This is a genomic window from Caulobacter sp. BE254 (genome assembly GCF_031457295.1).
GTDB lineage: Bacteria > Pseudomonadota > Alphaproteobacteria > Caulobacterales > Caulobacteraceae > Caulobacter.
This window is the reverse complement of the sequence record NZ_JAVDWJ010000008.1, coordinates 56006-113226: the sequence shown is the minus strand read 5'-3', so window position 1 is coordinate 113226 and position 57221 is coordinate 56006. Positions and strand designations below refer to the sequence as shown.

At 69.4% G+C, this 57221-nt stretch carries 49 protein-coding genes and 2 pseudogenes (2 of these 51 running past the window's edge); 26 read left to right on the top strand and 25 right to left on the bottom strand.

Annotated elements, in window-relative coordinates:
* The 6 genes from J2X41_RS15760 to ybaK all read left to right on the top strand — a co-directional run.
* A protein-coding gene (locus tag J2X41_RS15760) for a glycosyl hydrolase 2 galactose-binding domain-containing protein (protein WP_310082969.1) crosses the window boundary here: on the top strand, positions 1 to 612 show its end. 2832 nt of this gene lie to the left of the window's left edge; 612 of the gene's 3444 nt are visible here — the last part of the coding sequence; its start codon lies off the left edge, out of view; the stop codon is at positions 610 to 612.
* Complete coding sequence (locus tag J2X41_RS15755; protein WP_310082968.1) at positions 612 to 1346, top strand: SGNH/GDSL hydrolase family protein; 735 nt, start codon at positions 612 to 614, stop codon at positions 1344 to 1346. The genes J2X41_RS15760 and J2X41_RS15755 overlap by 1 nt, the downstream gene beginning before the upstream one ends.
* 211 nt (positions 1347 to 1557) lie before the next feature.
* The gene (locus tag J2X41_RS15750; RefSeq protein ID WP_310082967.1) at positions 1558 to 4503 is read left to right on the top strand and encodes a TonB-dependent receptor; all 2946 of its coding nucleotides are present in this window, start codon (positions 1558 to 1560) and stop codon (positions 4501 to 4503) included.
* A gap of 177 nt (positions 4504 to 4680) precedes the next feature.
* A complete protein-coding gene (locus J2X41_RS15745) occupies positions 4681 to 6186 on the top strand; it encodes a tryptophan 7-halogenase (protein ID WP_310082965.1) in 1506 nt (501 codons plus the stop codon).
* Between the two features lie 377 nt (positions 6187 to 6563).
* Positions 6564 to 9035, top strand: a complete 2472-nt coding sequence (locus J2X41_RS15740; RefSeq protein WP_310082964.1) for an exo 1,3/1,4-beta-D-glucan glucohydrolase — start codon at positions 6564 to 6566, stop codon at positions 9033 to 9035.
* Positions 9036 to 9242: 207 nt separating this feature from the next.
* Positions 9243 to 9716: a Cys-tRNA(Pro) deacylase gene (gene ybaK, locus J2X41_RS15735; RefSeq protein WP_310082963.1), complete on the top strand. Its 474-nt coding sequence runs from the start codon at positions 9243 to 9245 to the stop codon at positions 9714 to 9716.
* Here ybaK and J2X41_RS15730 read toward each other — a convergent pair.
* The 5 genes from J2X41_RS15730 to J2X41_RS15710 form a co-directional block, all read right to left on the bottom strand.
* Positions 9713 to 10666, bottom strand: coding sequence for a bifunctional helix-turn-helix transcriptional regulator/GNAT family N-acetyltransferase (locus J2X41_RS15730; protein ID WP_310082961.1), 954 nt, complete (start codon positions 10664 to 10666; stop codon positions 9713 to 9715). The two genes, ybaK and J2X41_RS15730, sit on opposite strands and share 4 nt — an antisense overlap.
* A 135-nt stretch (positions 10667 to 10801) precedes the next feature.
* Positions 10802 to 11032, bottom strand: coding sequence for a DUF5961 family protein (locus J2X41_RS15725; protein WP_310082960.1), 231 nt, complete (start codon positions 11030 to 11032; stop codon positions 10802 to 10804).
* A gap of 99 nt (positions 11033 to 11131) precedes the next feature.
* Positions 11132 to 12010, bottom strand: a complete 879-nt coding sequence (locus J2X41_RS15720; RefSeq protein WP_310082959.1) for an alpha/beta hydrolase — start codon at positions 12008 to 12010, stop codon at positions 11132 to 11134.
* Positions 12011 to 12310: 300 nt separating this feature from the next.
* The gene (locus tag J2X41_RS15715) at positions 12311 to 13885 is read right to left on the bottom strand and encodes a response regulator (protein WP_310082958.1); all 1575 of its coding nucleotides are present in this window, start codon (positions 13883 to 13885) and stop codon (positions 12311 to 12313) included.
* A gap of 56 nt (positions 13886 to 13941) precedes the next feature.
* Complete coding sequence (locus tag J2X41_RS15710; protein ID WP_310082957.1) at positions 13942 to 16890, bottom strand: PAS domain-containing protein; 2949 nt, start codon at positions 16888 to 16890, stop codon at positions 13942 to 13944.
* A gap of 125 nt (positions 16891 to 17015) precedes the next feature.
* Here J2X41_RS15710 and J2X41_RS15705 point away from each other — a divergent pair, with 125 nt between their 5' ends.
* Positions 17016 to 17378: a hypothetical protein gene (locus J2X41_RS15705; RefSeq protein WP_310082956.1), complete on the top strand. Its 363-nt coding sequence runs from the start codon at positions 17016 to 17018 to the stop codon at positions 17376 to 17378.
* On the opposite strand, the gene gyrB is transcribed toward J2X41_RS15705, so the two are convergent.
* The 5 genes from gyrB to J2X41_RS15680 form a co-directional block, all read right to left on the bottom strand.
* A complete protein-coding gene (gene gyrB, locus J2X41_RS15700) occupies positions 17375 to 19867 on the bottom strand; it encodes a DNA topoisomerase (ATP-hydrolyzing) subunit B (RefSeq protein ID WP_404979943.1) in 2493 nt (830 codons plus the stop codon). The two genes, J2X41_RS15705 and gyrB, sit on opposite strands and share 4 nt — an antisense overlap.
* The gene (gene recF, locus J2X41_RS15695) at positions 19864 to 21042 is read right to left on the bottom strand and encodes a DNA replication/repair protein RecF (protein WP_310082955.1); all 1179 of its coding nucleotides are present in this window, start codon (positions 21040 to 21042) and stop codon (positions 19864 to 19866) included. The genes gyrB and recF overlap by 4 nt, the downstream gene beginning before the upstream one ends.
* A 58-nt stretch (positions 21043 to 21100) precedes the next feature.
* Positions 21101 to 21256, bottom strand: coding sequence for a hypothetical protein (locus tag J2X41_RS15690; RefSeq protein WP_310082953.1), 156 nt, complete (start codon positions 21254 to 21256; stop codon positions 21101 to 21103).
* A gap of 67 nt (positions 21257 to 21323) precedes the next feature.
* Entirely contained in the window at positions 21324 to 22073 is a 750-nt protein-coding gene (locus J2X41_RS15685) for an SDR family NAD(P)-dependent oxidoreductase (RefSeq protein WP_310082952.1), read from the bottom strand.
* 78 nt (positions 22074 to 22151) lie between these two features.
* Complete coding sequence (locus tag J2X41_RS15680) at positions 22152 to 22526, bottom strand: VOC family protein (RefSeq protein WP_310082951.1); 375 nt, start codon at positions 22524 to 22526, stop codon at positions 22152 to 22154.
* A 172-nt stretch (positions 22527 to 22698) separates the two neighbouring features.
* Here J2X41_RS15680 and J2X41_RS15675 point away from each other — a divergent pair, with 172 nt between their 5' ends.
* Positions 22699 to 22827: a hypothetical protein gene (locus tag J2X41_RS15675; protein ID WP_310082949.1), complete on the top strand. Its 129-nt coding sequence runs from the start codon at positions 22699 to 22701 to the stop codon at positions 22825 to 22827.
* A gap of 33 nt (positions 22828 to 22860) precedes the next feature.
* Here J2X41_RS15675 and J2X41_RS15670 read toward each other — a convergent pair whose 3' ends face one another.
* The 3 genes from J2X41_RS15670 to msrA all read right to left on the bottom strand — a co-directional run bounded on the left by J2X41_RS15670 (position 22861) and on the right by msrA (position 25305).
* A complete protein-coding gene (locus J2X41_RS15670; protein ID WP_310082948.1) occupies positions 22861 to 23283 on the bottom strand; it encodes a hypothetical protein in 423 nt (140 codons plus the stop codon).
* A 224-nt stretch (positions 23284 to 23507) separates the two neighbouring features.
* Positions 23508 to 24626 (bottom strand): DNA polymerase III subunit beta, encoded by a 1119-nt coding sequence (dnaN, locus tag J2X41_RS15665; RefSeq protein WP_028040494.1) that lies wholly within the window; start codon positions 24624 to 24626, stop codon positions 23508 to 23510.
* Positions 24627 to 24786: 160 nt separating this feature from the next.
* Positions 24787 to 25305: a peptide-methionine (S)-S-oxide reductase MsrA gene (gene msrA / locus J2X41_RS15660; protein ID WP_310082946.1), complete on the bottom strand. Its 519-nt coding sequence runs from the start codon at positions 25303 to 25305 to the stop codon at positions 24787 to 24789.
* Positions 25306 to 25403: 98 nt separating this feature from the next.
* Between msrA and J2X41_RS15655 the strand changes: the two genes are divergently transcribed.
* Positions 25404 to 25874, top strand: coding sequence for a low molecular weight protein-tyrosine-phosphatase (locus tag J2X41_RS15655; RefSeq protein WP_310082945.1), 471 nt, complete (start codon positions 25404 to 25406; stop codon positions 25872 to 25874).
* A 156-nt stretch (positions 25875 to 26030) separates the two neighbouring features.
* On the opposite strand, the gene grpE is transcribed toward J2X41_RS15655, so the two are convergent.
* On the bottom strand, positions 26031 to 26666 hold the full coding sequence (gene grpE / locus J2X41_RS15650; protein WP_310082944.1) for a nucleotide exchange factor GrpE: 636 nt from the start codon (positions 26664 to 26666) through the stop codon (positions 26031 to 26033).
* Positions 26667 to 26674: 8 nt separating this feature from the next.
* Positions 26675 to 27751 carry a heat-inducible transcriptional repressor HrcA gene (hrcA, locus tag J2X41_RS15645; protein ID WP_310082943.1) on the bottom strand — a complete coding sequence of 359 codons (1077 nt, stop codon included), beginning with the start codon at positions 27749 to 27751 and terminating at the stop codon, positions 26675 to 26677.
* Positions 27752 to 27864: 113 nt separating this feature from the next.
* On the opposite strand from hrcA, the gene rph reads away from it, so the two are divergent.
* On the top strand, positions 27865 to 28587 hold the full coding sequence (gene rph / locus J2X41_RS15640) for a ribonuclease PH (protein ID WP_310082942.1): 723 nt from the start codon (positions 27865 to 27867) through the stop codon (positions 28585 to 28587).
* 190 nt (positions 28588 to 28777) lie between these two features.
* Here the strand turns inward: rph and J2X41_RS15635 are convergent, their stop codons facing one another.
* The 3 genes from J2X41_RS15635 to J2X41_RS15625 form a co-directional block, all read right to left on the bottom strand.
* Entirely contained in the window at positions 28778 to 29008 is a 231-nt protein-coding gene (locus tag J2X41_RS15635) for a helix-turn-helix transcriptional regulator (protein ID WP_028040500.1), read from the bottom strand.
* A 23-nt stretch (positions 29009 to 29031) separates the two neighbouring features.
* Entirely contained in the window at positions 29032 to 29565 is a 534-nt protein-coding gene (locus J2X41_RS15630) for a DUF2975 domain-containing protein (protein ID WP_310082941.1), read from the bottom strand.
* 338 nt (positions 29566 to 29903) lie between these two features.
* Positions 29904 to 30494: a glutathione S-transferase N-terminal domain-containing protein gene (locus J2X41_RS15625; protein WP_310082940.1), complete on the bottom strand. Its 591-nt coding sequence runs from the start codon at positions 30492 to 30494 to the stop codon at positions 29904 to 29906.
* 27 nt (positions 30495 to 30521) lie between these two features.
* On the opposite strand from J2X41_RS15625, the gene rdgB reads away from it, so the two are divergent.
* The 5 genes from rdgB (at position 30522) to J2X41_RS15600 (ending at position 34588) form a co-directional block, all read left to right on the top strand.
* Positions 30522 to 31127, top strand: a complete 606-nt coding sequence (gene rdgB / locus J2X41_RS15620) for an RdgB/HAM1 family non-canonical purine NTP pyrophosphatase (RefSeq protein WP_310082939.1) — start codon at positions 30522 to 30524, stop codon at positions 31125 to 31127.
* Positions 31128 to 31301: 174 nt separating this feature from the next.
* Positions 31302 to 32432 carry a radical SAM family heme chaperone HemW gene (hemW, locus tag J2X41_RS15615; protein WP_310083073.1) on the top strand — a complete coding sequence of 377 codons (1131 nt, stop codon included), beginning with the start codon at positions 31302 to 31304 and terminating at the stop codon, positions 32430 to 32432.
* A gap of 70 nt (positions 32433 to 32502) precedes the next feature.
* Positions 32503 to 33372, top strand: coding sequence for a 16S rRNA (cytidine(1402)-2'-O)-methyltransferase (gene rsmI, locus J2X41_RS15610; protein WP_310082938.1), 870 nt, complete (start codon positions 32503 to 32505; stop codon positions 33370 to 33372).
* Positions 33369 to 33776 (top strand): YraN family protein, encoded by a 408-nt coding sequence (locus J2X41_RS15605; protein ID WP_310082937.1) that lies wholly within the window; start codon positions 33369 to 33371, stop codon positions 33774 to 33776. Before rsmI ends, J2X41_RS15605 begins: the two co-directional genes overlap by 4 nt.
* Positions 33773 to 34588 (top strand): transglutaminase family protein, encoded by an 816-nt coding sequence (locus J2X41_RS15600; protein ID WP_310082936.1) that lies wholly within the window; start codon positions 33773 to 33775, stop codon positions 34586 to 34588. The genes J2X41_RS15605 and J2X41_RS15600 overlap by 4 nt, the downstream gene beginning before the upstream one ends.
* Before the next feature lie 40 nt (positions 34589 to 34628).
* Here the strand turns inward: J2X41_RS15600 and J2X41_RS15595 are convergent, their stop codons facing one another.
* On the bottom strand, positions 34629 to 35090 hold the full coding sequence (locus tag J2X41_RS15595) for a MarR family transcriptional regulator (protein ID WP_310082935.1): 462 nt from the start codon (positions 35088 to 35090) through the stop codon (positions 34629 to 34631).
* Positions 35091 to 35253: 163 nt separating this feature from the next.
* Between J2X41_RS15595 and J2X41_RS15590 the strand changes: the two genes are divergently transcribed.
* The 3 genes from J2X41_RS15590 to J2X41_RS15580 all read left to right on the top strand — a co-directional run bounded on the left by J2X41_RS15590 (position 35254) and on the right by J2X41_RS15580 (position 38565).
* Positions 35254 to 35826: a DUF308 domain-containing protein gene (locus J2X41_RS15590; RefSeq protein WP_310082934.1), complete on the top strand. Its 573-nt coding sequence runs from the start codon at positions 35254 to 35256 to the stop codon at positions 35824 to 35826.
* A 110-nt stretch (positions 35827 to 35936) separates the two neighbouring features.
* A complete protein-coding gene (gshB, locus tag J2X41_RS15585; RefSeq protein WP_310082933.1) occupies positions 35937 to 36884 on the top strand; it encodes a glutathione synthase in 948 nt (315 codons plus the stop codon).
* Between the two features lie 130 nt (positions 36885 to 37014).
* On the top strand, positions 37015 to 38565 hold the full coding sequence (locus J2X41_RS15580) for a YifB family Mg chelatase-like AAA ATPase (RefSeq protein WP_310082932.1): 1551 nt from the start codon (positions 37015 to 37017) through the stop codon (positions 38563 to 38565).
* A gap of 670 nt (positions 38566 to 39235) precedes the next feature.
* Here the strand turns inward: J2X41_RS15580 and J2X41_RS15575 are convergent.
* Positions 39236 to 39910, bottom strand: coding sequence for an OmpA family protein (locus J2X41_RS15575; RefSeq protein ID WP_310082931.1), 675 nt, complete (start codon positions 39908 to 39910; stop codon positions 39236 to 39238).
* A 208-nt stretch (positions 39911 to 40118) separates the two neighbouring features.
* Between J2X41_RS15575 and J2X41_RS15570 the strand changes: the two genes are divergently transcribed.
* Entirely contained in the window at positions 40119 to 41054 is a 936-nt protein-coding gene (locus J2X41_RS15570) for a 2-oxoglutarate and iron-dependent oxygenase domain-containing protein (RefSeq protein WP_310082930.1), read from the top strand.
* Between the two features lie 111 nt (positions 41055 to 41165).
* On the opposite strand, the gene J2X41_RS15565 is transcribed toward J2X41_RS15570, so the two are convergent.
* Entirely contained in the window at positions 41166 to 42842 is a 1677-nt protein-coding gene (locus J2X41_RS15565) for a pilus assembly protein (protein ID WP_310083072.1), read from the bottom strand.
* A gap of 337 nt (positions 42843 to 43179) precedes the next feature.
* Between J2X41_RS15565 and rlmN the strand changes: the two genes are divergently transcribed.
* From rlmN to J2X41_RS15545, 4 genes are all read left to right on the top strand, one after another.
* Positions 43180 to 44382, top strand: coding sequence for a 23S rRNA (adenine(2503)-C(2))-methyltransferase RlmN (gene rlmN / locus J2X41_RS15560; protein WP_310082929.1), 1203 nt, complete (start codon positions 43180 to 43182; stop codon positions 44380 to 44382).
* Between the two features lie 156 nt (positions 44383 to 44538).
* A complete protein-coding gene (locus J2X41_RS15555) occupies positions 44539 to 45501 on the top strand; it encodes an alpha/beta hydrolase (protein ID WP_310082928.1) in 963 nt (320 codons plus the stop codon).
* A 66-nt stretch (positions 45502 to 45567) separates the two neighbouring features.
* Complete coding sequence (locus J2X41_RS15550; RefSeq protein WP_310082927.1) at positions 45568 to 45996, top strand: DUF350 domain-containing protein; 429 nt, start codon at positions 45568 to 45570, stop codon at positions 45994 to 45996.
* Between the two features lie 23 nt (positions 45997 to 46019).
* The gene (locus J2X41_RS15545) at positions 46020 to 46859 is read left to right on the top strand and encodes a serine protease (RefSeq protein ID WP_310082926.1); all 840 of its coding nucleotides are present in this window, start codon (positions 46020 to 46022) and stop codon (positions 46857 to 46859) included.
* 23 nt (positions 46860 to 46882) lie between these two features.
* On the opposite strand, the gene J2X41_RS15540 is transcribed toward J2X41_RS15545, so the two are convergent.
* Complete coding sequence (locus tag J2X41_RS15540) at positions 46883 to 48601, bottom strand: AmpG family muropeptide MFS transporter (RefSeq protein ID WP_310082924.1); 1719 nt, start codon at positions 48599 to 48601, stop codon at positions 46883 to 46885.
* A gap of 34 nt (positions 48602 to 48635) precedes the next feature.
* Positions 48636 to 50222, bottom strand: a complete 1587-nt coding sequence (locus J2X41_RS15535) for a response regulator (protein WP_310082923.1) — start codon at positions 50220 to 50222, stop codon at positions 48636 to 48638.
* Between the two features lie 297 nt (positions 50223 to 50519).
* Here J2X41_RS15535 and J2X41_RS25325 point away from each other — a divergent pair.
* From J2X41_RS25325 to J2X41_RS15530, 3 genes and pseudogenes are all read left to right on the top strand, one after another.
* Positions 50520 to 50611, top strand: a pseudogene (locus J2X41_RS25325) (hypothetical protein); the annotation flags it as partial.
* Between the two features lie 203 nt (positions 50612 to 50814).
* Positions 50815 to 50888: pseudogene (locus J2X41_RS25320) on the top strand (hypothetical protein); the annotation flags it as partial.
* A gap of 782 nt (positions 50889 to 51670) precedes the next feature.
* The gene (locus J2X41_RS15530) at positions 51671 to 56011 is read left to right on the top strand and encodes an Ig-like domain-containing protein (RefSeq protein ID WP_310082922.1); all 4341 of its coding nucleotides are present in this window, start codon (positions 51671 to 51673) and stop codon (positions 56009 to 56011) included.
* 30 nt (positions 56012 to 56041) lie between these two features.
* Here J2X41_RS15530 and J2X41_RS15525 read toward each other — a convergent pair whose 3' ends face one another.
* Entirely contained in the window at positions 56042 to 56281 is a 240-nt protein-coding gene (locus J2X41_RS15525; protein WP_310082921.1) for a DUF6894 family protein, read from the bottom strand.
* Positions 56282 to 56425: 144 nt separating this feature from the next.
* Positions 56426 to 57221: the 3' portion of a cation diffusion facilitator family transporter gene (locus tag J2X41_RS15520; protein WP_310082920.1), read on the bottom strand. It continues 173 nt past the right edge of the window; 796 of the gene's 969 nt are visible here — the last part of the coding sequence; the start codon falls outside the window, past its right edge — the gene reads right to left on this strand; it ends in the stop codon at positions 56426 to 56428.

The following is a 57221-nucleotide window of genomic DNA, read 5'->3' as shown; positions in this document are numbered from 1 at the left end:
GCCGAGACGGTCCACGCCCAGATGAGCCTGGCCGACCATCGGCTGGCCGTGGTCAACAACGCCCTCGCGCCGATCTCCGGCGCGGCCCTGCGCGCCCGGGTGGTGGGGCTGGACGGCAAGCCGCTGGCCGACCGGACCTGGCGGATCGACGCCCCGGCCAACGGCACGGCGCTGGGCGAGACGCTGGACCTGTCGGGCCCGCTGGCCCAGGGCGCGGTGGTGGTGCGGCTGGACCTGGCCGCCGCCGACGGGAAGCTGCTGTCGAGCAACCTCTATTGGGTGGCAAAGGACGCCGAGGGCGAGCGCAAGCTGTCGGCCATGGCCGACCAGCCAGTGTCGATCACGGCCGCCGGCGGCAAGGCGGGGGAGGAGACGGTGGTCACCGTGACCCTGGCCAACACCGGCTCGGCCCCGGCCCTGAACGGCAAGCTGACCCTGGTCGACGCCAAGGGCGCGCGGATCCTGCCGGCCTACTACGCCGACAACTATGTCTCGCTGCTGCCGGGCGAGCGGCGGACGGTGGAGATCCGCTATCCGGGCCAGGCGCGGCCGGGGGCGAAGGTCGAGCTGCGCGGCTGGAACGTGACCGCCGCCAAGACGGAGGTTCGTTGATGCTGGGTCGCCGCACGATGCTCGCGGCCGGGCTCATGGCCGTTCCCAGCCTGGCCTTGGCCCAGGCCCTCGCTCCGCCCGCGCCGAGCCCGGAGGAGCAGCGGCTGCGCACCGACTGGCCGTTCCTGCAGCGCTACGCGGCCGAGAACGCCATCGACCGCGACCTGCCGCCCGAACGGCGGCGCGTGGTGTTCATGGGCGACTCGATCACCCAGGGCTGGCGCGACGCCCGTCCGGCCCTGTTCGCCGACAACGGCCTGCTGGGCCGCGGGATCAGCGGCCAGGTGACGGCCCAGATGCTGGTGCGGTTCTGGCCCGACGTGGTGGCGCTGAAGCCGGCCGCCGTGCACATCCTGGCCGGGATCAACGACATCGCCCAGAACGCCGGCCCCTACGACATCGCCGCCACCCAGGCCAATCTCCAGGCCATGACCACCCTGGCCCAGGCCAACGGGATCGCCGTGATCCTGGCCACGGTCACGCCGGCGGCGGAGTTCCCGTGGCGGCCGGGCCTGGGTCCCGCGGCCAAGGTCCGGGCCCTGAACGCCTGGATCGAGGCGTATGCGGTCGAGCGCGGCGCGGTGCTGGCCGACTATACCGCCGTGCTGGACGACGGGGCGGGGGGCATGAAGCCGGGCCTGGCCTATGACGGGGTCCACCCAACCCGCGAGGGCTACGCGGTCATGGAGCCCGTCACCCTGGCGGCGATCGCCTCGGCCCTGGCCCGGGTGTGACCTGAAAGCTGCACCGACAAATTCCCCCAGAATTCCGTTGTCGCAAGTTGACAGCGCTGTCGGTTGTCCATAGGTTGAAGCTACCGGCGCCTCATAAAAAGCCGGAAACCCACGGGAGGATGCGCAGGCATCCCTCAAACTCCGCGTCTTGGCTCGTTCGGCTTCGCTGATCGAGGCTGAGAACTGCTGCCGCACATCAGGGGAATGCATAATGACGACAAAGTCTTATCGATCGCGCACGGCTCTGCTCGGCGCCGCCTCGGCCATGGTGCTGTTGAGCGCCGGCCAGGCCCTGGCCCAGGCCGCGCCGGCCCAGAAGGAAGAGCCATCCCAGGTTGACGAGGTCATCGTCACCGGCTTCCGGGCCTCGCTGGCGAACGCGCTGAATCTGAAGAAGAACTCGAACCTGATCATCGAGTCGGTGACCGCCGAGGACATGGGCAAGTTCCCCGACCAGAACATCGCCGAGTCGCTGCAGCGCCTGCCGGGCGTGCAGATCGACCGCGAGAACGGCCAGGGCACCAAGGTCCGCATCCGCGGCCTCGACCAGAACGTCACGGTGCTGAACAACGAGATCTTCGTCAGCGGCCTGGAGATTTTCCGCCTCTACGAAGGCAAGATCACCCAGGACAACTCGCTGGAGGGCATCCCCTCGCAGCTGATCGGCGGCGTCGACGTCTACAAGTCGCCGGACGCCTCGCTGCTGGAAGGCGGCCTGGGCGGCATCATCAACCTGAAGACCCGCAACGCCCGCGACCTGGCCGACGACACCACCATCGCCGGCGACATCCGCGGCCAGAAGGGTTCGGGCACCGACTGGACCCCCACCGGCTCGCTGGTGCTGGGCCACAAGTTCAGCGACCGCTTCGCCGTGCTGGGCACCATCTCGTATGACAAAACCGACAGCCACACCGATGTGCTGGCCGGCGAGAACCGCGGCGGCTGGGCCTTCGAGGACCGTCCGCAAGGCGCGGGCACGGTCGACGTCTGGTCGCCGGAATACCGCTACGCGACCTATCGGGACCAGGAACGCAAGCGCCTGGGGGCCTCGGTCAACGTCGATTTCGCCCTGACCGACTCGTTGCAGCTGACGGCCGACTGGTTCCACTCGGACCTGAAGATCCTGACATCAGAGGCCTCGATCAAGTTCCCGTTCGCCAACGAGAACGCCAACTATTCGGCGGCGGGCTTCACCAAGGACACCAACGGCGTTCTGCAGACCGGCACGGTGACCGCCAACTCGGCCGAAGGCACCTCCTACGTCCAGAACGCAGAAGCCAAGACCGACAACTTCCAACTGGCCGCCAACTGGGACAACGGCGGTCGCCTGACCGGCAGCGTTCGCGGCGCCTATTCGAAGTCCGACTACGAAAGCGACAGCGCCAACAACGACGTCCGCTACACCCAGTACACCGTGCGCAACGGCACCGCGGCCGGGCTCATTCCCAACGCCACGGCGCCGTCGACCTTCACCTATACCTACACCAACGGCGACAACCCGACGTTCACCCCGGCCAACCCGTCGCAGTTCACCACCCCCAGCAGCGTCTTCGCCAAGTCGCACTGGGTGTTCGGCGAACGCACTGACATCAAGAACACTTCGGTCCGGGCCGACTTCAAGTACCGTCCCGAGTTCGGCGAGAACGGCAACCTGGTGCTCAGCGCCGGCGCCCGCTACGCCGAGCGCAAGGTGAATTCCGACTTCCTGCTGCTGCTGGCCGACTATTCGGGCAAGGGCGAGCTGAACGGCCAGGCCCTGGGCCAGGACTGGACCCCGCTGGGCTACTTCCAGGACGGGGCCATCGGCTTCAAGTCGTGCGGCCTGCCGGCCGGCACGCCGGGTCGCCCCAACTGCGGCCAGACCGCGACCGACGACGGCCGCTTCGGCGCCTCGCCGGCCCTGATCACCCCGTACCAGACGGCGGCGACCAATCCGGAACGCTTCGAGACCCTGACCGTCGGTGGGATCACGGCCCTGTTCCAGAATCGCGACCAGATGAAGAACCCGGTCCAGTGGCTGTCGGCGCTCTATCCGTCGACGCCGTTCAAGTACTACCGGGACCCGATCCAGTCGTTCAACGTCAAGGAAAAGACCACGACCGGCTACATGATGGCTGACGCGGGCAGCGCCGAGGATCGCTATCACCTGAACGCCGGCGTCCGAGTGGTGAAGACCGAACTGACGATCGACTCCAGCGCCACGCCGACCGTGCCCAACTACTACGGCACCGACAGCTGGAACGGGGTGATCTCCAACCCGGAACACATCACCACCTCGCGCTCCTACACCGACGTTCTGCCCAGCTTCAGCGGCGTGTTCGACGTCACCGACAGCGACAAGGTCCGCGTCTCGGCGGCCCGCGTCATGTCGCGTCAGAACCTGTTCCAGCTGGGCACCGGTTCCAGCTACAACTTCACCCGCAGCTCGACGCCTGGCCCGAACCTCAACCGCTTCCTTTACACCAACGGCAGCGGCGGCAACCCGGAGCTGGACCCCTACCGCGCCTCGCAGTTCGACGCGGCCTATGAGCGCTACTTCGGCACCCAAGGCCTGCTGTCGGCGGCGGTCTTCTACAAGAACGTCGACTCGTTCATCCAGACCGACACGGTCTCGCGGACGGTGGCCGACGGCTCGGTGGAAGGCGCGACGGCCGGGATCTTCACCCAGCCGGTCAATGGCGAGGGCGGCGAGATCAAGGGCGTCGAATTGGCCGCGCAATACGCGTTCGCCAATGGCCTGGGCTTCACGGCCAACTATACCTACTCGGACTCCAAGTCGTCCAACTCCAACGACTACCAGGACAACCTGCCGATCCCGGGCGTGGCCAAGCACGCGTTCAACGTCCAGGGCTACTACGAAGCCCACGGCTTTGAGGCCCGCCTGTCCTACGCCTGGCGCGACAAGAGCTACCAGGGCAACTTCGCCTTCGGTTCGGGCACGGACACCCACTCGCTGGGCACCTGGGAACGGGCCTATGGCCAACTCGACGGCCAGATCGGCTACGCGATCAACGACCAGATCAAGGTGGTGCTGGAAGGCATCAACCTGACCAAGGAAGACACCGGCCGCTACCTGCAATGGAAGAACCTGCCGTTCCGCTACGCCACCGGCGACCGCCGTGTGGTGATCGGCGCGCGGTTCAAGTTCGGCATGTAGGCCGGACCGGAGCGCGACGTCCGACGCGCTCCGAGGATTTGAGTTGGAACCTTCGACCGGTCGGGCGAAGGTTCCCCGGCGAGGCGGCGGCTCATCCCCCGTCGCCCGCCGAGCGCCTGGCGCCGGCCGGCCCTGAGCTGGCCGGCGCCGCTTCTTCTCTCGTCTCGGGAGGACGTCATGAGCGACAGGTCCATCCGCTCGATCGCCATCGTCGGCGGCGGCACGGCCGGCTGGATGGCGGCCTGCCTGCTGAGCCAGACTCTGCGCGGTACCGGTTGCGCCATCACCCTGGTCGAGTCGCCCGACATCGGCACGGTGGGGGTCGGCGAGGCGACCATCCCGCCGATCTTCGACTTCCTGAAGCTGATCGACGTCGATCTCGACGCCTTCATTCCGGCTGTCCAGGCCACGTTCAAGCTCGGCATCAAGTTCGACGACTGGCGCGCGATCGGCGACAGCTACTGGCATCCGTTCGGGACCTTCGGCGTGTCGATCGATCGCCGGCCCTTCCACCACATGTTCCACAAGGCGCGCGCCCAGGGGCTGGACCCGACGGTGCCGCAGTTCAGCCTGGCCGCCGCCCTGGGCGACGCCGGCCGGCTGGCCCATCCCGATCCGCGCATCCCCGGTCCGCTGGCCGGCCTGCGCCAGGCCCTGCATTTCGACGCGGTCCTGGTCGCCCGCTTCCTGCGCGACCACGCCGAGCGCCGCGGCGTGCGGCGGCTTGAGCGCGAGGTGGCCGAGGCGCGGCTGCGCGACGACGGCTTCATCGAAGCCCTGGTCCTGAAGGGCGGCGGCGAGCTGGCGGCCGACCTCTATATCGACTGCAGCGGCTTTCGCGGCCTGCTGATCGAGCAGGCCCTGGGCGCCGGCTACGAGGACTGGACGCGCTGGCTGCCCTGTGACCGCGCCCTGGCCGCGCCCACCGCCCATGCCGGCCCGCCGCCGCCCTACACCCAGGCCGTGGCCCAGGACGCCGGCTGGCGCTGGCGGATCCCGCTGCAGCACCGGGTGGGCAACGGCTATGTCTATTCCAGCGCCTTCATCGACGACGGCGCGGCCCAGGACGAGTTGCTGACGGCGATCGGCCAGCCCCTGGCCGAGCCGCGCAAGCTGAGCTTCACCGCGGGTCGCCGCAAGACGATGTGGAGCCGCAACTGCGTGGCCCTGGGCCTGGCGTCCGGTTTCCTGGAGCCCTTGGAATCCACCAGCATCCACCTGGTGTGCAGCGGCCTCTACAAGCTGCTGGACCACTTCCCGGACCGCGACTTCGCCCCCGTCAACATCGCCGCCTACAATCGCGCCCTGGCCGACGAGTACGAAACCTATCGCGACTTCATCCTGCTGCACTATTGCGTGACGGCCCGCGACGACACGGCGTTCTGGCGCGAGCGGGCCGCCACGCCCTTGCCCGATGGCCTGGCCGAGCGGCTGGAGCTCTATCGCGCCTGCGGCCGGGTCGACGCCAAGCCCGGCGAACTGTTCACCGACCTGTCCTGGTTCTACATCTTCGAGGGCATGGGAGTGACGCCCAGGGCCTATGACCCGCTGGTCGAGGCGTCGAATTTCGAGCAGGTGCGAGCCATCCTGCCGGACCTGACGGCGCGGATCGACACGGTCGTGGCCCAAAGTCCCACCCACGAGGCCGCCCTGGCCGCCATCGTCCGCCGCAGCGCCGCCTGAGCCATGGCGCACCGCGAGACCTGCCCGCCCGGTATCGTTCACACTTTCACTAGACAGCGCTGTCAATTCGTGATGAGGTCACGGTGTCAGAGAGGCGCCAGCCTCCGCTTCAGGGAAGGAAACCACCCCAGGCCCGCGCGCCCGACGGCGAGCGGCGTCCACTCCATTCCGATCCGTCCCGTTCCAGCGCCGAACTGCCGGCGGGGACGACGCGCCTTCGCCAAACCCTCCGGCGGCGGCGCGCCCTGGATCCCCTTTCATCGGGGGCTCTCCAAACTCCGGCGCGACGATGTTCTCCCCGTCGCGCCGGTTCTTTGCCGCGCAATGTCCGCCGGCGCCCGCACCCGCGCGCCCGGGCCGCTTCCCGAAGGTGTTGAATGACCGTCCGCTCCCGTCGTCCTGCGATCTCGGCCCTGCTCGCCTCGACCCTCATTGCCTCGGCCGGCCTGGCGAGCGCTCCGGCCTACGCCCAGTCCAGCGTCGCCCATCCGGCCCAGTGGCCCGTGGCCGCCAGTCCGGCGGCGATCACCGACGCCAAGACCGAGGCCTTCATCAGCCAGCTGATGGGCAGGATGAGCGTCGAGGAAAAGGTCGGCCAGACCATCCAGGGCGACATCGCCTCGATGACCCCGGCGGACCTGGAAAAGTACCCGCTCGGCTCGATCCTGGCCGGTGGCAACTCGGCCCCGGGCGGCAATGACCGCGCCCCGCCCAAGGCCTGGACCGACCTGATCGACGCCTACCGCAAGCAGTCGCTGGCCGCCCGGCCGGGCCATGTCCCCATTCCCCTGCTGTTCGGCATCGATGCCGTGCACGGACACAACAACATCGTCGGAGCGACGATCTTTCCGCACAACATCGGCCTGGGCGCCATGCGAGATCCGGCCCTGATCGGCCGCATCGGCCAGGCGACGGCCGAGGAGGTGGCGGTGGTCGGCGGCGACTGGACCTTCGGCCCGACCGTGGCCGTGCCGCGCGACGACCGCTGGGGCCGCAGCTACGAGGGCTATGCCGAGGACCCCGAGGTGGTGAAGTCCTATTCGGGCCCCATGACCCTGGGCCTGCAGGGCGCGCTGAAGCCGGGGCAGCCCTTGGCCGCGGGCCATATCGCCGGGTCGGCCAAGCACTTCCTGGCCGACGGCGGCACGGAGGGCGGCAAGGACCAGGGCGACGCCAGAATCCCGGAAGCCGAGCTGGTGGCGATCCACGCCCAGGGCTATCCGCCCAGCATCGACGCCGGCATTCTGACGGTGATGGCCTCGTTCTCCAGCTGGAACGGCCAAAAGATCACCGGCGACAAGAGCCTGCTGACCGACGTGCTGAAAGGGCGGATGGGCTTCCAGGGCTTCGTGGTCAGCGACTGGAACGCCCACGGCCAGCTCGCCGGCTGCACCAACACCAGTTGCCCGCAGGCGATGAACGCCGGGCTCGACATGTACATGGCCCCCGACAGCTGGAAGGGCCTTTACGACAGCACCCTGGCCCAGGTGAAGGCGGGCGAGATCCCGATGGCGCGGCTGGACGACGCCGTGCGGCGGATCCTGCGGGTCAAGGTCAAGGCGGGGCTGTTCGAGCGCGTCGCGCCCACCGTCCAGGGCCGCTTCGATCGCCTGGGCGCGCCCGAGCACCGCGCGATCGCCCGCGAGGCGGTGGCCAAGTCGCTGGTGCTGCTAAAGAACGACGGCGTGCTGCCGGTCAAGCCGGGCGCCAAGGTGCTGGTGGCCGGCGCCGCCGACGACATCGGCAAGGCCTCGGGGGGCTGGACCCTGACCTGGCAGGGCACGGGCAACAAGAACAGCGACTTCCCGCACGGCCAGTCGATCTGGGGCGGGATCGAGCAGGCGGTGAAGGCCGCCGGCGGCCAGGCGGAGCTGGCGCCCGACGGCAAGTTCGCCACCAAGCCGGACGTGGCCATCGTGGTGTTCGGCGAGGACCCCTATGCCGAGTTCCAGGGCGACGTGACCAATCTCGGCTACCAGCTGGGCGACAAGGCCGACCTGGCCCTGCTCAAGCGGCTGAAGGCGCAGGGCATTCCGGTGGTGTCGGTGTTCCTCTCGGGCCGTCCCCTGTGGGTGAACCCCGAGATCAACGCCTCGGACGCCTTCGTCGCCGCCTGGCTGCCGGGCAGCGAGGGCGGCGGCGTCGCCGACGTGCTGGTGGCCGGCCAGGACGGCAAGCCCAAGCGCGATTTCCAGGGCAAGCTCGGCTTCTCCTGGCCCAAGCGCGCCGACCAGGGGCCGTTGAACCGCGGCCAGCCGGGCTACGATCCGCAGTTCGCCTATGGCTACGGCCTGTCCTACGCCAAGCCGGGCAAGGTCGGCGTCCTGCCCGAGGTCGCGGGCGATGTGGCCGCCGCCGGCAGCGTCGACCGCTATTTCGTCGACGGCCGGCTGCCCGCGCCCTGGCGGATGGACTTCGTGGGGGCGGGCTCGGTCAAGGCGATCGACGCCGGGGCCCAGGAGAACGCCCGCCAGGCGACCTGGAGCGGGCAGGGCACGCTGGCCATCCACGGCCCGGCCGTCGACCTGTCGCGCCAGACCACCGGCGACATGGCGGTGATGGTCCGTTACCGGATCGACGCCGCTCCGACCGGTCCCGTGACCCTGGGCATCGGCTGCGCCGACGACGCCTCGTGCGCCGGAACGATCGACGTCACCTCCGCCGTCAAGGAAGCGCCGCTGAACGCCTGGCAAAGCGTCAAGATCAAGCTGTCCTGCTTCCAGGCGGCCGGCGCGAAGATGGACCATGTCACCGCGCCGTTCGTGGTCGGCGCCGGCGGGCCGTTCTCGCTGTCCCTGACCGAGGTGCGACTGGCCTCGAACGAGGGCGACGCGATCTGCCCGAAGTAGGGCGTGTGCGGAAGTTGGAATTCCGTAGGGGTTGTCATCCTCGGAAAGCGCGCAGCGCTTGTCCGGGACCCAGGTGAACCGCACCGCATCAGCCCAGTCCCCTGGGTCCCGGACAGCCTCTGCGAGGCTTCCGGGATGACAACCGTGGAGGGGCCGGCCCAAGCCTGGGTCTGGCCCGGCGCGGGCGGGCTTGGCTATAGTGGCGCCATGTCCCGCACCACGCCCGCCACCCTCGCCCTGACCAAGGCCGGGGTCGATTTCACGGTCCATGCCTACGACTACGATCCCGACGCCGACAGCATCGGCCTGGCCGCGGCCGCCGCCTTGGGCGAGGCGCCCAGCCGGGTGCTCAAGACGCTGATGGCCCTGGTCGACGGCAAGCCGGTGCTGGTCATCGTCCCCTCCGACCGCGAGGTGGCGATGAAGAAGCTGGCGGCGGCGGTCGGCGGCAAGTCGGCCCAGATGATGAAGCCCGCCGACGCCGAACGGATCAGCGGCTACAAGGTCGGCGGCATCAGTCCGTTCGGCCAGCGCAAGCCACTGCCGGCGGTGATCGAGGCCGACGCGCTGGCAGAGGAGCGCGTCTACATCAACGGCGGCCAGCGCGGCCTGCAGGTGCGGCTCGACCCGAACGCGGCGCGCGAGGTGCTGAAGGCGACGGCGGCGCAGGTTTCCTCTTAGGCTCGATACCGCATCGCCACGTCGCACCGCTCATAGCGGCTGCCGAACAGCGCCATGATCTCGGCGTCGTGCTGGAAGCCCAGCTTCTCGTAGAGATGGATGGCCGCCGCGCACTTGCGGTTGGTCAGCAGGTACAGCCGGTCGGCCACGCCCATGGCCCTGGCCCGGTCCAGCGCCGCCGCCAGCAGGAACTCGCCGACCTTTCGGCCGCGCGCCGCTTCCAGGACGCCCATCTTGGTCAGCTCGAACCAGCCGTCCTTCATCTTCATGATGGCGCAGGTCCCCACCACGCCGAGGTCGGGCGTTTCGGCGAACAGCACCGCGCCGCCCTTGTCGACGATCAGCGCGCGCGGGTTCTCCAACAGGGTGACGTCGTTTTCCTCGAGGGCGAACATCTGCGAGATCCAGGCGGCGTTGATCGCGTAGAAGGCTCCGGCCAGGTCGTCGGAGAAGTCGCGGACCGCAAGGCCGCGCGCCGAGGTCACGCGGTCGACCAGCGACCTGGCGTCGAGCCGCGCCTCCAGGGCCGCGATCTGGTCGAGCAGCGCCTGCTCGCCGCCCTCGCAAAGCTCGGTCACGGCCGCCGCGACGCGGGGCCAGATCTCGCGCTGGGCCGCGCCGATCACCCGCGCGCCGTCCTCGGTCAGCGACAAGGTCTTGTGGCGCAGGTCGCGGGCCTCGCGGCTGACCCCGACCAGACCCTGGTCCACCAGGCCCTGGACTGTGCGGGTGATGGTCGGCTGGCTGAGCCGCAGGCGCTGGGCCAGGGCGCCGATCGTCAGGGCGCCGTCCTGCTTCAGCGCCGCCAGCAGCACCTGTTGCGCGGGCTGGATCGGCAGGTCGTGCGCCTGGAGCACGGCCGTCGCCTCGGCCTGGAGCCGGTCGGAGAGCCGCTTGAGCCGGCTGCCGAGAAAGGCTGGCCCAAGGTCGGCGAGGGTGTCTGGGGTCATCACGCGCCTCATCAATATAGCGCGCTATATATAGCCTATGTGGGAACGGGAGCAAGCAGCGGGTTACACCCGACCGCGCCGCCGCGGGCGCATTGTTCCACCGACGATCTTCGCCGGCGGCCGAGCCTTCAAAGACTATGGGGGGCAAGGCGCGGCGTCGCCGCTGTCCAGGTCGATCCGATAGCAAAGCTCCAGGCCGCTGTCGGCCTCGCGGACGATGACCGAAACCTCGTTGCCGGCGTCGACGGGCGGGCGCCACATCTCCACGAACGCGATCGCCGCGTCCTCGAAGCTGGCGGCCTCCACGGCGTGGCCATGGCTACGGTCGTCGCGAGCGTGGACGCGATAGGTCTGGATCTCGGGCATTCGGTCGCTCCTCCATCCCGGAAACGCCCGAATCCGCGAATGGATTCATTCGCGCGGGAGCCGGATCGCAAATGCAGGTCTGGTTTGACGTTCGGATGCTCACCCATTCGGCCGCGGGCCGAGCGTACGCTCCAGGAACGGCCTCATGCGGCGAACGACCGCCTCGAGCTGAACCTCAAGCAGCCAATGGCCGCCGTCTAGAAGGTGGAGCTCGGCGTCGGGAAGGTCGCGCAGATAGGCCCGCGCGGACGCTTCGGGCATGTAGCCGTCCTGCGGTCCCCACAAGATGAGCGCCGGCGGCCGGTGCTCGCGCAGATAGGCCTGGTAACGGGGAAACCAGGCGAGGTTCTGCTGCAGCCCGGCCAGGACATCGACCGTGATCTCCTTGCGCCGCGGCGTCATCAGGGCCCAATGCAAGGTCCAGAGGTCGGGCGAAATCAGGTCGGCCAGTTCGGGCCGCACGTCGTTGAGGAACTCCGCCTTGAATTCCTGCTCGGTGACGGCCTTGGCCAGCGCCGCCCGCGCTTCGGCTTCGGGGCGGCCGAGAATATCGAAGAGCCCCTCGTACTTCGGCCCGAACGCGTCCTGATAGATGTCGCCGTTCTGGATGATCAAGGCCGTCACCGCCTCCGGCCGCATGATCGCCAGCCGAAGGCCGATCTGCGAGCCGAAGTCATGGAGATAAAGCGCGAAGCGGTCGACGCCCAGATCGTCGAGGAAGCGCGCCAGGAACGCCGCGTATCCGTCGAAGTCGTAGGCGAAGCCAGCGGGGGTGTCGCTGTAGCCGCAGCCGGGAAAGTCCGGCGCCAACAAGCGCCAGCGATCGGAGAGCGCCGGCATCAACGCGCGAAATTCGTACGACGAGCAGGGATAGCCGTGCGGCAACAGGATCACCGGCGCGTCGGCGGCGCCCGCCTCGCGGTAGAAGACCTCGTACCCGTCGAGCTTGAGCCGCCTATGATTTACCGCAAGATCCACCTGAAGCTGCTCCGCCCTGAGGGTGGGCCCCAGGTCGGAAACTGGCTCATTGCGTTCGAGTTCCCGTGCAACGAACGTCGCTCCGGCTGATCCAAACGGCGCCCAATACCCTCAGGACAGCCTGAAAGGCCGCCGCACGCCGAAGGTCCGCCAATGTGAGACCGCTGCTCACGTGGCGATGTGCACGTCCCAGGCGGAGCGACCCAGAAAGCCTCCCATCTTTTTCGCCGCGCAGCCGATCGCGTATCGACTCCGACCTTCCCGTAAAACGGATGTCCGCGGCGAGATCGCAGTGCGCGATCACCCGCCCTGCCGCGCGATCAGATCGACCACCATGCGTCCAAGCGCCGAGACCACGACCGGTTTGCGAACCAGCGGCGCGTCCTCGATGTCGTCCAGGGCCAGGGTGTCGGCGTAGCCGCTGCAGAACACCACCGGCAGACCCGGCCGCAGGGCCCGGGCCCGCTTGGCGACTTCCGCCCCATTCATGCCGGGCATGGCGTAGTCCACCACCAGGGCGTCGGGCGGGTCGCGGCGCAGCGCCCGGAGGCCGGTCTCGCCGTCCGCGGCCTCGGCCACTTCGAAGCCCTCCAGGCGCAGGCCGTCGACCAGGATCTGGCGCACGGCGTCGTCATCGTCGACCACCAGCAGCCGGACGCCCTCCGCCCCGCCTTCCAGGATCTTGGACGCAGCGGCCTTGGGCGGCGCCTCCAGCACGGCCGGCGCCGCCGTGCGCGGCAACACCATGGTGACCGTCGTGCCCAGCCCCGGCGCGCTGTCGATCCTCACCTCGCCGCCGCATTGACGGGCGAAGCCGTAGACCTGGGCCAGGCCCAGGCCGGTTCCCTTGCCCCGCTCCTTGGTGGTGAAGAACGGCTCCAGGGCCCGGGCGGCGACCTCGCTCGACATGCCGGTCCCGGTGTCGCGCAACCAGACCGCCACGGTCGGTGCGACAGTGTCCTCGACGGTCAGGCCCAGGGTGACATCCCCGCCGTCCGGCAAGGCGTCGCGGGCATTGATCGCAAGATTGACGACGGCCAGTTCGAGCTGGTCCGGATCGGTCAGGGCCCAGACGTCGTCGTCGCCCGGGTCGAGGTTGAAGCGGACCGTGGGGCCGGCGGCCTGGGCGAAGATCGACTGACACGCCTGGAGCGCGCCGCGTATCTCCGTGGGCCGCAGATCGAACCGCTGGGTGCGTGAAAAGGCCAGGAGCTCGCCCGTGACCTTGGCGCCCCGCTCGGTCGCCTGCCGAGCGCAGTCGACATATTTGCGGCCGACATGTTCGGGATCCAGCCGCTTGTCGAGCAACTGCAGCGCCCCGTCGATCGCCATCAGCAGGTTGTTGAAATTGTGGGCGACGCCCCCGGTCAGCCGGCCGACCGCCTCGAGCTTCTGGGCCTGCATCAGCGCCTGTTCGGCGCGCAGCCGTTCGGCGGCCTGGGCTTCGAGGTCGCGCAGCGCTGCTTCGAGCTGGGCGGTGCGTTCGCGCACGCTGCGTTCCAGCGCGGCGTTCTCGGTTCGCAGCCGGCGCACGGTCAGGGCCCGCGACAGGACCGGCAGGATGACGCTCATCTTCAGCGGCTTGAGAATGTAGTCGAGCGCGCCGGTCTTCATCGCCTCGACCGCCGTGGCGATCGTGCCGTCGCCGGTCATGATCACCCCGACGAGGTCCGGGTCGCGCCGCTGGGCCTCGCGCAACAGGTCGACCCCGCCGATCCGCGGCATCGACAGGTCGGCGAGCAGCAGGTCGAACTGACCGGCCTCCAGGCCCGCCAGGGCCGCCGTCCCGTCGGTGAAGCCGACAGGGTCGTAGCCGCGATCGCTGAGGGTGTCGCGCAGCGCCTCGACGATCGCCGGCTCGTCGTCGACGATCAAGATCCGAGGCCGCCGCGAACCCACTGCGCCTGTCGCTTCCATGCCGCCGCCTTCCATCAGCCTTCCCCAGCCGGACAATGCTGCGCCAGGGCCGCCCGCAGTTCGCGCAGCTTGGGCGGCTTGCTCAGGATCCGATCGACATGCGGCGAGATCTCCGCGTCGGCCGCCAGGCCCTGACCCCAGCCGGTGAGCAACAGCACCGGCATGGACGGCGACAGAGCCTTGATCGCCGCCGCCACCTTGCGACCGTCGACATAGGGCATGCCCAGGTCGGTGATCACCGCGGCGAACGCTTCGCCGCGATGGTGGGCGGCGCTGAAGGCGTCGATGCCGGCCTGGCCGTCATTGGCGATCGTCAGGTGGTGGCCGTCGGCCTCCAGGGTGTCGCCCAGGGCCTTGAGCAGCACCGGGTCGTCGTCGATCAGCAGCAGGCGCAGCCGGCTGGGCAGGACCGGCGCAACGACCTCGCCGGCCGGCGTCGACACGTGGGCTGGAACCGGGAAGCTCAGGCTGACCAGCGTCCCCCCGCCAGGGGCCGGGCGAATGTCCATCTCCGCGCCGTGACGCTGGATCACGCCATAGACCATGGCCAGGCCCAGCCCGGTCCCGCGTTCGCCCTTGGTGGTGAAGAACGGCTCCAGGCAGCGCCGGCGCGTCTCCTCGTCCATGCCCACGCCGTTGTCCTGGACCTCGACCGCGACGGCGTCGCCGGCCAGCCGGGTGCGCAGGGTCAGCAGGCCGCCTTCCGGAATGGCGTCGACGGCGTTCAGCACCAGATTGATCAGGGCCTCGCGGATCTCGCTTTCGACCCCGAGCACCGCGGGCAAGTCGACGGCCTGCTCGACCCGGACCTCGATGACCACGCCGCGCTCCATGGCCATGTCGCTCCACCGCGCCCGGGTCAGGTCGACCACCTGCTGCACCAGGTCGTTCAGCGTCACCGCGGCCAGGGCCAGCTGCGGTTCGCGCTGGCGGTAGAACTCCTTCATGCGCGCGATGGTCTGCGACACGTCCTCGACGGCGCGCCGGATGACCTCCAGCCGCCCGCGGCCGTTCGGGCTGAGCCCCGTTTCGGTCTCCAGCATGGACTCGGTATAGAGGGCGACCGGCGACAGGGCGTTGTTGATGTCGTGGGCGATGCCGCTGGCCATCTGGCCCAGGGCCTTCAACCGTTCCTGCTGCAGGATCGCCTGCTGGGACTGGCGAAGGTCGTCATAGGCCGCCTGCAGCGCGCCGTGCAGCTGGGCCTGGTGCGCCGCCAGCGCGACATGCTCGCTCAGCTGGCGCAGGAACTCGCATTCGCCGCTGACGAAGGCTTCGGGCTGGAACCGGGCCACCACCAGCACGCCGAACACCTTGCTCTCGATCTGCAGCGGCGCGCAGACCATCGACCCGAGGCCGCCGCCGGCAAGCCGCTGCGGAAAGGGAAAATGCACCTTGGCGATGTCCGGCTCATAGACCAGGCGCCCGCGGACGCATTGCGAAAGGCCGTTCTGGTCGATGTCGACGCGGGCCCGAACCGGCATGGCCAGTTCGAACGCCAGGGCCTGGCTGTTGACCCCGACGGCGGCGACCGTGAGCGCCCGCTCGACGTCGTCATAGAGGCACAGGCAGGCGAAGTCGGCCGGCAGCTGGTCCTCGACGCTGCGCACGACGACCTGGAAGATGCTCTGGATATCCTGCCGCTGGCCGATGGCGCGGGTGATCTCGTCCAGCAGGCTCAGGCGCTCGAACTGCGTGCGCAGCCGGGTTTCCGCCCGCTTGCGCTCGGTGATGTCGGTCGAGATGCCGAACACCGCATAGGCCTGGCCCGCCTCGTCCCGTAGCGGAGATTTCACCGAAATATAGGCGTGCGGGCCGTCGTCGTGCGGGGCCTCCTCCTCCTCGGTAAGCGGCAGGTCGGCGGCGGCGACGCGCACATCCATGGCCCGGAAGGCGTCGGCGACGTCCTTGGAGAAGATATCGTGGTCCGTGCTGCCGATCATCGCGTCGCGGTCGATATGGAAGATGTCGGCATAGCGGCGGTTGACCATCAGGTAGCGGCCCTCGAGGTCCTTGACGTAGATCACGGCCGGCGAGCTCTCGATGATGGCGTCGAGCAGCCGTTGGCTCTGGCGGCGCGCCCGCATCTCCTCTTCCAGGGTGGCGTTCGCCGCTTCGAGCTGCACCGTTCGTTCGACCACGCGCTGGTCCAGTTCGGTGTTCAGCCGCGACAGCGCCGCCTCGGCGCCGAGGCGCTCGAACATGTCGCGCGAGGCCACCTGTATGGCCGAAAGCAGCAGGACCAGAAAACCGCCGGCCCGGCCCAGGTGGGCGACCATCGCCGGTCCGTCGGCCGGCGCGCGCGAATAGAGCATCACGACATTGGCCGCCACCAGCGTCCCGGCCATCCAGGCGAGCGGGCTGGCCAAGCGATCGAGGGCGCGCAGCCGCCACGCCGCCACGCCGACGCCCGCCCACAGCAACGGCGCCAGGACCAGGGCCGGGCGAGTGACGCCCAGCAGGCCGGGCGGCAGATAGGTCGGCAGGTGCTGAAAGGCGACGAACAGCCCCGCGCCCAGGACGGTGATCACCAGGGCGTACCGGGCCATCCCGCCGGTGACGCCGCGCCGCAGCCGCCATAGCGCCCAGCCGACGCCGATCGGCAACAGGTGGGTGGCCGGCGGCCAGGTGGCGGGACGCAGCATCGCCTTCGATCGCGCGATCACCGCCATCGACCCCGACCATTCGACGGTCACCAGCACATGGATGACCGCCAGCACGAAGGTGGCGGCGAAGGTGATGGCGAGCCATTTCGGAAACGACGTCCCCGCGTGCTGCCCCATGTCCCAGAGCAACAGCGCCACCACGCCCAGCAGCAGGGCCAGGCTGGTGTCCAGAATGGTGTGCAGGTCCGGATAGTCGCCAGGGCCGATCGCCAGCAGGGCGCCGCCCGTGAGCGCGACGGCGGCCAGGGCGATCGCCGCGGCCCGAGGCAGGGGCAGTTCGGTGTCGGTCTGGCTCATGCTCCCCGCTCTCGGCCGCTTCGCTCACCGGCGCGCCACAATCAAGCTTACGCGCATTGGTGGTGATTGGGAGAGGTATTACAGCTTCAGATACCGATGGACGTCGACGCCGAACACTCGGCTGCATGGTGCGCTGGAGCGACAAGCCTGATCGCTTCCTGCTGACCAATCACCACGTGCTTACGGCGCCCGAGATGGAGGGCGACAATGTCTCCATCTACGAGGGCGAGAAAGGAAGCTGCAGCAAGCCGGGCGCCAATGCCGTGCTCGACGACGCGCACAGGTTCGACGGCCGGGTCTTCTCGCTGAAAGGCGCTTCCGGCTCGCTGGTGGTGGACAACCAGGGCAAAAGTGTCGGGCGCCTGGACGCCGGGGGCATGAAGGCCTTCGACACGGTCGGCCAGGGCTTCGTCGACCTGCCCATCGGCATCACCGTGGCCCAGTTCATCGTTCCGGCCTTGGCCCACCCCAGCTACGCGGCTTTTTAGACGTCCACCTCGGCGTCCAGGGCGTTTTCCTGGATGAACTCGCGGCGGGGCTCGACCAGGTCGCCCATCAGGCGGCTGAACATGTCGTCGGCGTCGTCGGCGTGGTTGACGCGCACCTGCAGCAGGGTGCGGGCCTCGACGTCCAGGGTGGTTTCCCACAGCTGGTCGGGGTTCATCTCGCCCAGGCCCTTGTAGCGTTGGATCGACAGGCCCTTGCGGCCGGCGTCGAGCACCGCGCCCACCAGGTCGAGCGGGCCGCGCACGGTGGTCGACTTGTCCTTGCGGCGGAAGATCGCCGAGCCCGAGAACACCTCGGCCAGAGCGCCGGCCCGTTCGGCCAGGCGGCGGGCGTCGGCGGCGTGCAGCAGGCCGTCGTCCAGCACCACGCTTTCGGTGACGCCGCGGCGGACGCGCTTGAACACATAGGCGGTGTCGCCGCGCTCGCCCGACCACGGGCCGTCGCCTTCTTCCGCATACAGATCAAGACGCCGGGCGGCGGCGGCGATGTCCGGCGTGTCGCCGAACAGGCCAGCCAGGGCCGCCTGCTCGATGGCGAAGGCCGGGGCGCGCTGCGACAGGCGGTCGATATTGCCCTTGGCCTGGCGGCACAGCTGGACCAGGGCCAGCAGGTCCTGGCTGGTGCGGCGCTCGCCCGACGGCAGGTCCAGCTCGGCGCCGTCGACGCCTTCGTCGACCAGGAAGGCGTCCATCTCGCTGTCGTCCTTCAGGTAGCGCGACGACTTGCCCTTGGCGGCTTTGTACAGCGGCGGCTGGGCGATGTAGATGTAGCCGCGCTCGATCAGCTCCGGCATCTGACGATAGAAGAAGGTCAGCAGCAGGGTGCGGATGTGGGCGCCGTCGACGTCGGCGTCGGTCATCAGCACGATCTTGTGGTAGCGCACCTTGTCCGGGTTGAAGTCGTCGCGGCCGATGCCGGCCCCCAGGGCGGTGATCAGGGTGCCGATCTGGTCGGACGACAGCATCTTGTCGAAGCGGGCGCGCTCGACGTTGAGGATCTTGCCGCGCAGGGGCAGGACGGCCTGGTTGTCGCGGTTGCGGGCCTGCTTGGCGCTGCCGCCGGCCGAGTCGCCCTCGACGATGAAGATCTCGGACTTGGCCGGGTCGCGCTCGGAGCAATCCGCGAGTTTTCCCGGCAGCGAAGTGATGTCGAGGGCGCTCTTGCGGCGGGTCAGTTCGCGGGCCTTGCGGGCGGCCTCGCGGGCGGCGGCGGCCTCGGCGATCTTGGAGACGATGGCCTTGGCCTCGTTTGGGTGCTCCTCGAACCAGGTGGCCAGGCCTTCCTGCACCAGGCTCTCGACGGCCGGGCGCACTTCGGACGAGACCAGCTTGTCCTTGGTCTGCGAGCTGAACTTGGGGTCGGGCACCTTGACCGACAGCACGCAGGTCAGGCCTTCGCGGGCGTCCTCGCCCCCGACATTGACCTTCTCCTTCTTGGTGATGCCCGAGCTCTCGGCATAGCCGGTGATGATCCGCGTGAGCGCGCCGCGGAACGCCGACAGGTGCGTGCCGCCATCCCGCTGTGGAATGTTGTTGGTGAAGCACAGCATGTGCTCGTGGTAGCTGTCGTTCCACCAGACAGCCAGGTCGACCTCGACCTTGTCCTTGCGGCCGCGGATGACGATCGGGGTCTTCAGCAGCGGGGTCTTGGCCTTGTCGAGGTGGCGCACGAAGGCCTCGATGCCGCCCTCGTAGTGCAGCTTCTCTTCCCAGGGCTCGGCGTCGCGCAGGTCGCGGAAATAGATTGTCACGCCCGAGTTCAGGAAGGCCAGCTCGCGCAGGCGATGCTCCAGCGTCTTGCGGTCGAACTCGATGAAGGCAAAGGTTTCCAGGCTGGGGAAGAACGTCACCTCGGTGCCGGTCAGGGTCTCGCCGGCCTTGGGACCGTCGGCGCGGACGGGCGAATCGCCGGTCTGGGCCAGCGAGGTCACCGCGTCGCCGCGCTCGAAACGCATCTGGTAGCTGTGGCCGTTGCGGTGGATCTTCAGTTCCAGCCAGTCGCTGAGCGCGTTGACCACCGAGACGCCCACGCCGTGCAGGCCGCCCGAGACCTTGTAGCTGTTCTGGTCGAACTTACCGCCGGCGTGCAGTTGGGTCATGATGACCTCTGCCGCGCTGACGCCCTCGCCCTCGTGGATGTCGACCGGGATGCCGCGGCCGTCGTCGGTGACCGTGACCGAGCCGTCGGCGTTGAGGATCACCTCGACCTTGGTGGCGTGGCCGGCCAGGGCCTCGTCGATGGCGTTGTCGACCACCTCATAGACCATGTGGTGCAGGCCCGAGCCGTCGTCGGTGTCGCCGATGTACATGCCGGGGCGCTTGCGCACCGCGTCCAGGCCCTTGAGCACCTTGATGGAGTCGGCGCTGTATTCGCCGGTCATCACTTCGGGGGCCGACATTTCCGAACCGTCCGCGGTGGTCAGGCGATCGGTGTTGGCGTCGGCTTCAGGGCCTTTGGTCTCTTCGGTCATACGTCTTCCAATGCGGTCAGGCCGAGTTCGCTGACGCGAACGCCGAGAGCCCGACCTTTCAGATGGTCGAACAGCGACTCGTCGGTGCCTGTCAGAAAAGCCTGCAGGCCGAGCGCCGTGATTTCGTCGGCCAGAGCGGCCCGCCTTTTCAGGTCGAGATGCGCGGCGACTTCGTCGAGCAACAATATAGGATTCGGTGCGTCGTTCGCACGCGAAAGTCGCGCCGCCTGGGCCAAAACCAGGTTCAGAATCAGCGCTTTCTGCTCTCCGGTCGAACATTCCGCGGCGGGACGGTCCTTGTCGACGTGGTGGATGGCCAGATCGCCCCGGTGCGGGCCGGTCAGGGCGCGTCCGGCGGCCCCGTCGCGAGGGCGGGCCGCCGCCAGGGCGGCGGCGAGCCGGGCCTCGATTTCGCTGGTCTCGACGCCCTCCAGCGCCAGTCTTTCCCACTCGCCGGTCAGGGCCAGGCGGGCGCGGGGGAAGGGGCGGTCGCCGCGGCCGTCGATCTCGGCCTGCAGGGCCAGCAGGGTGCGGGCCCGGGCTCCTGCCATCAGGGATCCGGCCTGGCCCAAGCGCGCTTCCAGGGCGGTCAGCCAGATGGCGTCGGCCGGCTGGCTGGTCTCGGCCGCGTCGGTCAGCAGCCGCATGCGCTCGCGCTGGGCCTTGTCGTAGGCGTTGGCGTGGCGGGCGTGGTCGGGCTCGCCGGCGAACACTAGGCGGTCGAAGAACTTGCGGCGCTCGCCGGCCGCCTCGAGGAACAGCCGATCCTGGGCCGGGGTCAGCCAGATCGGGCGGACGTGGTCGGCCAGACGGCCTGGGGGCACGGTCTCGCCGTCGATGCGCACGATGCGGCGCGCGGCCCCGGCCAACTCGACGCCCGTGCCCAGGCGGACGGGCTCGTCGTCGCCAGGATCGGTCTGAGGCGCCTGGGCCTCGGCCGCGACCGCCCAGGCCCGCCCCGTCGCTTCGCCCGGCAGGCGGCGGCCGACCTCGGTCAGGCTCGAGCCGCGCAGGCCCTTGCCCGGCGACAGCAGGCTGATGGCCTCCAGCAGGTTGGTCTTGCCCGCCCCGTTGGGTCCGAACAGGTAGACGCTGGCGCCCTCGGGACGCAGCCGCGCGCGCTCGTATGAGCGGAAGTCGGTCAGGGTCAGCGAAAGAAGGGCGGCGCGGCTCACCCGCGCCTTCTAGCCTATTCGGGCCGCAGGTCTAAATCCGTCGATGCGCGGAAACCGGTCAGCCCTGGTCGCGGCGCCGACCGACGCTGGCGTGGGCCATCAGCTGCGGCGGACCGCGCAGCGCGTGGAGCATGTGCGGGGCGCCCAGCAGGACGAGCAGCCAGGCGGCGCCACTGAACGCGACGACGCTCATTCGTTCCCAGATCACGCGCATGGCGGACTCCTTCGGCGAGGATCGCTGGCTAGGCCCGCATCATGGCGGAACTGGGTCGAAGCCGGGCCTACCGCTCCTGGTCGGTGGAGCGCATCAGGATCTCGTTGATGGTCACGTGGGCCGGGCGGGTGACGGCGTAGAGGATGGCGTCGGCGACGTCCTCGGCGGTCAGCTGGCGCATGGCCGCGGCGGCCTCGTTGATGGTGGCCTGGATAGCGTCGACGGCGATGTGGTCGCGCAGCTCGGTGGCGGCCATGCCGGGCGAGATCACCGTGACCCGGATGTTGCTCTTGTGGACTTCCTTGCGCAGGGATTCGGAGAAGCCCAGCACGCCGAACTTGGTGGCCGAATAGGCGGCGGCCAGGGGATTGGAGACGTGGGCGGCGGTCGAGGCGATGTTGACGACATGGCCGTCCTGGCGAGCGGTCATGCCGGGCAGGGCGGCCTGGGTGGCGGCGATCAGGCCCAGCAGGTTGAGCTCGATCATCGACCGCCAACGGGCCAGGTCCGCGCTCGCCACCGGCTCCAGGTACATGACCCCGGCGTTGTTGATCAGGATGTCCAGCTGGCCGAAGGCGGCTTCGGCCTCGCGGACGGCGCGCTGGGCCTGGGCTTCGTCGGTGAAGTCGGCGACGATGACCTTCGCCTGGCCGCCCGCCTCGGTGATCCGCCGGGCCAGGGCTTGCAGGCGGTCCTCGCGCCGCGCCGCCAGGGCGACCTTGACTCCGGCCCGCGCCAGGCCCAGGGCCACGGCCTCGCCGAAACCCGACGACGCCCCGGTGACCAAGGCGGCGCGGCCGCTGATGTCCATGCCCATGGGGAATGCTCCTCGCCGGCGCCGGAATGGCGCCTGGGCGAGGATATGGGGGTCCGGCCCCCGATCGGAAGTCGAGCCTCAGCCGAACTTGTAGCCGCAGAGCTTGTTGCCATCCAGATCGCGGAAATAGGCGAAATAGGCGCCCGGCATGCGCTCTCCGGGCGCGCCCTCGCAGCGTCCGCCCAGTTCCAGGGCCTTGGCGTGGAAGGCGTCGACCGCCTCGCGGCTCTCGAAGTCGAAACCGCCCATCACGCCGTTGCCGACGCAGGCCGGCTGGCCGTCATAGGGGCCGAGCACGCCGAACAGGCCCGTGCCCTTGCCGCGGTAGAGCCGCCCGCCCGACGGGTGCTCGAAGACGCCGCTCATGCCGATCGATCCCAGCAGGGCGTCGTAGAAGGCCTTGGCCTCCTCGAGCCGGTTGGACCCCACCGTCATGTAGCTGACCCTGGCCATGCCCGCCGCCTCCCGTTTTCTTATGCAACGGAGGCTAGCACGGGCGACGACGCCGGCAAGAGGCCACCTTTGGCGCCGGGATTCGCGCGCAAGTCGTCGCAGGAACCGGAAGTTGCTTGCGCGACAAGGTTTCTATGTTCTGAATAGCGGTAACAGACCCTGGGGAGGGGACATGAAACTCAAGGCTTTGGGCGCGTCGCGCCAATGGTGGCAGAACAATCCCGAACTCGGCATCGCGATCGGCTGGGCGGTGATCTGCGGCAGTCTTTGGCTGGCCGTGCGGGTTCTCGGGCTCGCCTGAGGTCGTTGGCGGCGTCCGCGAGCCGACCTGCCTCTAGCGATGGGCGTTCATCTTGAAGCGCGGGATCAGCACGCAACGGGGCTGACCGTCCAGGATCGCCACGCGGGCCGCATAGCGTGACGGCGGCGCGAAATAGTGGCGCTCGCCGCCGGTTTCGACGCCCAGGAAGACAGGCCCCGTGAATTGGCAGACGGGATGCAGGCCCGCTCCATGTTCGTCGGGCCGCCGGGTGCACATCATGTGGCCGACCCGATATTCGAAGCTCGCCCCGTCATACCGCGTGACCTGAGCCGTTCCCCAGGCGCGCTGGTAACTGGCTTGATCCAGGGGCGGGCAGGGCGGGCCTCTAAGGCTCCAGAAGGTCGCCTCGTCCGTCGATGCGTCCTTCTGGGCCAGATAGAACGCGGCGCAGAGGCCCAGCGACGCGGCGATCACGACCCACCCGCCCAGGCTCATGCCGCTGTCGAGGATGTTTCGACGCCCGCGCCGTCCGGCCTCGGCGCTTTGGCTCGAGAGTGGCCCCTTCGGATCGCCCAATCGTCCCCCCGCGTCTTGTGGACACAGTGGGAGGGGACTTTGGGGAGTCCGTCAATCCTGGATTGATTGGCCGAGAGGTTTGAAGTCCGCGGCAAAACGGGCGCACGCGGCGCCCGTTTCCAGAAGATTCGACGCTGGAAGCCCTACACCCGCAGCGGCATCAGCACGTATTTGACGCCCGGATCGGTCGGATCGACCACCAGGGTGGGCGAGGCCGGGTCGGCGAAGCGGAACTCGGCGATCGGGCCGCCGATCTGGCCGCAGACGTCCAGCAGGTAGCGGGCGTTGAAGCCGATCTCGAAGGCTTCGCCGTCGTAGTCGACCTCGACCTCTTCCACCGCCTGGCCGGCTTCCATGTTGCGGACGGTCAAGGTGATGCGGCCGGGCTCGACGGCCAGCTTCACCGACCGGCTCTTTTCGGCCGAGATGGTGGCCACCCGGTCGACGGCCTTGGCGAACAGGTCGTTGTCCAGGGTCAGTATCTTGGCGTTGTCGCGCGGGATGACGCGCAGATAGTCCGGGAAGGCGCCGTCGATGACCTTGGAGGTCAGGGCGGCGCGGCCGAACTCGAAGCGGACCTTCTGGGCCGAGACCTGCAGGTCGACCTGCTCGCCGGCCGATTCCATCAGGCGGCGGGCCTCCTGGATGGTCTTGCGCGGCACGATGATGCCCGGCAGGCCGGCCGCGCCCTCGGGGGCGTCCATCTCGGCCAGGGCCAGGCGGTGGCCGTCGGTGGCCACGGCGCGCAGCTTGGTCACGCCGCCGTCGTTGACGGTGTGCAGGTACAGGCCGTTCAGATAGTAGCGGGTCTCTTCGGTCGAGATCGCGAATCGGGTCTTGTCGATCAGCCGGATCAGCTCGTTGGTGTCGACCGAGATGCGGCCCGACAGGCCGTCGCTGCTCATCACCGGGAAGTCGCCGGCCGGCAGCACCGGCAGGTTGAAGCGCGAGCGGCCGGCCTGGATCACCAGGCGCGGGTCGTCGCCGCTGAAGCTGAGCGAGACGTCCGAGCCGTCGGGCAGCTTGCGGACGATTTCATACAGGGTGTGGGCCGGGGCGGTGATCTGGCCGGGCACGTCGATCTGGGCCAGGCCCTCGTCGATGATCTCCATGTCCAGGTCGGTGGCCGAGAACGACAGGGTGTCGCGATCGGCCGACAGCAGGATGTTCGACAGGATCGGGATGGTGTTGCGGCGCTCAACGACGCTCTGCACGTGACCCAGCGCCTTCAGCAGCGCCGCCCGCTCGATGGTAAGCTTCATATCTCGGTCCAGGTCCCAGGGCCGCCGCCGACAGAGAGAATCCCCCGCGGCCCCGCAATGAATGGACTTGCGACATTAGCGTAATCGCGCCGCTGGGGAAGAGGGGGCGCGCGACGGGGTGCGGCGAAATGCGCGCCCCGTCTTGCAAGGCCGATCCGGCCTAGACGGCCGCGGCGCGCTCGGCCTTGGTCGGCAGGGTCCAGCCCGGGCGGATGAAGTGGCAGGTGTAGCCGTTGGGGATCCGTTCCAGATAGTCCTGGTGCTCGGGCTCGGCCTCCCAGAACGGGCCGGCGGGAGCGACCTCGGTCACCACCTTGCCCGGCCACAGGCCCGAGGCGTCGACGTCCTCGATGGTCTCCTCGGCGACCCGCTTCTGCTCCTCGCTGGTGTAGAAGATCGCCGAGCGGTAGCTGAGCCCGATGTCGTTGCCCTGGCGATTCAGGGTGGTCGGGTCGTGGATCTGGAAGAAGAACTCCAGGATCCGGCGATAGCTGATCACGGCGGGATCGAAGATGATCTCGATCGCCTCGGCGTGGGTCCCGTGGTTGCGATAGGTGGCGTTGGGCACGTCGCCGCCGGAATAGCCGACGCGGGTCTTCAGCACGCCGGGATAGCGGCGCAGCAGGTCCTGGACGCCCCAGAAACAGCCGCCGGCGAGGATCGCGGTCTCGGTGGTCATGGGGTGATGTCCTTTCATCGTCAGCGTGGGCGAGGCTACATGTTGGGCCTGACGGCCGTGCGCGCAAGCGGCGCGGCCTTTTGCTGGAAAGGCTGCCCGTGCCGCGACCCGCCGTGCTGTTCGTTTGTCTTGGAAACATCTGCCGCTCGCCCCTGGCCGAGGCGGCTTTCCGCCAGGAAGCCGCGCGGCGCGGGCTGGACGTCGAGGTCGATTCGGCCGGCACCGGGTCCTGGCACGTCGGCCATCCGCCCGACCGCCGGGCCCAGGCGGTGGCGCTGCGGCGGGGGATCGACATCTCCGGCTATCGCGGACGGCAGGTGACGCCCGACGACTTCCGCCGGTTCACCCACATCGTCGCCCTGGACCGCGCCAACCTGGCGGACCTGAAGGCCCTGCGGCCGGCCGACGCGACGGCCGAGCTGCTGCTGTTGCTGGATGTGGTCGAAGGGCGCCAGGGCAAGTCGGTGGCCGATCCCTACCTTGGCGAGGACGCCGACTTCGACGTGACCTGGGCCGACGCCGTGGCGGGGGCCAAGGGCTTGGCGGACCGGATCGAGGGCAAGGGCTGAGGGCTTGCCCTACACGCTACAGAAGTTGTCATCCCGGAAGCGCGTAGCGCTGTCCGGGATCCAGGTGAACCGCACCGTATCAGCCCAGTCCCCTGGATCCCGGACAGCCTCTGCGAGGCTTCCGGGATGACAACCAAATTGCAGCTCAGGCCGACCTCAAGCCTTCGTGTCGAAGGCCCCGCCGGTATCCGCGTCGGTGTTGGCGTAGGGGTTCGCCGCGCCCGCCGTCGGCTCGGCCGGCGCGTCGGGGCCCTTCGAGCCCTTGGCGGCCACGGCCACCATGGCCGGGCGGACCAGGCGGCCCATCAGCTCGTAGCCGGCCTGCAGCACCTGGATGACGCCGCCGGCCGAGACCTCGTCCGAGGGCTGCTCCATCACCGCCTGGTGCAGGTGGGGGTCGAACTTCTCGCCCTTGCCCGGGTCGATCTTCTTCAGGCCGTTGCGCTCGAAGGCCGCCAGCAGCTCCTTCTCGGTCATCTCGACGCCGATGATGAAGTTGGTCACCGCCGCGTCCTGCGACTCGCGCGGGCTGTGGGCGGTGGCGCGCGACAGGTTGTCGGCCACGCCCAAGAGGTCGCGGGCGAACTTCTGGATCGCGTAGGCGCGGGCGTCGTTCATCTCGCGCTCGGCCCGGCGCTTGGTGTTCTCCGCGTCGGCCGCGTAGCGCAGCGCCTGGTCCTTCAGCGCCGCCACTTCCAGCTTCAGCGCCTCGATTTCCTGCGACGCGTCTTCCCACGAAGCCTGGTCGGTATCGAAAGCCACGTCTTCTGCCGGCGTCTGTTCGTCGGTCATCTCGTCCTCTATCCGTCCATCATCCGGCCAAGCACGCGGGCGGTATAGTCCACCAGCGGGATCACCCGGGCATAGTTTAACCGGGTGGGGCCGATCACGCCGATCGCCCCCAGCACCTTCTGTCGGCCCGTCATATAGGGCGCCGCGATCAGGGAGGAACCCGAAAGCGAAAAGAGTCGCGTTTCGGCCCCGATGAAAATGCGCACGCCCTCGGCGGTCCGCACGTCGTCCAGCAGGCCGATCAGCTGGCCCTTCTGCTCCAGGTCGTCGAACAGCCGCCGCACGCGCTCCAGATCCTCGCGGGCGCTGGTGTCGGCCAGCAGGTTGGCGCGGCCCCGGACGATCAGGGCGCGGTCGGCGTCGTCGCCGCCGCTCCAGGCGGCCAGGCCGTCCTCGACCAAACGCGCCGCCGTCGTATCCAGTTCACGCCGCGCCGCGTCCAGCTCGGCGGCCATCTCGACCTTGGCCTCGTTCAGCGTGCGGCCCCGCAGGCGGGCGTTGAGGAAGTTGGAGGCCTCCTGCAGCGCCGCGGGGGTGACGCCGGCCGCTCGCTTCATCAGCCGGTTCTCGACCGTGCCGTCGTCGAACACCATGATCGCCAGGGCCTGGTCGGCGCCCAGGGCCACGAACTCCACGTGCTTGACCCCGCCCTCGCGGACCGGCGCCACCACCACCCCGGCCCCGCCGGCCAAGCCCGACAGGATGGCGCTGGCCTCGCCCATCGCCTCCTCGAACGAGCGGCCGTGGGCGAACAGCCGCGACTCGATGGTCCGCCGCTCCTCCTCGCCGATGTCGCCCACCTCCAGCAGGCCGTCGACGAACATCCGCAGGCCGGCGTGGGTGGGGATGCGCCCGGCGCTGGTGTGGGGGGCGTCCAGCAGGCCCAACTGGGCCAGGTTCTGCATGGTGTTGCGGATCGAGGCCGGCGACAGCGCCACGCCGCCGCGCGAAATCGTCCGCGAGCCGACCGGTTCGCCGGTCTCGAGATAGGATTCGACCACCCGCCGGAAAATGTCGCGGGCGCGGGCGTCCAGGTCGGTGAGACTGGGAGTCTGAGCGGAAAAACCCGAAAAAAGCTGTGTCATCTAGCCTTCGAACGCGCCCTGGCGGGCTCCCCAGGTTCCGACGGGATTGGACGACCCCGCTGAAGTTAGGATAAGCGGCCCCATCCTATCACGCAAAGCCCCGGAGTTGTTCCATGCGTCCGTCCGAACGCGCCCCCGACCAAACGCGCGAAGTCACGCTGGAGACCGGCGTCAACCGCTATGCCGAAGGCTCGTGCCTGGTCAGCTTCGGCCACACCAAGGTGCTGGTCACCGCCACGGTCGAGGAAAGCGTTCCGGGCTGGATGCGCAACAAGGGCGCCGGCTGGGTCACGGCCGAGTACGGCATGCTGCCCCGGGCCACGCATACGCGCGGTCGCCGTGAAGCGGCCCAGGGCAAGCAGAGCGGCCGCACCCAGGAAATCCAGCGCCTGATCGGCCGCTCCCTGCGCGCCGTGGTCGACATGAAGGCCCTGGGCGAGCGCCAGATCAGCCTGGACTGCGACGTCATCCAGGCCGACGGCGGCACCCGCACCGCCGCCATCACCGGCGCCTGGGTGGCCCTGCGCATCGCCGTCAACTACCTGATCGAGGAAGGCGTGCTGAAGACCGACCCGATCCTGGGCCAGGTGGCGGCCGTCTCATGCGGCGTGTTCAAGGACACTCCGGTGCTGGACCTTGACTACGAGGAAGACAGCCAGGCCGAGGCCGACAGCAACTTCGTGCTGACCAACGCCGGCGACATCGTCGAGATCCAGGCCACCGGCGAGAAGCGCGGCTTCACGCGGGCGGAGTTCGAGCAGCTGTTCGCCCTGGCCGAGAAGGGCATCGGGGAACTGTTCGTCAAGCAGCGGGAAGCGGTTTCGGCGGCGAAGTAGGGCTCGCTCGACCACACCCCGAAATAACAGCCGTCATTCCGGGCCTTGTGCCCGGAACCCCTTTGTCCGTCGCAGGTGCGGGAGTGTGGCGCGCCAGCGCGCCAAGGCGCTTCATCGTCAGCTGAACCAGGGGTTCCGGGCACAAGGCCCGGAATGACGTTGAAAAGTGAGCGCGAGAAACGAAGAGCCTTCAGTCCTCCTCGTGAACCTCACCAGGACCCGGCTCATAGGTCATCAGATCCCCCGGCTGGCAGTCCAGCTCACGGCACAGGGCGTCCAGGGTGGTGAAGCGCACGGCGCGGGCCTTGCCGGTCTTGAGGATCGACAAGTTGGCGATGGTCACGCCGACCCGGTCCGACAGTTCGGTCAGCGACATCCGTCGCTCCAGCAGGATGCGGTCCAGTTGCACGCGGATGGCCATGGGGTTCTTTCGTCTCCGCGTCGTCAGATTGTCAGTTCGGCTTCCCGGCGAAGGCGCGCGCCCTCGCGGAAGACCTCGGCCAGAACGAACACCACCAGGACCGGGAACCAGGCGCTGAGGCTGAACGAGCCGTCGACGATCTTGGTGTCCGGCGCCAGCCACTTGGCCAGGGCGGCGAAGATGTAGTGGCCGATCTCCAGGGCGGCCAGGACCAGGCCCACCACCCGCAGGCGGCGGACATTGTCCGGATGGAACGGATCGCCGGCGGTCAGGGTGGAGAACACCCGCCGCAGGCGCTCGACGATCACCATCCAGCCGCCGGACAGCAGCGCCCAGGCGCCCAGGGCGCCGGCGAACAGCGGGCCCTTGCTGATCAGCTCGTCGATCGCGCTGCCGATGTGCAGTTTCGAGGTGATCAGTTCGGGATTGAAGCTGAGCAGCAGCACCGCGACCGTGAAGATCGCCAGCAGGCTGACCCAGACCCACAGGCCCACATAGATCACGTCCAGAATGATCTTCAGGAAACTCGATACCGAGCCAGGCCCCAAGGCGCGCATCCGCTCTTCCCCTCACGCAGAAACGCCGACCATGCCCCGGCGGATCGGGACCGGTCAAAGGCGAGCTGGACCTCGGGTCAGAACGTCTTGATCGCGAAGGTCACGGCGGCCAGCGGCAGACCGGCGATCAGCGTCAGCGTGGCCATGCGGGTGGCGACGGCGTCGACGATGCGGATCAGTCTGGCGGCGGACATGGCGGGCCTTCGGGTCGGGTGCGGGACCGCGCCGGCATGGCGTGTCTCCCAGGTTCCGAAGATAGGGGCCGATTCCGCCAGCGCCAATGTCGCTTATCGATAAACGATATTAAACTTTAGCAATGATCGCGCTCACCGAACGGATTACGCCAGGTGTGGCGCCGTGGCCACCATCGCGCTCCGGCGACTGGCCGTTTCGTACCAGGCCGCCAGGTTCGGGCGGCCCTCGCGCCAGTTCATCACCTGGCGGACGTCCAGGTAGGCCAGCTGGGCGGCGACCGCGATCTCGCCGATCTCGAAGCGGTCGGACGGCGGCGTCTGGCGCTCCAGCAGGTCGAGGGCGGCGACCAGGGCGGCGGCCTGGCGGTCGAACAGATCCTGGCGGTGCGGACCCTCGCGCAGGCGCTCGCGGACGATGGCCAGGGCCGCGTCGCCCATGCCGTCGGCCATGGCCTGGACGGTCAGGGCGGCCCAGCGGGCGGGACCTGCGGCGGGGGTCAGGGCTCTGCCGGCCAAGTGCTCCAGATATTCGCAGATCACCGGCGAGTCGAAGATCGGCGCCCCGTCCTGCGTCAGCAGCACGGGGATCTTCGACAGCGGATTGATCGCTCGCACGCTCTCGTCGGTGTAGGGACTGACCACCACCAGCGCCAGCCGATCCGCCAGGCCCAATTCGAAAGCCGCGACGCGAACCTTGCGGGCGAAGGGCGACATGGGGGAGTAGAGAAGCTGCATGGTCTTGTCCCGGAAAGGAGTCGCGCGATGACGCTGAAGCTGGAAGCTGGAACGAAGCTTGTCGCCGCCACGCACAACCCTGGCAAGGCCAAGGAGCTGCACGCCCTGCTCGACGGCCGGTTCGAGGTGCTGGCGGCCGGGGCCCTGGGCCTGCCCGAGCCCGACGAGACCGAGACGACCTTCGTCGGCAACGCCCTGCTCAAGGCGCGCCACGCGGCCGAGTTGTCGGGCCAGATCGCCCTGGCCGACGATTCGGGCCTGTCGGTCGCCGCCCTCGACGGCGCGCCCGGCATCTATTCCGCCCGCTGGGCCGGACCGGGCAAGGACTTCGCTTCGGCCATGGACAAGGTCGCCGAGCGGGTCGAGGAGACCGGCTCGCAGGACCGCTCGGCCTGGTTCACCTGCGCCCTGGCCGTGGCCTGGCCGAACGGCGGGCCGGCGGTGGTGGTGCAGGGCGAGGTCCACGGGACCCTGACCTTCCCGCCGCGCGGCGACCGCGGCTTCGGCTACGACCCGATCTTCATTCCGAACGGCTTCGACCAGACCTTCGGCGAGATGGAGCCGGCCGCCAAGGACGCCATGAGCCACCGGGCCGTGGCGTTCGCGAAGTTGAGGGCGGCGCTGTTTGAGTAGAGGCCCCCATCGTTGTCATCCCGGAAGCCCCGCAGGGGCTGTCCGGGACCCAGGGGACTGGGCGAAGGCGGTGCGGCTGCCCTGGATCCCGGACAGCGCTGCGCGCTTCCGGGATGACAACGCGTATGAGGGTGAGGCGTGACCACCCAACCGCCCCCTCCCGACCTCCCCCCTCTGGGCGTCTACGTCCACTGGCCCTACTGCGCCCGGATCTGTCCCTATTGCGACTTCAACGTCGTGCGCGACCGGGGGCGAACCGACGAGCAGGCGGCCCTGGCCGACGCCATCGTCGCCGACCTGACCGCCCAGCGCGAGCTCACCGGCCCGCGATCCCTGCTGTCGATCTTCTTCGGCGGCGGCACGCCCTCGCTGATGGATCCCGCCCAGGTGGCCTGGGTGATCGACACGGCCAAGGCGCTGTGGACGCCGGCGGCCGACCTGGAGATCAGCCTCGAGGCCAATCCCACCGACGCGGAGACCGACCGTTTCGACGCCCTGGCCGCGGCGGGGGTGGCGCGGCTGTCGCTGGGCGTCCAGGCCCTCGACGACGCGGCCCTCGCCCTGCTGGGCCGTAACCACGACGCCGGCTCGGCCCGGCGGGCGATCGCCGTGGCCGCCCGGGCCTTTCCGCGCCTGTCGGCCGACCTGATCTACGCCCGCCCCGGCCAGACGGTCGAGGCCTGGACGGCCGAGCTCGGCGAACTGCTGGTCCTGGGACCCGAGCATGTCTCGCCCTACCAGCTGACCATCGAAGCGGGCACCGCCTTCGACCGCGCGGTGGGGCGCGGCAAGCTGGTGGTGCCCGACGAGGACCTTGCGGCCGCTCTGTTCGAGACGACGCAGGGCGTGCTGGAGGCCGCCGGCTTCGACGCCTACGAGGTCTCCAACCACGCCCGGGGCGAGGACGCGCGCTCGCGCCACAACCTCGTCTACTGGCGCGGCCACGACTATGTCGGCGTCGGCCCCGGCGCCCACGGCCGCCTGACCCTGCCCGAAGGCCGGCTGGCGACCACGGCCCGGCGCGGGATCGCCGACTACATCCAGGCGGTGGCCGAAACCGGCGTCGGCTTCGAGCGCGAAGCCCTCACGCCGCTGGAGGCCGCCGAGGAGCGCCTGCTGCTGGGCCTGCGCATCGACGACGGGGTGAGCTTCGCCGAAATCGCCGCCCTGGACCTGTCGCCGGACACGCCGAAGGTGAAATCTCTGGTGGAGTCCGGCCTCCTGGTCGATGATCCCTTGCGCCTGCGGGCCACCCGATCCGGCCGCCTGGTGCTGGATCGGCTGACAGGAACGCTCGCGACCTGATAACCCTTGTAGGCGCGCCGCTTCGTGGCGCTCAGTCCGCGTCGGCTAGCCCCGTGTTGAAAGTCCGCCCTTGAGCCGTCAGTTCGCCCCGCCCGCCCTGTCCGACGCGCCCCTGGCGCCGGGGCTCTATCTGGTGGCGACGCCGATCGGGAACCTGCGCGACATCACCCTGCGGGCGCTCGACGTCCTTAACGGCTGCGACGTCCTGCTGGCCGAGGACACCCGGGTTTCCGGCAAGCTGCTGGCCGCCTACGCCATCTCCAAGCGGCTGCAGCGCTATGACGAACACGTCGCCGACCGCGAGACGCCGCGCATCCTGGAACGGCTTGAAGCGGGCGAGCGGATCGCCCTGGTCTCGGACGCCGGCACGCCGATGGTCTCCGACCCCGGCCTGCGCCTGGCCCAGGCGGCGATCGCGGCCGGCCTGCCGGTGTTCCCGATCCCCGGCGCCTCGGCGGCCCTGGCCGCCCTGACCCTGGCCGGCCTGCCCACCGACCGCTTCCTGTTCGCCGGCTTCCCGCCGACCAAGACCGCCGCCCGCAAGACGTTCTTCGAGGAACTGGCCAATGTCCGCGCCACCCTGATCTTCTACGAGGGCGCCTCGCGGGTGGCCGACAGCCTGGCCGACATGGCCGCCGTGTTCGGCCCGCGTCCCGGCGCGGTGGCCCGCGAACTGACCAAGCTCTACGAGACCTGCGTCCGCGGCCCGCTCGACGTCCTGGCCGCCGACCCCCGCTTCGAGGCCCCCAAGGGCGAGATCGTCATCCTGGTCGGACCGGGCGAGGACGAGGTCGCCAGCGCCGCCGACGCCGAGACCGCCCTGCGCGAGGCCATGGCCCGCCTGCCGCTGGGCGAGGCCGCCTCGGAGGTGGCCAAGGCCCTGGGCCTGTCGCGCAAGGACCTCTACCGCCAGGCCCTGGCGATGAAGGCGGCCGGATGAGCGCCGTCCGGCCCGCCCGTCCCGACCGCCAGGCCCAAAGACAGGCCAGGGGCGCGGCCGCGCGGCTGTCGGGACGCCGCGCCGAGGTGGTCGCGGCCCTGTGGCTGATGGCCAAGGGCTATCGCATTCTCGGCTTCCGCCTGGCCACGCCGCTGGGCGAGATCGACCTGCTGGCGCAACGCGGCGGCGTGCTGGCCGTTGTGGAAGTCAAGAGCAGGACCAGTCTGGAGGCGGCGCTGGAAGCGGTGACCTACGAGCAGCGGGCCAGGCTGCGTCGCGCCGGCGCGCACATCGCCGCGCATCGCGCCGGCCTGCGCGGCGCGGTGGTCCGCCTGGACCTGATCGCCCTGGCGCCCGGTCGCCGTCCGCGCCACGTCGCCAACGCCTGGATGGGCGATCAATGACGCGGGAGGAGGCCGAGGCCCTGCTGACCGACGCCGGCCAGCGTTCGGACAAGGCCTTCCCGCTGTTCGAGGCCGCCCTGGCCTGCGCCGTGCACGACGATCCCGACCGCGACCTGGCCCCGGTGCTGGACTTGGCCAAGACCTCGATCGACCGGCTGACCGACCGGCTGAAGAACGAGTCGCCGGAAGAGGCCCTGGCCGAGACCATGGCCGGGGACCTGCGGCTGTCGGGCGACCTGATCACCTACGACCACCCCGACAACGCCGACGTGGTCGCGGTCGCCGAGCGTCGAAAGGGCCTGCCCGTCACCCTGGGGGTGTTCTACCTGCACGCCGGACGGGCCTGCGGCCTGGACCTGCACGGCGTCGATTTCCCGGGCCACTTCCTGCTGCGCATCGAGACCGAGGAAGGCCCCCTGGCGCTCGACCCGTTCAGCGAGGGGCGGGTGGTGCTGCCGTCCGAGTTGTCGCGCCGGGCCCTGCGCACCGGCCTGATGCCCGACGTCGCCGCCAAGCTGGACGTGCTGATGAGCCCGATCCCGGACCGGGCCGTGTTGATCCGCTTGCAGAACAACATCTTCGCTCGCGCCCAGCAGGCCCGCGACTGGGCCCGGGCCGAGCGCTCGGCCCTGCGCCGCGCCCTGCTGGACCCCACCGACCACCATCCCTGGCTGGACGTCGCCGCCGCCCGCGAGGGCCAGGGGGCGCTGGCCGGCGCCCTGCAGGCCCTGTCGCGCGCCCAGGTCCTGGACGGCGGCGCGACCATCGCCGCCCGGGCCGCGCGGGAACGGATGCGGCTGCGGCTGAATTAGCGACAGCCGGGGGACACGCCGCAAGGGCATGTCCCCGACCTCAGAGCTGCGGCCGCTCCGCGACGAAGCGCGCGACCGAGTCGCGGAAGGCCTGCACGTCCTTGTTCAGCTGGATCAGCTGCTGGACGCTCATCCCCGCCGACTCGAACAGCGTCTGGCCCAGGCAGGCGCTGCGGGCCTGCATGTCGCGGCCGTGCTCGGTGAGACTGACGACCACCTGGCGCTCGTCGGCCGGGTTGCGTTCCCGCGACAGCAGGCCGGCGGCCTCCATGCGCTTGACCAGCGGGGTGACGTTGCTTGAGTCCAGGCCCAGCCGTTCGGCGATCGCGCCGACGCTCTGGCCGTCCACCTCCCAGAGCGCGCTCAGCACCAGGTACTGCGGATAGGTGATCTCCAGGGCGTCGAGCAGCGGCTTGTAGGCGCGGTTGATCGCCAGGCTCGCCCCATACAGCGAAAAGCACAGCTGGTCGTCGAGCGTGAGGGTGCGGGCGGGGTCGGGCATGGAAGGCTCCTGCGAACGCGTTCGCCTTAGCGCGAAAATAGATGTCGTGACAAATAATGACTCGACAGGCGTTCGGAGGGTCGGATAGGTCGTATCATATGCCGCAACATTAAATGCTGTGACATATTTCATTCTCCAACCCTCGCCCCCGATGGAGGCCTCCATGGCCAATGACACCTCGCGCTCGCGCACCGACGCCGGCGCCCTCGTGCGCTACTACTTCCTCCGCGCCGGCGTGGCCGCCGCCTGGATCGCGCTCGCCTTCACGATCGCCCGATCCAACCCCGTCCTCGCGGGCGCCCTGCTGGTGGCCTATCCGGCCTGGGACGCGTTCGCCAACGCGCGGGACGCCAAGGCCAACGGCGGCTTCCGCGCCAACATCGCCCAGGCCCTCAACACCGCCGTCAGCGCCGCGGTCGCGCTGGCGGTGCTGGTCGCTCTCCAGATCGACATGCGGCTAGTGCTCGGGCTGTTCGGCGCCTGGGCCATCCTGGCGGGTCTGCTGCAGCTGGTTGCCGGCGTGCGACGGTGGCGCGCCTATGGCGCCCAATGGGCGATGGTGCTGAGCGGCGCCCAGTCGGCCTTGGCCGGCGGGTTCTTCCTCAAGAGCGCCGCCGGGCCCGTCGCCTCGGTCATCACCGTCGTCGCGCCCTATGCGACCTTCGGAGCGTTCTACTTCCTGGTCTCGGCGATCCTGCTGGCCGTGAAGACCCGTCGGCGCGCCGAAACCGCCTGACCGGCGCGCGCGGATCGCGGCGGCCTCTCGCATTCGGGCGCGGGCCGCCTTAACTAGGCAGTCGCGGCGCGGGCCCTCCCCGCGCCGCCCCTAGCCGATCCGGAGCCCCCATGTCGCTGAGAGTCGCCGTCCAGATGGATCCTGTCCTGGGGATCAACATCGAAACCGACACCACCTTCCTGATGATGTGGGAAGCCCAGGCGCGGGGCCACCGGCTGTGGTTCTACACCCCCGACAAGCTGTCGATGGAGGATGGCCGGGTGTTCGCCCGCGCCCAGCCGCTGAAGCTGACCAAGACCCAGGGCGCCCATGCCGAGCTGGGCGAGGCCGTGATCCTGGACATGAAGGACGACGTCGACGTGGTGCTGATGCGCCAGGACCCGCCGTTCGACATGGCCTACATCACCGCCACCCACTTCCTGGAGAAGGTTCATCCGCACACGCTGGTGGTCAACAATCCGGCCGAGGTGCGCAACGCGCCCGAGAAGCTGTTCGTCACCGACTTTCCCGGCGTCCAGCCGCCGACCCTGATCACCAGCGATCACCAGGCGATCTACGACTTCCGCGCCCGGCACGGCGACATCGTGCTCAAGCCGCTCTATGGCGGCGGCGGGTCGGGCGTGGCGCGGCTGCTGGCCGACGACCCCAACCTGGACGCCCTGCTGGAGCTGCACGCCATGATCGGCCGCGAGCAGGTGATCGCCCAGAAGTTCGTCCCGGCCGTCAGCAAGGGCGACAAGCGCATCCTGCTGGTGCACGGCGAGCCGGTGGGGGCGGTCAACCGCGTGCCGGCCGCCGGCCAGGTGCGGTCCAACCTCCGGGTCGGCGGCCGGGCCGAGGCGGTGGAGCTGACCCCGCGCGACCTGGAGCTCTGCGCGATCATCGGCCCGGAACTGAAGAAGCGCGGCCTGCTGTTCGTCGGCATCGACGTGATCGGAGAATACCTGACCGAGATCAATGTCACCTCGCCGACCGGAGCCCAGCAGCTCAAGCGGTTCGGGGGCGCCGACGCCGCCGCGATCCTCTGGGATCGGATCGCCGAGCTAAGCTCCAGCTGAAAATGAGGAGCGTCGGCTAGACGACTGAATCGTCACACTTTCCTGAAACGTTCGTTTTTCGTTCTTGCTCCGCTCCAACGGCCATGATTGGCTTGTGGATAAAACGGTGGGCAACGGGACGGGAAAGCCAATGGCGGCAAGGGTCGTGACGGTGGCGTTCGAAGGCGTGGAGGCGCGCCGGGTCGATGTCGAGGTGCAGTTGACGGGCGGCGCCCAGATCATGGTGATCGTCGGCCTGGGCGACAAGGCCGTGGCCGAGAGCAAGGAGCGGGTGCGCGGCGCGTTCGCCGGCCTGGGCCTGGCCCTGCCGCCCAAGCGCATCGTCGCCAACCTGGCGCCCGCCGACCTCCCGAAGGAGGGCTCGCACTATGACCTGCCCATCGCCCTGGCGGTGATGGCGGCCATGGGCGTGATCCCGATCGACGCGCTGGACGGTTGGGCGGCGATGGGTGAACTGTCCTTGGACGGACGGATCGCGCCCTGCGCCGGGGCGCTGCCGGCCGCCATGGCCGCGGGGGCCATGGACCTGGGCCTGATCTGCCCGGAAGCCTGCGGGCCCGAGGCGGCCTGGGCGGGCGGCACGCGCATCCTGGCGCCGCGCTCGCTGGTGGCGCTGATCAACCATTTCCGGGGCGGCCAGATCCTGTCGGCGCCGTCGCCCGGTCCGGTGGTCGAGGGCGAAGCGGCGAAAGACCTGCGCGACGTCAAGGGCCAGGAGCACGCCAAGCGGGCCTTGGAGATCGCCGCCGCCGGTTCGCACAACCTGCTGTTCTGCGGCCCGCCCGGCTCGGGCAAGTCGATGCTGGCCCAGCGCCTGCCGGGACTGCTGCCGCCCCTGAGTTCGCAGGAACTGCTGGAGACCTCGATGGTCCATTCGGTGGCCGGGCTGATCGCCAAGGGAACCCTGACCCGGGCCCGGCCCTATCGCGCCCCGCACCACAGCGCCTCGATGGCGGCCCTGACCGGCGGCGGGCTGAAGGCCAAGCCGGGGGAGGTGTCGCTGGCCCACAACGGCGTGCTGTTCCTGGACGAACTCCCCGAATTCGGCGTCCAGGCCCTGGACAGCCTTCGGGGACCGCTGGAAACGGGCGAAGTCATGGTGGCGCGAGCCAACGCCCATGTCCGTTATCCGGCCCGGGTGCAGCTGGTGGCGGCGATGAACCCGTGCCGCTGCGGCCACGGCGGCGCCGGGCGCGGGGCGTGCGGCAAGGCTCCGCGCTGCCTCCGCGACTACCAGGGCCGGGTGTCGGGGCCGCTGATGGACCGCATCGACCTGGCCGTCGACATGCCCGCCGTCACCGCCGCCGACCTGGCCCTGCCGCCGCCGACCGAAGGCACGGCCGAGGCCGCCGCCCGGGTGGCCCGGGCCCGCCGCCTGCAGCTGGAACGGGCCGAGGCGATCGAGAACGCGCCCGTGGGCGCCGAGGCGCTGAACGGCCGGGCCGAGGGCCGCTACCTGGAGAAGATCGCCGATCTGGACGAGGCCGGACGCGGCCTGCTGGCCCGCGCCGCCGAGGCCGGCCAGATCAGCGCCCGCGGCTGGACCCGCGTCTTGCGCCTGGCCCGCACCATCGCCGACCTGGAGGGCGCGGCCGGCGTGAAGCGGGTGCACGTGGCCGAGGCTTTGGCCCACCGGCGGACCAGCGCCCTGGGCGCGGCGGCGGGCGAGGCGGCCTTCTAGGAAGTCCATGCTCTGCGCATAGCGAACGAACTCCCGCGATTTCAATGCCTTGAACTTTTTCGACCCTTTTTGATCCCCACCCCTTCCGACCGCCCGCATACTGATCCCACCTGAAAGCACGGGAAGGGCGCACGTACGGCGACCGATGCGGCTTTCAGGGGTGGACGAACGGGAAGGCCTTGTCCGTCGTGTCTCCTTGGAGACGTCCAGGTCGGTTCGGAGCAGGTTCGCGTCAGTCGCGACGAAACTCCGGCGCCCGGATAGGCGGATCTGGCCAGCAGGCCCGGGCTGAAATCGCCCGGGCGGTCCGGAGTGTTAGCCAACGCTCCGCCCGTCGGGGGCCTCCATCGGAGCGGGTTAAAAATCCGCGATCCGAAGGCTTCCGGATAACGGTTCCACGCGGAGCGCCTGCACTTCGTCGAAACGGTAACAAACATCAAAGCTACTCCGGGCGAGGCCCGGGCGCTTCGCACCCTTCCCATCAGCTCAGCGGGTTTCCGCGTGAGGCAGCGAAGCCGCGCCAATCAGATCCTCCCCCTGTGGGGGAGGTGTCGGCGAAGCCGACGGAGGGGGGAGTGATCGGCAGATGGCCAGATCCCGGATAAACGACCCCAAACCTCCCCCCACCGATCGCTGCGCGATCGCCTCCCCCATAGGGGGGGTGAACGCCCTACCGCGTCAGCGGCCGCAGGATGATCTCGACCCGACGGTTCTGGGCGCGGCCTTCGGCGGTGTCGTTGGAGGCGATCGGCTGGCGTTCGCCCTGGCCAGCCACGAAGATGCGGTCGGGCAGCACCCGCCCAGGACCGGTCAGGTAGCCGGCCACCGAGCTGGCGCGGCGCTCGGACAGGGTCTGGTTGTAGTCGTCCGGACCGCTGCTGTCGGCGTGGCCGACCACGTCGATCGTGGTTTGCGGATAGGCGTTCAGGGTACGAGCGACATCGTCGAGCACGCGGGTGAACTGCGGCTGGACCTCGGACCTGTCGACCGCGAACGTCACGTCGCTGGGCATGACCAGCACGATCTGGTCGCCGTTGCGGCGGACCATCACGCCCGAGCCTTCCAGGCTGCGGCGGAAGTCGGCCTGCTGGCGGTCCATGTAGTTGCCGACCGCGCCGCCGGCCAGGGCGCCGACGCCCGCGCCGATCAGGGCGTTCTTGCGGCCCTGCTCGCCCTTGTTGGTGTTGGTCAGATAGCCCAGCACCGCGCCGACCCCCGCGCCGGTCAGGACGCCGGTTCCGGTGTTGTTGCGCACCGGCATGCCGGTATAGGGGTCGGTGGTGGTGCAGGCGGCCAGGGTCAGGGCGCCCGCCAGGGCGATCCATGGCGCGGTCTTGGTCATCATCGCGGTCTTTCCCTCATGCGGCCTTGATCCCGAGCCATCGCCCGTGATCCTTGGCGTCTTGATCCTTGCGAGGCAGAACGCCTCGTCCATGGCCAAGTTCCAACAGGTCACATGACGCCAGGATGAACGGACTTCGCGCCGGGCGCCTGACGGTGTAGTAAGTGCGGCCTTACTAATCTCCATCCTGCCAGCTTCGAGGCCCACGCCCGTGTCCGCATCCGCCATCGAACCCGTCTCGTTCACCCTGTATTCGAAGGACTTCGACAGGTTCGCCCAGGCGCTGGGCGCCTCGTTCCAGCGCTACGGCTTCGCGGTGATCTCGGACCACGACCTGCCCCAGGCGCGGATCGACGCGGCCATCGCCGACGCCAAGGCCTTCTTCGCCTTGCCCGAAGAGACCAAGCGCCAGTACGCCGGCGTCAAGGGCGGCTCGCGCGGCTACATCCCGTTCGGCGTCGAGACCGCCAAGGGCGCCGACCACTACGACCTGAAGGAATTCTGGCACGTCGGCCGCGACCTGCCGCCGGGCCACCCGTTCCGCGCCACCATGGCCGACAACATCTGGCCCGCCGAGATCCCCAGCTTCCACCACAATGTCGGCTGGCTGTACGGCGCGCTCGACAGCCTGGGCGTGCGGGTGCTGAAGGCCATCGCCACCTATCTGGAGCTGGGTCGCGACTTCTTCGACCCGACCGTCAAGGACGGCAACAGCGTGCTGCGCCTGCTGCACTATCCGCCGATCCCCAAGGACGCCACCGGCGTGCGGGCCGGCGCGCACGGCGACATCAACACCATCACCCTGTTGCTCGGCGCGGAGGAGGGCGGCCTCGAGCTGCTCGACCGCAACGGCGACTGGCTGCCGATCAACCCGCCGCCCGGCTGCGTGGTCTGCAACATCGGCGACATGCTCGAGCGGCTGACCAACCACGTCCTGCCCTCGACGATCCACCGCGTGGTCAATCCGCCGCCGGAACGCCGCGGCGTGCCGCGCTATTCGACGCCGTTCTTCCTGCACTTCGCGTCGGACTACCTGATCAAGACCCTGCCCAGCTGCGTCACCGACGAAAACCCGGACCGCTATCCCGAGCCGATCACCGCCGACGCCTTCCTCCAGCAGCGCCTGCGCGAGATCAAGCTGGCCTAGCCGGAACCTCCCCGGAACGAGCCGGAGGCGAGGAGACGAAAGCCAAGCTTCGCTGGAGGCGAGGCGCCCGCCAACAAGAAAAGCCCCGGGGCGACGCTCCGGGGCTTTGTCCTACTTGGTGATCCGCAGGTTCTGGATCGAGCCGGCGATGGTGTTGAACACCGAGTCCAGCTGGCTGGCGGCCGTTACATCGAAATAGTGCTTGTCGCTCGGCAGTGAGGCGCAATCCTGCAGCACTGCCTTCGAGGTGGAGGAAACCCCGACGCCGATGGCGTAGATGACGATGCCGGCCTCCTTGGCGTTGGCGCAAACCAATTTCTGGCGAGCGTCGATAGCCTGGCGGCGCTGGTCGGCGTTGGAGGTCTCGTCCAAGGGTGTGCCGTAGGCGTTGCGCAGCCGCTTTTGAGCGGCGTAGCCGTAGCCGCTGTAGGTGCCGTTGTTGGGGTTGGCGTTGGTGCTCATCACGTTGTCGCCGTCGGTCAACAGCACGATCACCTTGGTGACCTTCCGGTCCGAATACGCAGCGATCTTGGCGTCAGCGGGCGCGCTGGCGGCGAACGGACCGACGGGCGAGACCATGTGCCAGCCCCACATCGCGCCCATGGCGACGTTGGTGTTGCCGGTCGCGACCATGGTGTCGAGCTTGTCCGTGACGGTCTTCGTCTTGGCGGCGGTCCTCAGGTTGGTCAGCGGCAGCACGCTGGCGATGCCGCAACCTTCGTTGGGGCCGGAGTCGACGTTCTTGGCTCCGCTACGCAGGTTGGCTGGAATGTACTTGGTTGTGTTGCGCTGACGAGTGGCCCAGTCGATCGGAGTGTTCTTGGGATTGGGGCTGCCGCCATAGTCCATGGCGTAGTCGTTTGCCGAGTTGGGATTGTAATAGCTGTCCGTGCCTGATCCGCTGCTCTTCTTGACCGTGTACGACTTGTCGGGTTCGTCCGGCGCGAAGAACGGTACGAACAGCGAGGCCTTGTTCGTGCCGGTCGCCGCCGCGTCGGTGACGTCGAAAGGCGCGGGCCGGCTTTCCACGCAGCCGCCCCAGGTGGCGCCCATGTTGCTCAGCAGGGTGAAGCGATCGGCACGGGGGGTTCCGTCGAACAGGTCGGTCCCGGTCCCGTATTCGGTTGGCAGGGTTCCTTGGATCCAGGCTGCGCCCTTGTTGGCTGCGCCGACGTTCACCGTCATGGAGAACGGCACGACGGCCAGCTTGACGGCGTCGTCCTCGGTGGCGCTCGCAGCTGCGGCGGCTAGGGTCGTGACCATCATCTTGGAAGATCGGATCAAGGCGTCGATCTTCTTTTCGCCCGAGCCCAGAGTGTCGCCCATCGAGCCGGTGTTGTCGAGCACCAGGGCCACTTCCAGCTTGTTCACCGATCGCATCACCGTGGCGCCGGCCGAGACGTTCGCGTCGCCGGTGCTCCAGAGATTGGAGATGATCGGCTTGATCGTCACGTTCTGGATCGCGCCGACGACGGTATTGTTGTCGCCGAGGGTGAAGGTGGAGTTGGCGGCCGTGAGAGGCACGCCCAGGCCGGCCATCTCGGTGGCCAGGGCGGCGTCGCCGACGGCGTCCAGATCGGCGTTGGTGGTCGCGGTCGAGCGGGCGGCCATCAGGGTCGCCGCGTCGAGAGCGTCCTGCAGCTGGCGCTTCTGGAGGCTGGCGCGGCTGAGGTCGACCAGGCCGAACGTGAGGATGGCGATCGGGATCAGGAGCAGCGCGAACTGCACGGCGATGGCCCCGCGCTCGTCGTCGCGAAGGCGCGCCGCAAGGCGTTTCCACATGGTCATGAGCAAGGCCCGACTCCCCCAGAGAACAGGCACTATCGCCGGAGACGGTGAACGGGCCGCAAACGACGATGGTAAATCATTCCGCCTTCGGTCGGCGCCGTTCAGATCCGTTTCAAGCGGCCGCCGGGGGCCACCGCCGCGCAGGCGGCCAGCAAGCGGAACTTCATGCCGCCCCCTCCGGGCCTGGCGATCCCCAAGGATCGAAGGGCGCATGGAATGAGGCGCCGGCCCGGGCGTCGTGCGTCTGGGGCCGCGACGCCCCGTCCTTTTGGAAAAAGCCGCGGGAGCTGCTATATCCTCGCCTCGACCCCGAAATGTCTTGCCCCTGGACCGCCCCTTGAGCGTCACCCTAGACCTGTCCCGCGTCACGCCCGCCGTCGACGCTCCCAAGCCGCTGATCAACCTATCGGGCCTGACCCGGCCGCAGATGGTCGCCGCCCTGACCGAGAGCGGCGTGGTCGAGCACGGTAAGGCCAAGATGCGCGCCACCCAGATCTTCCGCTGGGTGCATCACCGCGGGATCACCGACTTCGCCCAGATGAGCGACGTGGCCAAGGAGACCCGGGCGCGCCTGGCCGAGCACTTCACGATCGCCCGCCCCGAGGTGGTCGAGCGCCAGGTGTCCAAGGACGGCACCCGCAAGTGGCTGATCCGCATGGCCCCGGGCATCGAGGTCGAGACCGTCTACATCCCGTCGGTCGGCCGGGTCGGCGCCCTGTGCGTCTCCAGCCAGGTGGGCTGCACCCTGAACTGCAGCTTCTGCCACACCGGCACCCAGGCCTTGGTCCGCAATCTGACCGCCGCCGAGATCGTCGCCCAGGTGCAGATCGCCAAGGACGACCTGGGCGAATGGCCGTCCGACAAGGAAGACCGCCTGCTGAGCAACATCGTGTTCATGGGCATGGGCGAGCCGCTCTACAACCTGGGCCAGGTGGCCGACGCCATCGAGATCATCAGCGACAACGAGGGCATCACCATCTCGCGGCGCCGGATCACGGTCTCGACCTCCGGCGTGGTCCCGCAACTGGAGGCCCTGGGCGAGAAAACCCAGGCCATGCTGGCCATCAGCCTGCACGCCACCAACGACGCCCTGCGCGATCAACTGGTGCCGCTGAACAAGAAATATCCGCTGGACCAGCTGATGGCCGGCATTCGCGCCTATCCGGGTCTCAGCAACGCCCGCCGGGTGACGTTCGAATACGTGATGCTGAAGGGCGTCAATGACAGCCCCGACGAAGCCCGGGCCCTGGTCAAGCTGATCAAGGGCATTCCGGCCAAGGTCAACCTGATCCCGTTCAACCCCTGGCCGGGAACCGACTATCAGTGCTCGGACTGGGCGGCGATCGAGGCCTTCGCCGCGATCCTCAACAAGGCCGGCTACTCCTCGCCGATCCGCACCCCGCGGGGTCGCGACATTCTGGCCGCCTGCGGCCAGCTGAAGAGCGAGAGCGAGAAGGTCCGCGCCTCGGCGATGCGCAAGCTGTCGATGGCCGCCATGGCTGGCGTGCTGGACGACGACGAGGACGAAGCGGCGGCCTGACGCCGAAGCCGGTCGGCTTCGGCCGATGGCGGACCCGCACCTCCGATCCGAGGCGCTAAAGCCATGAACGGATTTCATGGCTGCGCCGAGAATTGATCCATTGTGACCCGTCGTCCGACGCCTCTCAATCCATGGAGGCAACGGACGGGGACGACGATGAAAGAGATCATGGGGCTGGTCGCGACGGCGTTCCTGGCGATCGGCGGGGCGTCCGCCCACGCGGCCGAGCCGGCAGTGGTTTCCCGGACAGAGCCCTGGCGTCCGACCGGGGGGCTGTCGCAGATTCCGCTCTGGCCGTCGGACCTGGCCATCGCGCGTCCCGAACTCACTGGCCCGGAGACCGCGCGTGTCGGCGGGGGTATCGCCGGACGTCCGGTGACGATGATCGAGAACGTCGAGCGCCCGACGATGACGGTCTATCCGGCCAAGGGCTCCAATACCGGGGCGGCGGTCCTGGTCTTCCCCGGCGGCGGCTACCGCGCGCTGGCCATCGACCTGGAAGGCAGCGAGGTCTGCGACTGGCTCACGCCCAAGGGCATCACCTGCGTCGTGCTCAAATACCGCGTCCCGGGATCGGGGCACTATTGGAACACGGCCTGCAAATGCCACAAGATCCCGAAGGTCCCGATGGCGCTGCAGGACGCCCAGCGGGCGATGACGATCCTGCGTCACCGTGCCACCGAATGGGGTGTCGATCGGCGAAAGATCGGCGTACTGGGCTTCTCCGCGGGCGGGCATCTGGTCGCCGCGGTCACCAACGCCGACGCCTTGAGCTACGCGCCGGTCGACGCCTCGGACCAGGAGAGCAGCCGCCCGGATTTCGGCGTCGCCCTCTATCCCGGCCACCTCTGGTCGGGGACGGCGATGGACCTCCATCCGTTCAACAGGATCAGCGCCCATACGCCGCCGACCTTCATCGTCCAGGCCCAGGACGACCCCGTCGACGACGTGCGTAATTCGATCGCCTATTTCCTGGCGCTGCGGGCGGCCGGCGCGCCGGTCGAGATGCACATCTACGCTCATGGCGGCCACGCCTTCGCCCTGCGGCCGACCGCGCAGCCCATCACCCGTTGGCCAGCCCTGGTCGAGACCTGGCTGCGCACCATCGGCATCCTCTAGCCCCTACGCACGGCGCTCGGTCCCGTGCTAGCAATGCGTCCCTCAAGTTCGGGGATTACCGTCTTCATGCCGTCTCAGCTCCAGTCGCCCGAGATCCAGGCCTTCGCCAGCGGTCTGCCGCTGACCCTGATGCACGCCGCCATCACCCTGGCGATGCTGGTGGTGGGCACGGCGCTGTACGCCCTGCTGACCCCGCACCGGGAGATCAAGCTGATCCGCGAGGGCAATGCCGCCGCCGCCCTGTCGCTGGGCGGGGTGATGGTCGGCCTGGCCATTCCGCTGGCCACCTCGCTGCGGGCCTCGGTGTCGCCGCTGGAGATCGTGCTGTGGGGCGTCTCGACGATCGCCGTGCAGCTGCTGGTCTTCCGCGTCACCGACATGCTGCTCAAGGGCCTGCCCGAGCGGATCAACGAGGGCGAGGTCGCCGCCGCCGCCCTGCTGGTCGGGGCCAAGCTCGCCACCGCCCTGATCCTGGCCGCCGCGGTCGCCGGCTGACGGCCAGGCGAGCGGGGCGCACCGTGAATTTTCCGAAGCTTCCGGACTGGCTGATCTACGGGGCGGTGGTGGCCGCCCTGCTGGTCGTGGCCGTCGGCCGGCAGGAGCGCTCCGACGCCCCGCCGCCGCCGCCGCCGGTCCCGGGCGGCGAGGGCCTGCCGCTGGGCCCGGCCTCGCCGTTCGATCCATCGGTCGTCGTCCAGGTGCCCGAAAAGGGCCAGCCAGGCAGCGGCACGGCCTTCTCGGTCGACGACGGCGGCTCGTGGCTGACCGCCCGGCACGTGGTCGACGGCTGCCGCGAGGCGGCGATCGTCGTGGCCGACGGCCGGGGCGTGGCCGCCCGCATCACGCTCGACCCCACTGGCGACGCCGCCATCCTGACCACCGTGGGCGGGGCCCCCGCCGTGCCGCTGCGGGGCATGGGCGAGCCGCCCCGCCGGGGCGAGCGGGCCTATCACCCGGGCTTCCCACAGGGCCATCCCGGCGAGGTCACCTCGCGCCTGCTGGGCCGCGAGAACCTGGTCATCCGGGGGCGGGGGGCGCGGGTCGAGCCGGTGCTGGTCTGGGCCGAGGTCGGCCGCACCGGCAATCTGAAGGGCACCCTGTCGGGCCTGTCGGGCGCCCCGGCCCTGGACAGCGCCGGCCGGGTGATCGGCGTGACGGTGGCGGAGTCGCCACGCCGGGGCCGGATCTACACGACGGCCCAGGAGACCGTCGACGACCTGCTCCGGCAGAGCCGTCGGCGACCGGCCAGCTTCGCCCTGGGCGAGGCGATCACCACCGAGAACTACGGCCGCGTCGCCGACGGCCTACGCCGCGACCTGCGCGTGGCCCAGGTGGTGTGCCTCAAGAGCGAGATCTGAGGCATCGCCGGGCGGATCCGGGTTCAGGCCGTCGCCTTCTCCACCTCCGCGGCCGCCTTGGCGGCCATATGTCTCGGCTGGCGCACCGCCACCAGGAACGACAGGGCGATGGCCACGACGCCGATCAGCGCCGTGTAGATGAAGAAGGCCGTGTAGCCGGCGGCCATGGCCGGGGCGCTGACCCCCAGCTTGGCGCCCGCCGCCGTGAAGCTCTCGGGCGGCAGGCGGGTGAACAGGGCCTTCAGCGCGCCGATCGGGCCGCCGCCCTCCGCCGCCAGGGCCGAGGCCTCGACGATCCGTCCCGACTGCGAGGCGATCAGCTTACCTGGCAGGGCGTACAGCGACGAGAACAGGGCGTACTGGGTGGCCGTGAAGCCCGCCGTGGTCAGGCTGGACATGTAGGCGATCAGGGCCGTGCCGGCGACGCCGCCGGCGATGTTGTCGATGCAGATCGAGGCGAACAGCATCGGCACGTCGTGGCCGCTCATCGCCAAGAGGGCGAACATCAGGTTGCTGATCGGCTGGGCGAAGGCGCCGACGATCAGGGCCCGCATCAGGCCGAACCGGGCCACGACCACCCCGCCCAGGAACACCCCGGCCATCGAGGCGATGATGCCGAACACCTTCCGGATCTCGGCGATCTCGGTCAGGGAAAAGCCCATGTCGCGGTAGAACGGGTTCATGATGTTGAGCACGAAGTCCGAGACCCGGTAGACGCAGATCGCCGCCAGGATCAGGCCGGCCACGCCCGAAAAGCGGGTCAGGAAGTCCTTGAGCGGCGCGTAGAGCGCGGTCGACAGATAGACGCCGGGCTTGGTCTTGACCTTGGGAATCGGCCAGGCGGCGACCACGATGACCGCCAGGCCCGCCAGCACCCCGGCCAGTTGCAGCCAGACTCCATTGGGCTTGGCCTTCCAGGCCTCGGCCAGGGCGTCGCCGCCGACGAGATTGGACAGCAGGCTGGCGTCGCCCGACAGGCCCGAGCCGACCAGCAGGGCCCCGGCCGCCAGGATCGCCAGCCGCGCCAGCCACTCCAGGACCTCCAGCGCCTTGGGCTGGTCGACCCCGTCGGTGTGGATCGGCCGGATCGCGTGGGCCTGCTCGCGCGGGGCCAGCAGGGTCGAGACCACCCCGACCAACATGACCCCGGCCATGACCAGGTAGGAGATGTTCCAGCCGAACCGCTCGGCCAGCAGCAGCGGCACGGCGCCGGCCATGATCATCGCGCCGCGATAGCCCCACTGCACGGCCACGGCCATCTGGCCCTGGCGATCGGTGTCGACCACCTCGATCCGCCAGGCGTCGATGACGATGTCCTGGGTGGCGGTGGCGAAGCCGACGATCACCGCGATGGCGGCCATCAGCGGCAGGTTCGCGGCGGGATTGACGCCGGAAATGGCCAGCAGGCCCAGGATGATCACCGCCTGGCAGACCAGCATCCAGGCTCGGCGGTGGCCGACCAGGCCGTGCAGGACCGGCACCTTGGTGCGGTCGATCAGCGGGGCCCACAGGAACTTGAACGAGAACGACAGGGTCGCCAGGCTGAAGAAGCCGATCACCGCCAGCGACAGCCCTGCGTCTCGCAGCCACAGCGACAGGGTGTCGAAGATCAGCATGAAGGGCAGGCCCGAGGCGAAGCCCAGGCCCAGCATCACCAGACTGCGGCGTTCGCCGAAGAAGGCCAGGGTCTGGAGGAGGGTCTTCTTCGGCGGCGCGGTCTTGGCCTGCGTTTCGTCGGTCATGCGGCGTCGCCCCTTCGGGGGAAACGCCCCCGCATCAGCCGGCGACCTTGGCGCGCGTCGCGGCTTTCGTCCAGCCGAGGCCGCTCCGTCCAAGATGGGCCCAGTTGGTCAGCACGCCGCGCAGGGCCGAGGGGGTCAGGGGCTTGGCCAGGAAGTCGTTCATGCCGGCCGCCAGGCAGGCGCGGCGGTCCTCGTCGAAGGCGTCGGCGGTCAGGGCGACGATCGGCGTGGTCACGCCGCGCTCGCGCAGGGCCTTGGTCGCCTCGAGGCCGTTCAGGCCGGGCATGCGCAGGTCCATCAGGATCAGGTCGTAGAAGCCGCGCGACAGGGCCGAGACGGCCTCGTCGCCGCTGGCGATGCGATCCACCTTGCAGCCCTCGCGCTCCAGCAGGGCGCGGGCCAGCAGGGCGTTGATCGGATTGTCCTCGGCCAGCAGCACGCGGACGCCCGGGGCCGCGGCCGGGGCGATGCGGTCGTCCTCGTGGGCGGTCGAAGCGGTGGTCTCGACGACCTGGATCTTGGTGGCGGCCATTTTCGCCGGGGTTTGGGCCGCCAGCACCTGGGCGATCAGCGAGGCCCGGCGCAGCGGCTTGATCAGGTAGCCCAGGCCGGCGGCCTTCAGCTTGGGGATGCGGTCGCGCTGGTCGGGGGTCAGCAGGGCCACGCAGGCCCGGCCGGCCGGCGCCTTCAGCGCGCCGCGCGGACCGGCCCCCTTTGTGTTTATGGGCGCGGCGTCGAGCAGCAGGACGGCGTCGGCCGGAGCGCCCTTCAGGGCGACGGCGACGGTCTCGCCAGACAGGGCCTGGCCGCCGCTGGCCCGGACCTGGCGGATGGCGGCCTCGCGGACCATGGCGTTGGGCGAGGCGATGGCGACTGTGCGACCGGTCAGCGGCAGGTCGGCCGGCGCGGGCGCGGTGGACGCGACCTCGAACGAGGCCTCGAACCAGAAGTCGGCGCCCTGGCCCAGCTCGCCGCCGACCCCGGCCTCGCCGTTCATGGCGCCGGCCAGGCGGGCGACGATGGCCAGGCCCAGCCCCGCCCCGCCCAGCTGGGCCTGGTGCGAGGGATCGGTCTGGACAAAGGCCTCGAAGATCGCTGCGCGGGCCTGGGGGGCCACGCCCGGCCCGGTGTCGCGGACGCTGAACCGCAGGCGGCCGTCGGCGACCCGCTCGGCGCTCAGCAGCACGCCGCCGGTCTCGGTGAACTTGATGGCGTTGCCGGCGTAGTTCAGCAGCACCTGCCGCAGGCGGCCCTCGTCGGCCAGGATCGTCGGCAGGCCGGGGGCGGCGGCCCAGGCGATCTCGATGGTCTTTTCGTGGGCGCGGGGGCTGAGCAGCTCGGCCACCTGGCGCAGCAGGTTCTCGACGTCGACCGGGGCGGCGTGCAGCTCGATCGCCGTGGCGCCCAGGCGGGCGAAGTCCAGCACGTCGTTGACCAGCGACAGCAGGTGGTCGCCGCTTTCGCGCAGGGCGCCGACATAGGCCCGCTGTTCGGCGGTCAGCCGCGTGCCTTCCAGCAGCCGCGCCATGCCCAGCACGCCGTTCAGCGGGGTGCGGAACTCGTGGCTGAGGGTCGCCAGCTGTTCGGGGGTGACCCCGGCGGAGGAAGGACGGTTGCTCATGGCGGGAGACTGTAGCGCTGGCGGCTTAACGACGGGTGTTCGTGAAGGGGGCGGGGACATGCCGGGATCCTTGGTGCGGTGCTCATTTGCCCCCCGGACCGCTTTTCGACGCTCCTCCCCCTGTGGGGGAGGCGATCGCGCAGCGATCGGTGGGGGGAGTTTTGAGGTCGTCGATCCGGATTGTGGCCATCGGCCGATCACCCCCCCCCTCCGTCGCCCTTTGGGCGACACCTCCCCCACAGGGGGAGGATCTGACTGGCGCGGCTTCGCCGCCTCACGCGGCTAGCCGCTGAGCTGATGGAAAGGGACGCGGAGCGCCGGACATCGTCCGGAGTGTTTTGACTATTACCGTTTCGACGAAGCCGATCGCTCCGCGCGCTCGTTATCCGGAAGCCCGCGGCGCTGAGCCCTGTTCGAACCTCGCCGCCTTGAAGCCTCCGACGGGCGGGCCAGGTCAACGAACCCCGGTCCCGGACCGCGAGCGCGTCACCGCCCGCCTGTTGCTCCGCCAGCCCTCGCGCCACGTCGTTTTTGTGTTCCAGGCCCGACCGGCTCCAGAGACGCGAGGTTTGGTCCATAAGGACCGCCGACGGAGCTTCCCGCTCGATCGCCCCCCGCCGCCGCATCGGTCGCTGGCCATGCGCCCTTTCCCTGCGTCGAGGTGGGATCAGGATACGGGGGTCTGGAAGGGTGGGGACCAAATCGGGTCGAGAAAGTTCAGGGTGTTGAAATCGCGAGGCTTTGTTCGCTGAACGCTGAGCGCAAGCCGGGGACGTGCTCTCACGGCAAGGCCTCGCGGATCGATTCACGGCCTCTGGGTGAGTGCATGTCCCCAACGCCATCCACGGCGTCATGGGACTTCAACACCAAACTCAGCGGGTCCGTTGGGGACACGCACCCACAACCAACGTCCTGCAAATCGGCCGGCGCCTTGCCGTGAGTGCGCGTCCCCGGTTCCGCGTCACGGGCGATCGCCCCGGCGCCGATCCATCGGGCGTCGCCCATTCATGAACAAGTAAGTAAGAATTTCTTTCAGACGTGACGCGAGCCGCAACCCGTTGCAATCTTCGCGGTGGGTTTCGAGGCCTCGGGAAGGCCGCGGCGAGTTGTCGCTCCACCCGACGTACCGAAGATATTCGAAATGGTCGTGCTTCCGGCGAGCTTCAGATCAATCTGGATCTGGAAGACTATCGTCATGACGTATGCGGAGTGAGCAAATAACGTCGCGAACTATCTCTCTGCTCTAAGTCCACGAAAGCAATTCGCTCAAGCCGAACAATGATCTCTCGATTGCGAAGTGCTGAAAACTTCGACATCGTCCTGTCATCGAGCGCTTCTAGGCTGGATCGAGATCGCGGGCTTGCTGAAAGCGTCTAGAACAATCGGCTCACCCAGACTCGGACCTCAGCGGCGACCGCCCAGAACAAGACCCCCTTCGGAGGAAACCCATGACCACCCTGACCGCGGGCGATCTCGCCCTGATCGGCTACAGCGCCGACACCGCCGGCAAGTCGTTCTCGTTCGTGCTGCTGCAGGCGGTCGAGGCCGGCACGATCATCAGCTTCACCGACAACGGCTGGCTGGCGGCGGGCGGGTTCCGGGCCGGCGAGGGCGTCTACACCTATACGGCCGGGGCCGGCGGCGCGGCGGCGGGCACGGTGATCACGGTCACGGGCCTGACCGGTTCGCTGAACCCCTCGACCTCGGGCGACCAGATCATCGCCTACCAGGGCTCGGGCCCGTCGGCGACGCCGTTGTTCGCCCTGGACTTCGCCGACGGCAACACGACCTATGCCGGCGACGCGACCAATTCCAACACCTCGGCCGTCCCGACCGGCCTGGCGACGGGCAGCACGGCCCTGGCCTTCGGGGCCGACAACGGCGCCTATGTCGGCGCGACCACAGGGACCAAGGCCGAGATCCTGTCGGCCATCGGCAATTCGGCCAACTGGACGCTCGATGACGGCGTCCCGGTTCCCTACAAGACCGGCTTCACGGTCACCGACGGCGGCGTGCCCAGCGCCAACGTCTCGATCAGCGACGTCACCCTGGCCGAGGGCGAACCCGGCGACCAGGTGATGACCTTCACGGTCACCCGCACAGACATCACCGGCGCCTTCACGGTCGACTTCGCCACCCACGACGGCTCGGCCCAGGCTGGGACCGACTACGCCGAGACCCATGGGACTCTGACCTTCGCGGCCGGCGGCCCGGCCAGCCAGACCGTGTCGGTGACGATCCACGGCGACGTGATGGCCGAGCCGAACGAGACCTTCACGGTCAATCTTTCCAACCTGGTGGTCACCAGCGGCGCGGCGGCCCTGGTCGACGCGGTCGGCCAGGCCACCATCCTCAACGACGACTTCGCCCCGGTGTCGATCTACGACATCCAGGGCACGGGCCACGTCTCGGCCTATGACGGCCAGATGGTCGCGACCCGGGGTATTGTGACGGCCATCGACACCACCGGCTCGCGCGGCTTCTGGATGCAGGACGCCTTGGGCGGCGACGGGAACGACGCCACTTCGGACGCCATCTTCGTGTTCACCAACGCCATCCCCACGGTCCATGTCGGTGACTGGGCGCATGTGACGGGCACGGTCGACGAATATAACGGCGGCGTCGCCAGCAACCTGTCGATCACCGAGATCGTCGCCCAGACCGTCGACGTGATCGGGACGGGGGCGGTCGTCGCCGCCACCGTGCTGGGCGCGGGCGGCCGCGCCATCCCCAGCACGGTGATCGACGACGACCATCTGGGAAGCTTCGATCCGACCACGGACGGCGTCGACTTCTACGAGTCGATCGAGGGCATGCTGGTCACCGTCCACAACGCCCAGGCGACCGGTTCGACCTACCAGGGCCAGACCTGGGTGGTGGCCGACAACGGCGCGGACGCCACGGGCCTCAACAGTCGCGGCGGCGTCACCGTCTCGGACGGCGACAACAATCCCGAGCGGATCCTGATCTATGCCGACAGCGGCGTGAACCCGGGCTTCTCGGCCGGCTACGTGCTGGGCGACCACCTGGGCGACGTCACCGGCGTGGTCAGCTATTTCGGCGGCGAGTACGAGGTGCTGGCGACCTCGGTCCAGAACACCACCAGCAACGGTCCCGTGCCGCTGGAGACCACCAGCCTGGCCGGCGACGCCAGCCACCTGGCGATCGGCGCCTACAACCTGGAAAACATCTCGCCGCTGGACCCGGACGCCAAGTTCGCCGCCCTGGCCGCCGACATCGCCCATAACCTGGGCGCGCCCGACATCCTGGGCGTCGAGGAGATCCAGGACTCCGACGGGATCGGGACCGGTTCGGACCTCAGCGGCGCGGCGACCCTGAACAAGCTGGTGGCCGCCATCGAGGCGGCCGGCGGCCCGCACTACAGCTGGGTCGAGGTCGCTCCGACCTCGCCCAACAGCACCGGCGGCCAGAGCAACGGCAACATCCGCAGCGCCTTCCTCTATCGCGAGGACCGGGTGGACTATGTCGAGGGCTCGGCCCGGCTGATCCAGGACACCACCGGCACGACCGACGCCTTCCACAACAGCCGCAACCCGCTGGCCGCCGAGTTCGTGTTCCACGGCGAGACGGTCACCGCCATCGACGTGCACAACTATTCGCGCGGCGGCAGCGACCCGCTGTTCGGCGCCAACCAGCCGGCGGTCACCAACGGCGACGACCGCCGGGTCGACCAGACCACGGCCGTGCGCGACTACGTCCAGGGCCTGCTGGCCGCCGACCCGGACGCCCATGTCGCGGTGATGGGTGACTTCAACGGCTATTATTACGAGCAGACCCTGACCCTGCTGGAGGCCAATGGCGACCTCTACAACCTGGCCCGGACCCTGACCCCCGAGGAGCGCTACTCCTACATCTTCGAAGGCAACGCCCAGCAGATCGACAACCTGCTGGTCTCGCAAAGCCTGAAGGACGGGGCGGTGTTCGACAACGTCCACCTCAACACCGGCCAGGCGGCGATCGACCAGCCCACCGACCACGACGCGATCCTGGCGCTGCTGTCGATCAACACCGCCCCGGTGGCGACGCTGGACGGCGTGTTCACGGTCGACGAGGACATGGTCCTGACCGTCGACGCGGCGCACGGCGTGCTGGCCAACGACAGCGACGCCAACAGCGACGCCCTGAGCGCCGTGCTCGGCCAGGGCCCGACCTACGGCACGCTGGTGCTCAACGCCGACGGCTCGTTCGTCTATACTGCCAACGCCGACTACAACGGCGGCGACAGCTTCACCTACACCGCGCACGACGCGTTCGGCGGGGTGTCGGGCGTGGTGACGGTCCAGCTGGGCGTCGCGGCGGTCAACGACGCCCCGGTCGGGACGGCCGACGCGGCCAGCGCCGCCGAGGACGCCTCGATCCTGGTCGACGTACTGGCCAACGACCATGACATCGACCTGGACGGCCTGGTCATCGCGGCCCTGTCGGGCGCCAAGTCGGCCCTGGGCGCCTCGATCAGCCTCGAGAACGGCCAGGTCCGCTACGTGGCCGACGCCGACGCCTTCGACCAGCTGGCCGCCGGCCAGTCGGTGGTCGACAGCTTCACCTACACCGCCTCGGACGGCCACGGCGGCTTCACCGCCCCGATCACCGTCAGCGTCACGGTGGGCGAGGCCGGCGACAACCGCGTCCTGTCGGGCGGGCTGTGGCAGGTCAACAGCTTCACCGACGCGGCCGGCAAGGACACCACCTATACCGGCGGACTGCTCAAGGACGTGATCGACGGCGGAGACGGCGCCGACACCCTGAGGGGGCTGGCCGGCTACGACACGCTGATCGGCGGGGCCGGGGCCGACTTCCTCGACGGCGGCCTGGACGGCGACTACCAGCGCGGCGGCGCGGGCGCCGACCGGATCGTCTATGACGCGGCCGACTACGTGATCGACGGCGGGGCGGACCGCGACACCCTGATCCTGAACGTCGGCGCCACCGTCAACCTGGCCAACATGTCGACCAGCCAGGTGGCGGGCGGCGCCTATGTCGCGGGCTTCGAGGACGTCGACGCCTCGGCCGCGACGGCGGGAGTCGTCCTGACGGGCTCGGCCTACAACAACAGCCTGGTCGGCGGGGCGCTCGCGGACGTGCTGGTCGGCGGGGCGGGCTTCGACACCCTGGCCGGCGGGGCGGGGGACGACGTCCTCGACGGCGGGGCCGACGGCGACCAGCAGCGCGGCGGCGAGGGCGACGACCGGATCGTCTACGACGCGGCCGACTACGTGATCGACGGCGGCGCGGGCCGTGACACCCTGGTCCTGAAGGTCGGGGCGGTCGTCAACCTGGCCAATCTCTCCGGCAGCCAGATCGCCGGGGCGACCTATGTCTCCAGCTTCGAGAACGTCGACGCCTCCGGCGCGAGCGCGGGCGTCACCCTGACCGGCTCGCAGTTCGCCAACAGCCTGATCGGCGGGGCGGGCGCGGACACGATCACCGGCGGCGGCGGGGCGGACCTGCTGGCCGGCGGCCTTGGGGCGGACACCTTCGTGTTCGCCGCGAGCTCGGACTCCGCGCCGACCGGGCGGGACGTCATCCTCGACTTCGGGGCGGGCGACCGGATCGACCTGTCGGGGATCGACGCCAACACCGGCCTGGCCGGCGACCAGGGCTTCACCCTGAACAACCAGACCGGCCATGCCGGCGACATGGCGATGTTCTACGACGCCCAGGGCGACCGCACGGTGGTGCTGCTCTATACCGACAACAGCGGCCAGGCCTCGTCGATCTTCGAGCTGGCCGGCAATCACGGCCTGACGACGTCGGACTTCATCCTCTGACCAGCCGCGCGCCCTGACCGGGACGGGGCTTCAGTGCACCGTCCCGGTCGGGGCGTTGGCCTCGACGGCGACCGTGGCCAGCACCGCGCGGCGCTCGTCCAGCACCTCGACCAGCAAGGACCCGTCGTGGGCGAACTCGTCGGCGTTGTCGCGCAGCCACTCGCCGGCGATCCGCGCCGCCTCGACCTTGGCCGAGTCGAGATCGTCGAACACCTCGCCCTCGTCGTCGGTCAGGACATGGCCGTCGCTGAGCTGGAAGAAATACCGCACCGCCTCACACCTTGTCGCGACGCGACCTCAGGGCCCGCTCGACGGCGTCGGCCCGCGCGCGGCCCTGCAGATTGTCGGCCATGACATCCTCCTTTGCCAAAAGGAATCCGCTTGGCGGGCCGACAGTTCCAAGATCCGTTCGCTTCACCGGGAAGACGGACCTTCATTGGGCTCCAACGGCCGCGCATAGGCCGCCCGGGCCCGGCCCGAGCGGACGAACACCCGGGTGATCCGCGGGTCGATGGCCCGGATCCTGGTGGCGAAGTCGTCGGCGGCGTCCTCGATCTCGCCGGCGGTCAGGGCGTCGTGGAAGTCGAGCGTCACCCCCAGCAGGATCTCGCTGGGGCCCAGGTGCATGCTCAGCACCTCGGCCACGGTGTCGATGCGCGGATCGGCGGCCAGCATGTCGCGCACCGCCTCGACGATGCGCGGCGAGGCCGACTCGCCGGTCAGCAGGCTGCGGGTCTCGTTGGCCAGGAAGATCGCCACCCCCACCAGCAACGCGCCGATGGCCACCGAGGCCGCGCCGTCGGCCCAGGCGATCCCCAGCAGCGCCGAGCCCGCCACGCCCAGCGCCGCGATCGCCAGGCCGGCCAGGGCCGCGCCGTCCTCCAGCAGCACCGCGAAGATCGACGGGTCCTTGCTGCGGCGGATGGCGCGGAAGAACGGCGTGCCCTTGCGGACGACCTTGAACGCTTTCCAGGCCACCAGGAACGAGCCGCCCTCGAACAGCACGGCCAGGCCGATGACCAGGAAGTTGATCCAGGCGCGCTCGATCGGTTCGGGTCGGGCGATCTTCAGCAGGCCCTCATAGATCGAGAAGGCGCCGCCCAGGGCGAAGATCAGCAGGGCCACGACGAAGGCCCAGAAATAGACCTCCATGCCGTAGCCGAACGGGTGGGTCTGGCTGGGCGGCTTGCGGGCCCGGGCCAGGCCCAGC

Coding starts and splice junctions, on each gene's coding strand:
- J2X41_RS15635 (WP_028040500.1), bottom strand. CDS start 29,008: ATGGCCATCCGCGTGCAACTGGACCGCATCCTGCTGGAGCGACGGATG.
- gyrB (WP_404979943.1), bottom strand. CDS start 19,867: ATGACCGAAGAGACCAAAGGCCCTGAAGCCGACGCCAACACCGATCGC.
- J2X41_RS15600 (WP_310082936.1), top strand. CDS start 33,773: ATGACGCGGGAGGAGGCCGAGGCCCTGCTGACCGACGCCGGCCAGCGT.
- J2X41_RS15595 (WP_310082935.1), bottom strand. CDS start 35,090: ATGCCCGACCCCGCCCGCACCCTCACGCTCGACGACCAGCTGTGCTTT.
- dnaN (WP_028040494.1), bottom strand. CDS start 24,626: ATGAAGCTTACCATCGAGCGGGCGGCGCTGCTGAAGGCGCTGGGTCAC.
- J2X41_RS15725 (WP_310082960.1), bottom strand. CDS start 11,032: ATGCCCGAGATCCAGACCTATCGCGTCCACGCTCGCGACGACCGTAGC.
- msrA (WP_310082946.1), bottom strand. CDS start 25,305: ATGACCACCGAGACCGCGATCCTCGCCGGCGGCTGTTTCTGGGGCGTC.
- J2X41_RS15605 (WP_310082937.1), top strand. CDS start 33,369: ATGAGCGCCGTCCGGCCCGCCCGTCCCGACCGCCAGGCCCAAAGACAG.
- gshB (WP_310082933.1), top strand. CDS start 35,937: ATGTCGCTGAGAGTCGCCGTCCAGATGGATCCTGTCCTGGGGATCAAC.
- rph (WP_310082942.1), top strand. CDS start 27,865: ATGCGTCCGTCCGAACGCGCCCCCGACCAAACGCGCGAAGTCACGCTG.
- ybaK (WP_310082963.1), top strand. CDS start 9,243: ATGTCCCGCACCACGCCCGCCACCCTCGCCCTGACCAAGGCCGGGGTC.
- J2X41_RS15590 (WP_310082934.1), top strand. CDS start 35,254: ATGGCCAATGACACCTCGCGCTCGCGCACCGACGCCGGCGCCCTCGTG.
- J2X41_RS15625 (WP_310082940.1), bottom strand. CDS start 30,494: ATGCAGCTTCTCTACTCCCCCATGTCGCCCTTCGCCCGCAAGGTTCGC.
- J2X41_RS15675 (WP_310082949.1), top strand. CDS start 22,699: ATGAAACTCAAGGCTTTGGGCGCGTCGCGCCAATGGTGGCAGAACAAT.
- J2X41_RS15535 (WP_310082923.1), bottom strand. CDS start 50,222: ATGAGCAACCGTCCTTCCTCCGCCGGGGTCACCCCCGAACAGCTGGCG.
- J2X41_RS15740 (WP_310082964.1), top strand. CDS start 6,564: ATGACCGTCCGCTCCCGTCGTCCTGCGATCTCGGCCCTGCTCGCCTCG.
- J2X41_RS15750 (WP_310082967.1), top strand. CDS start 1,558: ATGACGACAAAGTCTTATCGATCGCGCACGGCTCTGCTCGGCGCCGCC.
- J2X41_RS15745 (WP_310082965.1), top strand. CDS start 4,681: ATGAGCGACAGGTCCATCCGCTCGATCGCCATCGTCGGCGGCGGCACG.
- J2X41_RS15680 (WP_310082951.1), bottom strand. CDS start 22,526: ATGGCCAGGGTCAGCTACATGACGGTGGGGTCCAACCGGCTCGAGGAG.
- grpE (WP_310082944.1), bottom strand. CDS start 26,666: ATGACCGACGAACAGACGCCGGCAGAAGACGTGGCTTTCGATACCGAC.
- J2X41_RS15580 (WP_310082932.1), top strand. CDS start 37,015: ATGGCGGCAAGGGTCGTGACGGTGGCGTTCGAAGGCGTGGAGGCGCGC.
- J2X41_RS15555 (WP_310082928.1), top strand. CDS start 44,539: ATGAAAGAGATCATGGGGCTGGTCGCGACGGCGTTCCTGGCGATCGGC.
- J2X41_RS15565 (WP_310083072.1), bottom strand. CDS start 42,842: ATGACCATGTGGAAACGCCTTGCGGCGCGCCTTCGCGACGACGAGCGC.
- J2X41_RS15670 (WP_310082948.1), bottom strand. CDS start 23,283: ATGAGCCTGGGCGGGTGGGTCGTGATCGCCGCGTCGCTGGGCCTCTGC.
- J2X41_RS15550 (WP_310082927.1), top strand. CDS start 45,568: ATGCCGTCTCAGCTCCAGTCGCCCGAGATCCAGGCCTTCGCCAGCGGT.
- J2X41_RS15710 (WP_310082957.1), bottom strand. CDS start 16,890: ATGAGCCAGACCGACACCGAACTGCCCCTGCCTCGGGCCGCGGCGATC.
- J2X41_RS15630 (WP_310082941.1), bottom strand. CDS start 29,565: ATGCGCGCCTTGGGGCCTGGCTCGGTATCGAGTTTCCTGAAGATCATT.
- J2X41_RS15540 (WP_310082924.1), bottom strand. CDS start 48,601: ATGACCGACGAAACGCAGGCCAAGACCGCGCCGCCGAAGAAGACCCTC.
- J2X41_RS15755 (WP_310082968.1), top strand. CDS start 612: ATGCTGGGTCGCCGCACGATGCTCGCGGCCGGGCTCATGGCCGTTCCC.
- J2X41_RS15730 (WP_310082961.1), bottom strand. CDS start 10,666: ATGACCCCAGACACCCTCGCCGACCTTGGGCCAGCCTTTCTCGGCAGC.
- J2X41_RS15705 (WP_310082956.1), top strand. CDS start 17,016: ATGGTGCGCTGGAGCGACAAGCCTGATCGCTTCCTGCTGACCAATCAC.
- J2X41_RS15575 (WP_310082931.1), bottom strand. CDS start 39,910: ATGATGACCAAGACCGCGCCATGGATCGCCCTGGCGGGCGCCCTGACC.
- J2X41_RS15690 (WP_310082953.1), bottom strand. CDS start 21,256: ATGCGCGTGATCTGGGAACGAATGAGCGTCGTCGCGTTCAGTGGCGCC.
- rdgB (WP_310082939.1), top strand. CDS start 30,522: ATGACGCTGAAGCTGGAAGCTGGAACGAAGCTTGTCGCCGCCACGCAC.
- J2X41_RS15530 (WP_310082922.1), top strand. CDS start 51,671: ATGACCACCCTGACCGCGGGCGATCTCGCCCTGATCGGCTACAGCGCC.
- hrcA (WP_310082943.1), bottom strand. CDS start 27,751: ATGACACAGCTTTTTTCGGGTTTTTCCGCTCAGACTCCCAGTCTCACC.
- J2X41_RS15685 (WP_310082952.1), bottom strand. CDS start 22,073: ATGGGCATGGACATCAGCGGCCGCGCCGCCTTGGTCACCGGGGCGTCG.